Origin of the sequence: Propionivibrio soli (genome assembly GCF_025770765.1) — a bacterium.
GTDB classification, from domain to species: Bacteria; Pseudomonadota; Gammaproteobacteria; order Burkholderiales; family Rhodocyclaceae; genus Propionivibrio; species Propionivibrio soli.
Genome location: NZ_JANZKY010000012.1, coordinates 56580 through 114250 on the forward strand (window position 1 = coordinate 56580; position 57671 = coordinate 114250).

A 57671-nucleotide genomic window follows, 5' to 3' on the forward strand; every position below is an offset into this window, starting at 1 on the left:
CCGCGGACTCGGTGCCTGAGCCGGGAACCGTGTGGGTCGACGAACGGTTCGCGTCGGGGCTGGCGGTAGGCACTGGCGACGAGCTTGCTGTGGGCAGCCGCCGATTGCGCGTGGCGGCGGTGCTTACGCTCGAGCCGGATCGGGGCGTCAATTTCTTCAGCGTTGCGCCGAGGCTGCTGATGAACCTCGCCGATGTAGAATCCACCGGCCTTATCCAGCCCGGGAGCCGCGTCGCGTATCGCCTCTTGCTCGCCGGCGAAGATAAGGCGATCAAGCCGATGCGCGCGTGGTTCGAGAAACGATTGGGCCGTGGCGAACGTATCGAGGATGCGGAAAACGGGCGACCCGAGATCCGGCGCGCGCTCGAACGGTCACAGACCTTTCTCGGCCTGTCGGCGCTTCTTACCGCTGTCTTGGCTTCTGTCGCGGTGGCACTCGCTTCCCGGCGCTACATGCAACGCCATCTCGACCCATGTGCTGTCATGCGTTGTCTTGGTGCCACGCAGGCGTTCCTGCTGCGCGCATATCTCACGCAGTTCGCGGTACTCGGTGTGATTGCCGTCGTTGCCGGCTGCGGGATCGGTTACCTCGCCCATTTCGTCCTTCATGCCTGGCTTGCCGAACTGCTCGCTACGCCGTTGCCGGCTCCGTCATTCCTTCCGGCGTTGCAGGGCGCGGCGATCGGAATGGCGTTGCTGTTCGGCTTCTCTTTGCCTCCTTTGTTACAGCTCAAGCGCGTGTCGACGCTTCGCGTACTGCGTCGCGAGTTCCTTACCGGTTCATTGCCGCCGTCGCGGCTTGTCATCGGGTACGCGGCGGGATTCGCAATACTGGCAGCCCTGATGTTCTGGATGGCGGGCGAAGTCCGGCTAGGAACCTATGTCGTTGGTGGTTTTACGGCCGCGTTTGCCGTGTTCGCCCTCATTGCCCGTGGCGTCATCCGCCTTGCGGCGTCGGTACGCGGCGGCGCCCGCTCACGCAACGGGCAGGGTGGGATCGGGTGGCGTTACGGATTGGCGAGCCTGGAACGGAGGTCGTTCGCCAGCGTCGTGCAAATCGTCGCTTTGGCGCTCGGTTTCATGGCGTTGCTTCTGCTCACCGTGACGCGTAACGATCTGCTGGATGCATGGCGGCGGGCGATTCCTGCTGATGCGCCCAACCGCTTCGTGGTTAATATCCAGCCAGACCAGCTCGACGGCGTGCGCCACCTCTTCGTCGAAAATGGACTGCAGCCGGAGTTTGCGCCGATGATTCGCGGTCGCCTGACCCGTGTCAACGGCGTCGCGGTGGGCCCCGACGATTATGAGGATGAACGGGCAAAGCGCCTTGTCGATCGAGAATTCAATCTTTCCTACCGTGACGATCTTCCTGAAGGAAACGCAATCACGGCCGGACGGTGGTTCTCCTCCGCCGATGTGGGGCAGGGCGTAGCCTCCGTCGAGGACGGACTGGCAAAGACGCTACGCCTGAACGTCGGGGATCGGCTGGGGTTCGTCGTTGGCGGCGAACCCGTGGAAATGAAGATCGTGGGCCTGCGCAAGCTCGATTGGGATTCGATGCGGGTCAATTTCTTCGTGCTAACGCCGCCGGCCTTGCTGCGGGATTACCCCGCAAGCTGGATCACGAGCTTCTATTTGGCTCCGACTCAGGGTGATTTCGTCAACCGGCTCGTGCGAGAGTTTCCCAACCTGACCGTCGTCGACGTGGCGGCGATCGTACGCCAGTTGCAGTCGGTGATGGATCAAGTGGCGCGCGCTGTACAGTTCGTCTTCGTCTTCACGCTGCTGGCCGGGCTGATCGTGCTTTACGCCGCGCTCGTCTCGGCGGCCGAAGAGCGCCGCTACGAACTCGCAGTGATGCGCGCGCTCGGGGCACGGCGCGAACAGCTGCGACGTGCGTTGCTAGCGGAGTTTGCGGCTGTGGGGGCTTTGGCCGGGCTGATTGCCTCGGTGGGGGCGCTCATCGTCGGACAAGTGTTGGCGAGGAAGGCGTTCCAGTTCGAAGTGGCGATCAACTACGCTTTGCCTCTGGTGGCAATGCTCGCCGGTGCGGCGCTGGTCACCGCCGCCGGGTGGTTCGCCGCGGCACGCCTGATCGGCACGCCGCCGTTGGAAGCTTTACGAACGGGGTAGGTCGCTGCGCCGCAGGAGGAATACATAGCGGTCGCCAGCGCTCGTATCGAGCCAGATGAACGAAGTATCGGGAAACGCCCGCTCCAGTTCGTCGCGGTTGTGTCCGATCTCGACGACGAGGAGGCCATCGGGTTTCAGATGGGTGGCCGCTTCGGCAAGGAGCCGACGCACGAAATCCAGGCCGTCCTCGCCGCTGGCGAGCGCGAGCTGGGGTTCGCGCCGGTACTCTTCCGGCAGCGAGGCCATCGAGGCGGCGTTGACGTAAGGCGGATTCGAAATGATGACGTCGTACTTCTCGCTCGGGATCGCGGCGAAGGCATCCGATTCGACGAGGCGAACGCGCGCCGCAAGGTCGTAGTCATCGACATTGCGACGAGCGACGGCGAGCGCGTCGGCAGAAATATCCACGGCATCGACGGTGGACTCGGGAAAGGCGATGGCCGCGAGGATCGCAAGGCAGCCGGAACCTGTGCACAGATCGAGGACTTTGCCAACCGCCCAGGGATCTCCGATCCACGGGCTCAATTGCTCGCGCAACAATTCGGCGATGTGCGAACGCGGGATGATCACGCGCGGATCCACATAGAAGCGGTATTCGCCCAGCCAGGCCTCGTTCGTCAGGTACGCGGCTGGTAGCCGTTCGGTGATGCGGCGCTCGATGATCTTGACGACGGCCAGCCGCTCTTCCTCGATGAGATGTGCGTCCATGAACGGTTCAAGCCGGTCGAGCGGCAGATGCAGCGTGTGCAGCAGGAGGTAGGCCGCTTCGTCCCAGGCGTTGTCGGTCCCGTGGCCGAAGAACAATCCGCCGGCATTGAAGCGGCTGACGGCGAAGCGCATGTAGTCGCGCAGCGTCGAGAGTTCCTTATGGGCTTGCTCAATCATGGCGTTGCCTCGTCCGGTAGCAATTGTTCCAGCAGGCGGCGGTAGATGGCGGAAAGCCGCACCAAGTCGTCGATATCGACGTGTTCGTCGATCTTGTGAATGCTCGCGTTCACCGGGCCGATTTCCACGACTTCCCGGCAAACCTCGGCGATGAAGCGCCCGTCGGATGTGCCGCCGCTCGTTGACAGTTCGGCCGTGATTCCCGTTTCCGTCCGGATGGCGTCTATGGCGGCGTCAACCAGCGGGCCGCGCCCGGTCACAAAGGGCTTGGCGCCCAACGTCCACACGACTTCGTAGTCGAGTCCGTGTCGATCGAGCACCGCGCAGAATTTGTCCTTCAACCCGTCCGGCGTGCTCGCGGTGGCAAAGCGAAAATTGAACAGGATCTCGACGCTGCCCGGAATGACGTTGCCAGCCCCTGTACCGCCGTGAATGTTCGATATCTGCCACGTCGTCGGCGGGAAAAACTCATTGCCTCGATCCCATTCGATGGTGGCGAGTTCAGCGATCGCCGGTGCCACGAGATGGATCGGGTTCTTCGCGAGATGCGGGTAGGCGATGTGGCCCTGGACGCCCTTAACGATCAGTTTGCCGGTCAGCGATCCGCGCCGGCCGTTCTTGATCGTGTCGCCTAGGCTTTCTACCGCCGTCGGCTCGCCGACCACGCAGTAATCGAGGGTTTCGCCGCGTGCCGCGAGCATTTCGGTGACTGCCACCGTTCCGTCCACGGCATCGCCTTCCTCGTCCGACGTGAGCAGCACGGCGATCGAACCGGTGTGTTGTGGATGCGCGGCGACGAAGGCTTCGATGGCTGTGACGAAGGCGGCCAGCGGTCCCTTCATGTCGGCGGCACCGCGCCCATAGAGTTTGCCGTTGCGCCGGGTGGGGGTGAAAGGCGGGCTCTGCCAACGCTCCGTCGGGCCGCTCGGAACGACGTCGGTGTGGCCGGCAAAACAGAAGAGCGGGGCGCGTATGCCGCGGCGTGCCCAGAGATTCGTCACGCCGCCGCGATTGACGAACTCACAGGCGAATCCAGCGCATTCGAGATGCTGTGCGATGAGCGCCATGCAGCCGGCATCGTCCGGGGTTACCGAGGGGCAGGAAATGAGTTGTTCGGCGAGCGCAAGGGCTGCCGCGGGAGGATTCGCTGGGTCGGAATCGGGCATTTCAGGAAGGTTCGTGGGCTTCGTTCAGGCTGAGCGAAAACTCGGTAAAGGAGGCGCCGCCATCGGTGGTTTCTGCGAAATCAAGCGGTGTTTCGTTGCGCCGCTCATCTTTGTTCGCGTTGCTCGAAATCTCCGAGTTGTTGATCAGCCAGGACAGGTTGGTCGGCGAGTCGGCGTTGCCAAGCGCTTCATCGAGCGTGATCGTACCTTCCCGGTAAAGGCGGAACAGGTCCTGCTCGAAAGTCTGCGATCCCGGTGCAAGGCTCTGCTCCATCGCCTCTTTGATGGCAAGAACTTCGCCGCGTTCGATGAGTTCCTGAATATGGCGCGTGTTGAGCAGGACTTCCGCCGCTGGCGTCCGTTTGCCGTCCGGCTTACGTACCAGGCGCTGCGAGATGATTGCCTTCAGGCTCGCCGACAGGTCGAGGTAGAGGGAAGTCCGGTTCTCGAGCGGGAAGAAGTTGATGACGCGGTTGAGGGCGTGGTAGCTGTTGTTGGCGTGTAGGGTGGCAAGGCAAAGGTGGCCGGTCTGCGCGTACGCGATCGCCGCCTGCATTGTTTCTTTGTCGCGGATTTCGCCGATCAGGATGCAATCCGGTGCCTGGCGCATGGCGTTCTTCAACGCCGGCTCCCAGCCGAGCGTATCCATGCCGAGTTCGCGCTGGTTGACGATCGACTTCTTGTGCCGGAAGAGAAACTCGATCGGATCCTCGATCGTCAGGATGTGGCCGCTGCGGTTCGCGTTGCGGTGGTCGAGCATCGATGCGATGGTGGTCGACTTGCCCGAACCCGTCGCACCGACGATCAGGATGAGGCCGCGCTTCTCCATCACGAGGTCGGCGAGCACAGGCGGTAAATTCAGCGTATCGAGGGCCGGGATGTTGCCGAGAATGTAGCGCACGACAATCGAGATCGAGGCCCGTTGGCGGAAGATGTTGACGCGGAAGTTGCCGACATTCGGAACGCCGAAGGAGAGGTTCATCTCCATCGTCGCTTCGAACGTCTTGAGTTGGTCCGGTGACATCAACTCGAAGGCGATCTTCTCGATCATTCCCGAATCCATCACCTGCTGATTGACCGGGACGGTGCTTCCCTGAATCTTGATGTGGATCGGTACGCCGGCAGAAATGAAGATGTCCGAAGCCTGCCGCTCGGCCATTAGCTGGAATAGTTTGTCCAGAATCATGAAATCCCCGCCGGGTGGAGTACGAGTTTTGAGATGTCAGTCGCCGCGAAGCAGATCGTTGATACTTGTCTTGGCGCGCGTCTTGGCGTCTACTTTCTTGACGATGACGGCGCAATACAGGCTGTAGGTGCCGTCCTTCGAAGGTAGGTTGCCGGAAACGACCACGGATCCCGGCGGAATACGGCCGTAGCTCACCTCGCCAGTTTCGCGGTCGTAGATCTTAGTCGATTGGCCGATGTACACGCCCATCGAAATCACCGAACCTTCGCCGACGATGACGCCCTCGACAACCTCGGAGCGCGCCCCGATAAAGCAGTTGTCCTCAATGATCGTCGGATTCGCCTGTAGCGGTTCCAAAACGCCACCGATGCCGACGCCGCCGGAGAGGTGCACGTTCTTGCCAATCTGTGCGCACGAACCGACTGTGGCCCAGGTATCGACCATGGTGCCCTCGTCGACATACGCTCCGATATTCACGTACGACGGCATTAACACCACGTTCTTGCCGATGAAGCTGCCACGCCGAGCCGTAGCGGGAGGGACGACCCGGAACCCGCCGCGACGGAATTTCTCCGTATCATACTGGGCGAATTTCGTCGGTACTTTGTCGAAATAGCGCATCGGGCCATTGTCCAGCAGCACGTTGTCTTCGAGGCGGAAAGAGAGCAGGACGGCCTTCTTGATCCACTGGTGGGTAATCCACTCGCCCCCGATCTTCTCGGCGACGCGCAAGGTGCCGGCGTCAAGCTCGGCGAGAACCTTGCTGACCGCTTCGCCGACGCGGGCCGGGGCCGTGCCGGGTTGCAGCGCGGCACGGTCTTCCCACGCTTCTTCGATGATCTGCTGGAATTCCTGCATGTTGGCTATTTCCTAAAGGTGTGAGACGAATTGACGAATCCGGTGCGCGGCTTCCAGGCAGTCAGCAAGCGGGGCCACGAGCGCAATGCGCACGAAGCCAGCGCCCGGGTTGACGCCGCCAGCATCGCGGGCGAGGAAACTGCCCGGTAGAACATAGACATTATAATCAGCGACCAGGGCACGGGCGAACTCGGTGTCCGCCATCGGTGTTCTCGCCCACAGGTAGAAGCTTGCGTCGGGCATGCCTGTGCCGAGGACTTCGGCCAACAATGGCGTCACCGCTTCAAACTTCTCGCGGTATTGCCGGCGGTTGGCAACGACGTGGGTTTCCTCTTTCCACGCGGCGATGCTTGCCGCCTGGATCGCTGGGCTCATCGCGCTGCCGTGATACGTGCGGTAGAGCAGAAACGCCTTCAGGATCGCGGGGTCGCCGGAGACAAAACCTGAGCGCATCCCCGGGACATTGGAACGTTTCGATAGGCTCGAGAGCATGATCAAGCGGTCGAAGCCGCGCCCGAGTTGCTTGGCGGCCTGCATGCCGCCAAGCGGCGGGTGGCCTTCTTCGAAGTAGATTTCCGAATAGCATTCATCCGAAGCAATGACGAAGCCATATTTGTCCGAAAGCGTGAACAACTTCCGCCAATCTTCAAGGTTCAGGACTTTGCCGGTCGGATTTGCTGGCGAACAGACGAACATCAGTTGAACGCGGCGCCATTCGTCCTCGCTCAGACTGTCATAATCGAACGCGTAGCCGTTGCCAGGCAGCGTGTTGAGGAAGCGCGGTTCGGCCCCGGCAAGGTACGCCGCGCCCTCGTAGATCTGGTAGAACGGATTCGGGCTGACGACCAGCGGCACGTAGCCGCGCGACGGGTCGATGATGGTCTGCGTCAGGGCGAACAGCGCTTCGCGCGAGCCGTTGATCGGGAGTACCTGCGTGTCCGGGTCGATGCCGGACAATCCATAACGGCGCTCCATCCATTCGACAATTGCCGTGCGCAGAGCCGGGATGCCGAGCGTGTTAGGATACGACGCCAATCCGCCCAAGGCCTTGGTCAAGGCTCCCTTGATGAAGTCGGGTGTCGGATGCTGAGGTTCGCCGATCGACAACCGTATTTCCCGCAAGTCTCGATTAGGCGTGGTTCCAGCGAGCAGTTGGCGCAGTTTTTCGAATGGGTAAGTTTGCAGCTTGGTCAGGTGGGGATTCACGGTGTTTGTTCGAATCGATATCGAGCGCCCGATTATACGGGGCATCGGCTGATGGCGGAAAGGCAGGCAAGCGCCATCGGCGTCCGGGAAAAGAGCGCGGCCATCGTTTCGCTGCTTACGGGAGCACTCGTCTGGGGCGTCATTTGGTATCCCTACAGGGTTTTGCGCGATATGGGGATCGATGGCGTGGTCGCCTCGGCCATCACGTATGCGGTGGCTTTTGTGCTCGGGCTGTTCTTCTTCCGACGGTCCTTCGCCGGCATCAAACCTGGCTGGGTCCTGTTCTGGATTGCGTTGGCATCCGGCGGCTGCAACATCGGCTACGTCCTGGCTACGCTGGACGGCGAAGTGGTCCGCGTGCTGCTCCTCTTTTACCTTGCGCCGTTGTGGACCGTCCTGCTTTCCCGTCTTTTGCTCGGTGAGCGGCTCAATCGATACGGTATCTTCGTCGTCATATTGTCCTTGGGCGGCGCGATGACGATGCTCTGGGAACTGAGCGTCGGGCTGCCGGTGCCTCAGGACGCGGCCGACTGGTCCGGGCTTATCGCCGGGTTTTCGTTCGCTTCACTCAATGTGCTATCGCGCAAGGCGCACGGCGTGAGCATCGAGTTGAAGGCTATGGTTTCCTTTGCTGGCGCCGCGGTTGTAGCGTTGGCCTTGCTCCTGGCAGGTATTGGTATCCCGCAAGCACCATCATCATCGTCCGCGTGGCCTTTGTTGTTCGGAGTTGGCGCGGTTCTGTTGCTCGTTAATTTCGTCGTGCAATATGGACTCGTGCGTATTGCTTCGAATCGCGCCATTGTCATCCTGCTTTCTGAAGTCGGGTTTGCGGCGCTTTCGTCGTGGCTGCTTGCGGATGAGACGATCGGCTTGCGAGAATGGTTGGGTGGCGCGATGATCGTCGCCGCCAGCGTTTTCTCCGCAAAGATGGAATCCTGAGACGGCTGGCCTCCAGCCGGTATGTACGGCGCTTATCGAACAAGAAGCGGAACAGAGATGCGATCCAACATAACCACCATCGGTGGGGGTACCGGAACATTCAACGTGCTCTCCGGCCTTAGCAAGCACGCGCGCCACAACCTGGCAGCCATCGTCACGGTGGCCGATTCCGGAGGCTCTACCGGCGAGTTGCGGGACGAGTTCGGGATACTTCCGCCGGGCGATGTGCGCCGAGCGATCGTCGCCTTGTCGGAAGACACTGAGGTCGTGCGCCGTCTTTTCGAGTACCGCTTCAAGGTGGGAAAACGCATCGCCGGGCACACGATCGGCAACCTGCTGCTGACCGCGTTGACCGACATCATGGGGGACTTCGAACTCGGGATCGAAGAGCTCTCGGAGATGTTCAACGTGCGTGGCAAGGTCATCCCGGTCACGCTGGACAATGTAAGCCTCGGCGTAACTTTGGAGAATGGCGACCGGATCATCGGTGAGACCGACATCGACGTGCCCAAGCACGACGCCAATATCCCTATCCGTGATGTCTTCCTGCTCGGCGGCGGACGACTCAATCCACGCGCCAAGGAGGCAATCGAAAATTCCGATTATGTAATCGTCGGGCCCGGTGACCTGTATACCAGCATCGTGCCGAACTTGCTCTGCCATGGCATGTTCGACGCGATTCGCAACACGAAAGCGAAAATCGTCTACGTATGCAACATCATGACCAAGCACGGCGAGACCGATGGGTTCGCGGTCGAGGATTTCGTGCGTATCCTGGAACAGTACCTCGGCGAAGGAACGCTCGATTATGTGCTGGTGAACAACGGCGAACTGCGCGCCGATCTACTGGAGAAATACGAGTCAGAGGGTAAGGTGCCCGTGCGTCTGCGCGACCGTGATGGGCTGCAGCAGAAGGGCATCAAGGTCGTCGAGCGCGACTTCACAAGCGCCACCGACTATATCCGACACGATCCCCGCAAACTTGCGCGAACCATAGAAGATTTCGCTAGCGGCTGGATCAAATAGCCGCTGAGTCGATAAGAATCAGAATCGGTGAGGAAGAAGAGGACCGGAGGTCGGTCCTCTAAAAGCTCACTGCGCGCCGCAACACTGTTTGAATTTCTTGCCGCTGCCGCAAGGGCAGGGGTCGTTGCGCCCTACCTTTGGTGCGTCGCGGCGCACAGTTCCCGCTCCGCGCTTCGCTTTCCAGAAGCGATAAATGTCGACGACGGCTGCCGGCAGACCTTCCTCGCAGTCGTTTTCGAGTTTTTCTCGCTCCTCGCCATCGGGCCATTCCTCGCCGTGCTGCTTCGCCGCCGCCTCGGCTTCGCCCGTGAGAACCATTAGCGGAAACAGGCGCTCGTCGAGATGGGCAATTTCTTCGTGCGCGTCTTCGTCCTCAGTTCCGTCTTCTGTTTCACCGAGAAACTCGAACCAGTCTTCTTCCGAGTTATCGACGGCGGCCAGATACGCCTGGCACCAGGGAGTGTAGTCGCTGCGGCTCTCGTCATCTTCCTTGCCATACAGGAGCAGAACCGGCGGTTCACCGGCGGCGAGCTCCGCTTCGAGGGCCGTCGCAAATTTCCGCAGCAGATTGGCTGCCTCGAGCCCGACGCCGTTGTCGTAAGCGTCTTCGGCGCCGAGGACATCGGTCAGCCAAATGCTGTCCGGTATGGCCTGAGGACCCGAGAGGGCACCGCACAGGTAACCCTGGATCTCGTCGAGCCGCATCGCGTCGGGTAAGGCAGGATCGTCGAGGAGCGTCTCAAGGCGGTCGAGTTCTTCGTCGGGCAATTGGGCGCGCGGAGACGGTGTGTCGTCATTGGCCATGAATTTATCCCCGTGTCGTCGATTGGCTGTCGAATTCGGCGAGATCCACGCGCGGCTCGGGCTTCCACCCTTTCTTGCGGTGCTCGGCGACGACATTCGTGAAAATGCCGCCGCGAACATAGAACTTGGCCGTAACGCGCATGAAGCGCGGCTTCGTCGCCTTTACGAGGTCGTCGAGGATGCGATTCGTCACATCTTCGTGAAAACAGCCTTCGTTACGGAACGACCAGATGTAGAGCTTGAGGCTCTTGAGTTCGACGCAAGTCTTTTCGGGAATGTAGTCAAGGTTCAGTGTCGCAAAATCGGGCTGGCCAGTCTTCGGGCAGAGGCAGGTAAACTCCGGAATTTCCATATGAATATGGAAGTCGCGATGCGGGGCGGGATTGGGAAAGGTTTCGAGATTCTTCGAGGGCTGGGTCGTCATGGTCGGTCCGGGAAAACGAATCGGGCGGGCAAAATGTTATTATAGGCGCCCATCGAAGCCGGAACGATGCTGTTCCGCAGCAAAAAGCGTTTCCAGCAGAGTCGTTTATATCGCGCAGCCTCAGGGCTGCGTTCTATTTCATGCGCCTGACAAAACTCAAACTCGCCGGCTTCAAGTCTTTCGTCGACCCGACGACGATTGCCTTGCCGGGACAGCTTGTCGGTGTCGTAGGGCCGAACGGCTGTGGCAAATCCAACGTGATGGATGCCGTGCGCTGGGTGCTCGGCGAATCGAAGGCGTCCGAACTGCGCGGCGAATCGATGCAGGACGTGATCTTCAACGGCTCGGGAACGCGCAAGCCGGTTTCCCGTGCGGCGGTCGAACTCGTCTTCGACAACTCGTTGGGCCGCATTGCAGGGCAGTGGTCGCAATATGCCGAGTTGTCGGTCAAGCGGGTGCTCACTCGCGCCGGGCAGTCCGAGTACTACATCAACAACCTGCATGTCCGGCGCAAAGACGTAACCGACCTTTTTCTCGGAACGGGGTTGGGGCCCCGGGCGTACGCGATCATCGGTCAGGGGACGATTTCGCGCATTATCGAGGCGCGGCCGGATGAGCTGCGCATCTTTCTGGAAGAAGCCGCTGGCGTTACCAAGTACAAGGAGCGGCGCAAGGAAACCGAAGGCCGCCTCGCCGACACGCGTGAAAACCTGACGCGTGTCGAAGACATCCGAGTCGAACTCGGAACGCAAATGGAGCGCCTCGAAGGGCAGGCCGCTGTGGCCCGGCAGTACCGGGAATACAGCGACGAGCTGACGCGCAAGCAGCACCTCCTTTGGCTGTTGAAGCGCAACGACGCGCAGGCCGAGCGCGATCGGCTTGCGCGCGAGATCGAGCGGGCCACGATCGACCTCGAAGCTCAGACCGCTGCCCTGCGTGAGACCGAAGCCAAGGTAGAGGAGGCGCGCGAGAGCCATTTCGCCACGAGTGATGCGGTACATGCGGCGCAGAGCGAACTCTTTGCGGCCAACGCCGAGGTTGCTCGTCTCGAAGCGGAGATTCGCCACCGCCGCGAATCGCAGCAGGAGTATGAGTCTCGCCTTGTTCAGTTGGCGGATGACAAGGAACACTGGCTGGGCCAAGTCGAGAGGCTGGAAGCCGATCACGTTCGCTGGACCGATCTTTCGGCGCTCGCTGATGAGCGGGTCGAGCAGGGCGAGATGCGCCTCGCTGCGCAGCAGGAACGACTGCCGATGGCGGAAGAGGCACACGCCCAAGCTCAGGAAGAAGTGAACGGGCAACGTAGCATTCTTGCCCAAGCCGAACAAAGGCTTCAGGTCGAACAGACAAACCGTGCGCATGCGCAACGCTCTTTGCAGATTATCGCCGGTCGGCGCGACCGTCTCATGCAAGAACGGGACGCTTTGCCGGTTCCGGACAGCGCGGAGTTCGAACTCAAGCAGGAAACGCTCGCGGTGCTACGCGAGCGGATTACCGAGGCGCAGGAATCCGTCACCGAATGCCAGCGGCAGATTCCGGAAGTCGAACAGCAGCGCCGTGACGTTCTTGCCGCCGTTCAGCATGCTCAGCGCGAACGCGCTGAAGCGCATGCCCGGCGCGCGGCACTCGAGCAGTTGCAGCGCCGCGTTCAGGGCGACGGAAAGCTGGCTGACTGGCTGCGCCGCCATCATTTGGACCAGCGCCCACCGCTCTGGAAGTTTCTGCATGTCGACGCCGGCTGGGATGACGCCGTAGAGGCTGTGCTGCGCGAACGCGTTGGCGCGCTCCACACGGATCACCCGGATCCGTCCTGGGGCAAGGATCGCCCGGGAAGCAAGTTGACATTGCTCGTCGCTGGCGACCAACCGGCAGTCGAAACCAGGGACGACAGCCTGTTAGCGAAAATCCGCTGTTCCGATTCTCGATTCGCGCCTGCGCTCGCCGATTGGTTGCGCGACGTTATGACCGCGCCGGATCTTGGCCATGCGTTGGTACACCGCGCAAGTCTCGCCGAAGGAGCCTGTTTCGTAACGCCGGGTGGCGACATCGTTACACAGCGCAGCGTGACCCTGTTCGCACCGGATGCCGCCGAACATGGCCTGCTCGAGCGTCAGCGTGAGATCGAAGATCTGGGCCGCCTGATCGAGCAGCGCGAAGACCGCGTCGAACAGGAGCAGGCTCGGCTGGCGGAAATCGAAGAGCGTCTTGTCGAAGCGCAAAATGCGTTGCAGGAGTCGCGTCAGCAACTCGACGAACTGCAGGAAAAAGCGCATGCGATTCAAGTCGAAACGCTGAAGCTTGCGCAGGCTCTCGACCGCTTCAAGGAGCGCCAAGCGCAAATCGACGCCAATATGGCAGAGATGGCGGCCGAGGAAGAAGGCGAGAACGAACGCTTGTTCGTTGCCGAGGAGGCGATCGAAGCGCAGCTGGAACAAATCCGCGAACACCAGGCCGTGCTTGATGTCGCCCGCGGTCGGCTGGAAGCGGCAGACCGAGCCTTGCGTGACGAGCGCGATCGGGTCAATAGCGTCGAGAAAGAACTGCGGGAAGCGCAATTCTCTCAGCGGGAATGCCAAAGCAAGATCGAGGAAATCGTGCGCAACCGCGAACTTGCTCAAAAGCAGGTTGCCCGCATTGTCGAAGAGCTGGAGCGGTGTGCTGAGAACGTCGACGCCATGCAGGCCGAAGACCTTGAACCGAAGCTGCAGGAGGCTCTCGATCATCGAGTTGCTCGTGAACACGGGTTGGCGGCTGCACGTGACGCGCTGGAAGCGGCGACGTCGGCATTGCGCGGCCTCGAAGAACAACGCATGAAGCTCGAGCAAGGACTGGAGCCACAGCGGGATCGTATCGGGGAACTCAAGCTGAAGGAACAGGCTGCGAGCCTCAGTTTCGATCAGCTCGCGGCGCAGCTCATCGAAGCGCAGGCCGATGAGCAAAGTTTGGCCGCAGAACTGACGGGAGCGAGGCCGGGACCACTCCAAAGCGCCATTACGTCTCTGCAGCGATCAATCGACGGCCTCGGCGCGGTGAACTTGGCGGCGCTCGATGAGCTCGAATCAGCCCGCGAACGCAAAGGCTACCTCGACGCGCAGTCGGAGGATTTGACGCAGGCGATGGAGACGCTGGAAAACGCCATCCGTCGCATCGATCGGGAAACGCGTGACTTGCTGCAGTCCACCTACGACGCGGTTAACCGCAGCTTCGGCGAGCTGTTTCCGACGCTTTTCGGCGGCGGTGAAGCCAAGTTGATTATGACCGGCGACGAAATCCTCGACGCGGGCGTACAGGTGATGGCGCAACCGCCGGGCAAGAAGAATTCCACGATCCATTTGTTGTCCGGGGGAGAAAAGGCACTTACCGCGATTGCCCTGGTCTTCTCGATGTTCCAGCTAAATCCAGCGCCGTTTTGCCTGCTTGACGAGGTGGATGCGCCGCTTGACGATACGAATACGGAGCGTTTTTGCGCCATGGTGCGCCGTATGTCGAACAACACTCAGTTCCTGTTTATCAGCCATAACAAGATTGCGATGGAGATGGCCGAACAACTCGTGGGCGTAACGATGCAGGAATCGGGTGTGTCACGCATCGTTGAAGTCGACATGGAAGAAGCGCTGCGCATGCGCGAGCAGATCGTTTAGGAATCCGACATGACGGAACTGCAAACAGGATTGGTCGGGCTCGGCGCCCTCGCTGTCGTCGGCGTTCTCGCCTACAACAAGTGGCAGGAGTACCGGCACAGGAAAGTCGCCGAGCAGGTTCTGGAGGCACGCCACAAGGATGTGCTTCTTGACGATCGCGCCAACGCCGCCGAGGAGCCGGTGGCCGAAATCGAACCGGGGCTCATGCCCCGGCGCAATACTATGGAAACGAGCGAGCAGCCGACTGCGATTCCAACGGCGAGGACAAGCGGAAACCGGCCGGTGCCGGTTGACCCCTCCGAACGTATCGAACCCGTTTTTCATGCTGAACCGGTGCTTGAGCCAACGGAGGTGTTGCCGGACAAAAGCTTGCTGCCCGTCGAGCCTCCCGCAACCAGGCAAGGCGCACAGCCCGATGCACCGGCTATCGCTACGCGATTGGCTGACCGAGCAGACGAGTCGGTGGTTGATCCTGGAAGAACCGTAGCCGCAGCGGCCGGTTCGGCCGGTACCAATGAGCCGGATCGGCGAGATCCAAGCCTCGCCAGCGGAACTCAAGAGGCGGCGGATGCCGTCGAACCGACGCACCTGCTTTCTCCTATGATCGACTATGTCGCTGTGCTGGAAGCGGCCGATGCAGCCCCTGCCAAGCAAATTCTCGCTTCGCAACGCCCGGCGTTGGCTCGCGTGCGCAAGCCGGTGCATTGGATCGGCTACAACGAACAGGTACGGGAGTGGGAACCGATCTCAGAAGACAGCCAGACTTTTTACCGGCGAGTCAGGGCGGGGTTGCAAGTTGTCAATCGACAAGGGCCCGTCAAGGACGTTGATCTTGCGACGTTCTGTACGGCCATGCAGGACCTCGCTGACGAGTTGATGGCCGTAGTCGATCTTCCGGCTCGGCAACCTGCGCTGCAGGCCGCGGCGACCCTCGACGAGTTCTGTGCCAACGTGGATATCCAAATCGGCATCAACGTGGTTAGCCAGGGGCAGGTTTTCCAGGGAACCAAGCTCCGAGCGCTGGCGGAGTCGGCAGGCATGGTGATGGATGGCAATGGGCGTTTCGTGCGTTTTGACGATGACGGCAACCTTCTATATGCCATGATCAACGTCGAAGATACGCGCTTTGTGCCCGAGGCAATGAAGAACATGGGGACCCACGGAGTGACCTTCCTTCTCGATGTTCCCTGCGTTTCCCACGGTGAACGTGTATTCAATCAGATGGTGGATCTTGCGCGGCGCTTTGCAGACGTACTGCATGGCGTGCTCGTCGACGACAACCGCCGTCCGCTCTCGGAAGCGGCGCTTGAGCCGATTCGTCGTCAGGTAGCCCAATTCCAGGCGACGATGGCGGCCCAAGGACTGCACGCCGGCGGCCCGCTCGCCCGTCGTCTTTTTTCCTGATTCGGGATAACGGGATAAGGCATGAGCGCCAGCGAACGCGTCCGTGAACTGAGGGCGCAGATCGAGGAGCACAACCGGCTCTATTACGAACTGGATGCGCCCACGATTCCGGATGCTGAATACGATCGCCTGTTCCGCGAATTGCAGGACCTCGAAGCGGCAAACCCGGATCTCGCGTCACCCGATTCCCCAACTCAACGCGTTGGGTCTGCGCCGGTAGCCCAGTTCCGTTCTGTCGCGCACCGCGTGCCGATGCTTTCGCTCAACAATGCTTTTTCGGACGAAGAGGTCGTGGCCTTCGACCGGCGAGTCCGCGATGGTCTTGGCGCGAAAGACGAGATTAGTTATTCAGCGGAGCCCAAGTTCGACGGGTTGGCGGTCACGCTGACGTACGAAAGTGGCGTCTTCGTGGCTGGCGCGACGCGCGGCGACGGTTTTACGGGGGAGGAGGTCACGGCGAACCTGAGAACCGTCGGCAATCTGCCTCTGCGACTGCGCGGCGAAGGATGGCCCAGGTTGCTGGAGGTTCGGGGCGAAGTGCTAATGTTGCGCAGCGATTTTGTGCGCTTGAACTCTCGCCAGCGTGAGAAGGGCGAAAAGGAATTCGTCAACCCGCGCAACGCCGCCGCTGGAAGTTTGCGCCAGCTTGATTCGCGGGTTACGGCAGGGAGGCCGCTTCGTTTTTTCGCCTATGGGGTCGGTGTTACCGATGGATTGCCCGCGCAACCTGAAACACACTCCGATTTGCTCGACCTCCTGTCATCGTGGGGCCTTCCCGTCGCAGGAGAACGACGACGCGTGAATGGAGCCGCTGGGCTGCTCGAGTACTACGTTGACATTGGAGCTAAGCGTTCGAGTCTGCCGTTCGATATCGACGGCGTCGTATACAAGCTCGATAATCTCGCCGGTCAGGAGCGCCTGGGCTTTGTGTCGCGTGCTCCACGTTTCGCCATCGCCCACAAGTTTCCGGCCGAGGAGGCGACGACGAAACTGCTTGGAGTCGACGTGCAGGTCGGTCGCACGGGGGCGTTGACTCCCGTGGCTCGACTGGCGCCGGTCTTCGTCGGCGGCGTGACGGTCACCAACGCCACGCTGCACAACGAAGACGAGGTGCGTCGGAAGGATGTCCGGATCGGGGATACGGTTGTCGTCCGCCGGGCGGGAGATGTCATTCCGGAGGTGGTGCGCGTCGTTACCGAACTTCGTCCCGCAGACGCGACTTCTTTTGTCATGCCGACCGACTGCCCAGTTTGCGGATCAAGCGTCGTACGTGCCGAAGACGAAGCAGTGGCTCGCTGTAGCGGCGGTTTGTATTGTCCGGCGCAGCGTAAACAAGCGCTGCTGCATTTTGCTTCCCGCCGAGCGATGGATATTGAGGGGTTGGGCGACAAGCTCGTCGAGCAACTCGTCGATACCCATGTAGTACGTACGCCGGCCGACCTGTACAAACTCGGCGTGACTGCTCTCATCGAACTGGAGCGCATGGCCGAGAAGTCGGCGATGAATCTCCTCGCGGCAATCGAGAAAAGCAAGCGGACGACGTTGGCGCGCTTCATCTATGCGTTGGGCATTCGTAATGTCGGAGAGACGACGGCGAAGGACCTCGCTCGGCATTTCGGTGTTCTCGACGGCATCATGATGGCGGATGAAGAGCAGCTGATGCGTGTCAGCGACGTCGGCCCGGTCGTGGCGCAATGCCTGCGACAGTTCTTCGCGGAGCCGCACAATATCGAGGTCGTGGAGCAGTTACGTGCTGCCGGGGTAACGTGGGAAGAAGGTGAGCCGACCGCAGCGCCGGGTGGGCCGGCGACTGGCAAGGTGTTCGTCCTGACTGGCACGCTGCCGTCGCTGACACGAGACGATGCAAAGGCGTTGATCGAATCGGCGGGAGGAAAAGTGAGCGGTTCGGTCTCCAAGAAGACCGATTACGTAGTGGCCGGCGCAGAGGCTGGATCAAAACTGGAAAAAGCTGAGCAACTCGGCATCGCCATCATTGATGAGGCACAATTGCGCGATTTGCTGAATCCCGAGGGGGAGATGAGGGATGAAAACTAGATCAAAAGCGGTGACTAAAGCCGTGTTCCCGGTTGCAGGCCTCGGCACGCGATTTCTGCCGGCGACAAAGGCGAGCCCGAAAGAGATGATGCCGATCGTCGACAAGCCGCTGATCCAGTACGCCGTGGAAGAAGCGGCGGCGGCGGGTATCACGGACATGGTTTTCGTGACTGGACGGACCAAGCGCGCCATCGAGGATCATTTCGACAAAGCGTACGAGCTCGAAACGGAACTCGCGCTTAAACGCAAATCGGAGATGCTTGAGTTCGTGCAAAATCTGCTGCCGCGCAATATCAATTGCGTTTATATCCGGCAGGCGGAAGCGCTAGGGCTTGGCCACGCCGTGCTGTGCGCGAAGCCGGTCATCGGCGACGAGCCGTTCGCCGTTCTGCTCGCGGACGATTTGCTTGATGGCGACCCGCCGGTGATGAAACAGATGACCGATATCTATGAGGCTCATGGCTGTTCGGTTCTAGGCGCACTCGATGTGCCGCGCGAAGAAACGGCCAGCTACGGAATCGTGAAGGGGCGTGCCGTTGCGGAGCGGCTGGAAAAGGTGGAAGCGATCGTAGAGAAGCCAAAACCCGATGCGGCGCCTTCGACGCAGGCAGTGGTCGGACGGTACATTCTCACCCCTCGTATTTTCCGGCATCTGGAGAGCGTGAAGCCCGGCTCAGGCGGCGAGATTCAGCTCACTGACGGGATTGCCTCCCTACTTGGCGAAGAGCAAGTTCTCGCGTATCGATACATCGGCAAACGTTTCGACTGCGGTTCCAAGCTTGGCTACTTGGAGGCTACCGTTGATTTTGGTCGCCGGCATCCGGAAGTCGGCGTCGCTTTTTCAAACTATCTGAAAACTTTGGATCAGGCATGACAACACCACACCTGGCGCGGGATCTTCTCGACGTCGCAGACGTAATCCATACGGCGGAGGAAGTCGCTGCCGGCGTTTCTCGCGTCGCGAAAGAAATTACAGAAAAATTGGGAGACTGCAATCCGCTGTTGCTCTGCGTGATGAGCGGCGGCGTACCCTTTGCCGGTCACCTCATGACGCAACTCGATTTCCCGCTGGAGTTCGATTACATGCACGTAACCCGATACGGGCAGGATACGTCAGGCGGTGCATTGTCCTGGCGGTCGGCTCCCTGGACGCCGGTCAAGGATAGAACGGTCCTCATTCTCGATGACATCCTCGATGAAGGGCTGACACTCGCGGCCATTGTGGAGCGCATGAACGAACTCGGGGCCAAGGCCTGCTATACCGCGGTCGCCACCGACAAGCTGAACGGAAAAAAGAAGCCGATCAAAGCGGATTTCGTTGCACTGACGGTCCCCGACCGTTTCGTCTTCGGTTACGGCATGGACGTCCGCGGCCTGTACCGCAACTTGCCGGCCATTTACGCTATGAAGGAAGAGTGAAATGCTAGCGGTGATTGGTGGCACCGGGCTATCACAGCTGGGTAATCTTGACGTGTCGCATCGCGAAGTTTTGCGAACGCCTTACGGAGAACCTTCCGGTGCCGTCACCTTCGGGCAGATCGCCGGCCAGCCGGTTGCTTTCCTCGCGCGCCACGGCTACGGACACACGATCCCGCCGCATCAGGTGAACTATCGGGCGAATATCTGGGCGCTTCACCATCGAGGAGCGCTCGGAATTATTTCAGTCGCCTCCGTAGGCTCAATCCGGGCCGATCTGAAGCCGGGCGATATCGTCGTTCCGAATCAGATCATCGACTATACCTGGGGGAGGAAGGGTTCCTATTTCGAAGGCCAAGGAGCGAAGGTGACGCACATCGACTTTACCGAACCCTATGATCGGGCATTGCGCGCAATGCTTGTTGCGTCAGCCGGAGAGATCGGTTTGCCGATTTGCGACGGCGCGGTTTACGGAGCGACTCAGGGACCGCGTCTGGAGACGGCTGCCGAGATTAATCGCTACGAACGCGACGGTGTGGATATTGTCGGCATGACCGGAATGCCAGAAGCCGCTCTCGCTCGGGAACTCGGTGTTCCATACGCCGCGATCAGCGTCGTTGCCAATTTTGCGGCCGGGCGTGGGGACAGTCGCGACGGCATTAGTTTCGAAGCGATCGAGGGCGTGCTGGTAGAGTCGATGGGGCACGTTCGGGCCATCATTGAACGCTTGGTGACACGTGGCAATCCGGCCCGTTCTTAAGATGGGCGACCCACGATTGTGGGACATCGCCCAGCCAGTAAAGAGCTTTGACACGCCGGAATTACGCGCGCTTCTCGCCGATATGGAAGAGACCATGCGGGCGCTGGACGGCGTTGGACTCGCCGCTCCGCAGATTGGAGTTGGGCTTCGTGTTGTCGTCTTCGGGTTTGAAACCAATCCGCGATATCCGGATGAAGAAGGTATCCCTTACACCGTGTTGGTCAACCCGGTATTGGAACCACTTTCTGAAGCTATTGAAGAGGGCTGGGAGGGATGTCTGTCCGTGCCTGGTTTGCGTGGCCTAGTGCCGCGCTGGCGCGATCTGCGCTACTCCGGCTTCGATGCACGGGGTGGCGCGATCGACCGAACCGTCACCGGCTTCCACGCGCGCGTCGTCCAGCACGAATGCGACCACCTCGACGGCGTCCTTTACCCGCTACGGATCAAAGACTTGCGGTCGTTCGGCTTTTCCGATGTGCTAAACGGCAACGACGCAGGCAGGGAAGAGCCCCGCTGACAACGCGGGAAGCGCGTCCCCGCTCTGCCGAGGCGAAAAGGCCCGGGACAGGCTGCTAGCGGTAGTAAACACTGCGCAAAACCGTTCGCTTTGCCCGTCCCGGTGGCCGCATGACACACCTCTTACGGCGTGGTGCCCATACCTGTGCCTCCCGATTCCGTATTTGACGTGTTGCCTTGTTGCGAAGATTGGGAATTGGTTCCCAGATACTCACCGTTTGGTCCTCTGTTACTAGCCGGCACACTGCTATCGGACATTCCAGAGCTTGCACATCCCGCAAGTCCGGCGACAATTCCTAATGCTATGATCAGCTTGCGCATGGTGATTCCTTTCCTAAAAAACGGTTGCTAGCCGGTTCCACGGACGGCGAATTTGCCGGCGCGGGGAGTGGCCCGTGCTGCTAAGCTCTTGGCCCAACAGGCCGGGCCGCTCTTCTTTTTCGACCGAACCCGAAAACCCGGATTCAGGCCAAAAGTCTTCGTAATGAATATCTGTAAGAAGTGAAGTAGCGTGGTAGTGAGCAATACACCCGCTTCCGCGGAGGAGGACATCGTTGTCCTCGTGCATGGCCTTTGGATGCACGCCGTTGTGTTTGTTGTCCTTGCGCGTTGGCTGCGTAGGCAAGGGCTCGACGTACGTTGTTTTTCCTATGCGTCGGTAAGCCGGGATCTCGACACCAATAGCGAAGCTTTGGCCCGATTCGTAGCGGCCATTCCTGGGCGGCAACGAATTCATCTTGTGGGCCACAGCCTTGGCGGCCTTGTGATCCTCGGCATGCTGGCGAGAGGCGCTGATCCACGAATTGCTCGAGCCGTGCTGATGGGTTCGCCCTGCAACGGTAGTCATTGCGCCTCGACGCTTCTGCGTACGCCGTTGTCGCCCGTCATCGGCCGTTCGATCGCACAGGCCCTTGTGCGCCGAGAATGGCCGTTCTCCCCGCAAATCCAAATCGGCATCCTTTCCGGCATTGGCGGAATCGGGATGGGCCGGATCATTCCTGGTCTGGCGGTTCCGAATGACGGTGTCGTGACCGTGAAAGAGACCTTCCTTTCCGGTTGCGCGGAGCGCATTACACTGCCCGTCAGCCATTCCGCAATGCTGTTTTCCAAAGCTTGTGCCGAACAGGTGTCGGCTTTTCTGTTGGCGGGTCACTTTGTTCATGAATAGGTTCCGTTGGCATCTTGTCCTCGCGACTTGCCTCATTTCCGGGTGTTCCAGCTTGAGCTATTACTCGCAAGCCGTCAGTGGGCACGTGGAAGTCATGCTTGCTTCACGGCCGATCGCCGAAGTGATCGAGGATCCGGCGTGTACCCCCGAGTTGCGACTTAAACTGGAAGAAGTCCGGGCCATCCGAGATTTTGCGAGCCGCGAACTCGGGTTGCCGGATAACAACAGTTACCGTTCGTATGCCGATTTGAGGCGTCCGTACGTGACGTGGAACGTCTTCGCGGCACCTGAGTTCTCGCTGCATATGCAAACGTGGTGCATGCCTTTCGTCGGATGTGTCGGCTATCGGGGCTTCTACAACAAGGATGACGCGGACGCCCTGGCCAAGGAACTCAAGAGCCAAGGGTTCGACACCTACGTGGGGGGTGTTCCGGCCTACTCCACGCTCGGTTACTTCAGCGATCCCGTGCTCAATACGTTCTTGAAATCGAACAGTATTGATATGGCGCGGTTGATCTTCCATGAGTTGGCGCATCAGGTGCTCTACGTTGAGGGTGACACGGTTTTCAATGAATCCTTCGCTACCGCCGTGGAAAACGAAGGACTACGCAAATGGTTGGCGGCAAGAAATGATCCCGGGCTTTGGGAGAAGGTCACCGGACACTACGAGCAAAAGTCGGCTTTTGTTGATTTTGTGAGCGGTTATCGCGCCAAGCTGAAGGCGATCTATAGCAGCGGTCTGCCAGTTGCCCAGAAGCGGGAGGCCAAGGAGTCGGTACTGTCCGAAATGAAGGAGAACTATCTTGCGGCACAAGAGGCAGCAGGGCAGCCTCCCGTGTACAAGTACTGGCTCGACAAAGATCTGAACAATGCGAAGCTTGCGTCGCTCGCTCTATACACGCAGTGGCTTCCAGCCTTTGAAACAATACTTGAGGAGGAGGGGCGGGATTTGCCGAAGTTTTATGCGCGCGTTTCCGAGCTTGCGCAGATGCCGACAGCTGAGCGAAATGTTGCCCTCAGGCGAATGCGAGGTCTTCAGACGGCAAAGACACTCGAGGTCGCCGCCTCATCGCCGGGGCATTGAGTTTCACTTATCGCAATCAGTTGCGCCGGTACGCGCTACTTGCCGTGCGTAAAGGGGCGGGGAACGGCCTGCCTTGGCTTAGGCTTTCAGCTGCTCCATCAATTCGGCTTCAAGCTTGATCCGGTTAGCGCTGTCCGCGAGGTCACCGCCCGTGATCAAGAACGTGTCCTCGACACGTTCCCCAAGCGTAGCGATCTTCGCGGTGTGCAAATCCGCCTTGTGTGCAGCCAATGTCATCGCCACGGTATACAAAAGTCCCGGGCGGTCCGCCGCGCTGACGGAGAGGACGAATTGGTCGCCTTTCTCGTTGGGTTCGACCATCACCTGCGGTTGAATGGGGAAGTGCTTCACCTGACGCGATAGACGGCCGCCCGAAGGCGCCTCCGGCGGTCCCTGACGTGTGAGCCGGTCTGTCAACTCATGTTCGACGTAACTGATCATGTCCCGGTCGCTGCCGCGGCCGCTCACGTCGAGAAGCTTGAAACTGTCCAGGGCATATCCATGACGGGTCGTGTGGATCTTCGCGTCGATGATGTTGTACCCGGCGCGGCTGAAGAAACCGACTATGCGTGCAAACAAGTCCCGCTGGTCGCGCGTGTATGCCATGACCTCGATCCCGTCGCCAAAGGGGTTGAGCCGGGCTTTTACTGCCGGTTTGTCCGCGGCTACCCGGTAGTAAAGGGCGCGGGTATGCCAGGCAATTTCATCCGCCGAGTGGCGAAGGAAGTAAACCGTATCGAGTTGGCTCCAAAGTTTTTCGTGGGCATTTTCGGGAAGCGCAAGATAGCGCATGAGGCGCATCGCTTCCTGCTGCCTTTCCTCAATGACGCCTTGTTTGACTGGGGTTTCTCCACCAGATAGAAGGAGCTTGCGCGTCTGCTTGAAGAGATCCTCAAGCAGCTGTCCCTTCCAAGAATTCCATACCTTCGGACTTGTGCCCCGGATGTCGGCGACCGTGAACAGATACAAGGCCGTCAGGTGCCGTTCATCTCCCACTGCCGTTGCAAAGGCCGATAGCACGTCCGGGTCGCTGAAGTCCTTTTTCTGCGCCACGTTCGACATCACGAGGTGGTTGCGGACTAGCCAAACAATCAGTTCCGTGTTGGCAGGATCGAGGAAGTGGGCATCGCAGAACTCCTGCGCGTCGACCGCGCCTAGTTCCGAGTGACCGCCACCGCGGCCCTTGGCGATATCGTGAAAAATCGCCGCGATATACAGGAGCCAGGGGCGATCGAAATCACCGATCAGCTGACTGCAGAACGGGTATTCGTGCGTGTATTGGGTTTCCGAGAAGCGGCGCAGGTTGCGCAGCACGTGCATCGTGTGTTGGTCGACGGTGTATGCGTGGAAGAGATCATGTTGCATCTGGCCCACGATGGTGCCGAAGTTGGGCAGGTACCGACCGAGGATGTCGAATTGGTTCATCCTCCTCAATTCATGCAAGACTCCCCTCGGTTGCTTGAACAATTCGACGAAATTGGCCTTGTTCCTCGGATCGTTGCGAAAGTCTTCGTCGATCAGTCGGCGCGCCCGCCACAATAGGCGGATTGTCCGCGCCGTCATGCCCTTCAATTCGGGGTGTTGCTGCATGACCAGAAAGGCTTCGAGAATTGCGCTTGGCGTTTCGGTGAATACGTTCTCGTCTACAATGTCGAGCAACTGATGTGCGTTCTGGAACCGTTCGTTGATCGGTTCTGGGGCATGGTCGGGCGAGGGAAAGATGACCGCGCCCATGTTCTGCAGAATGATTGTGTTGAGTTGCATTACCGTCTTCGCCGTCCGGTAATACTCTTGCATCAGTTGTTCGCTGGCCCGCTTCGTCCGGGTTGACGGGAAACCAAGCTGTTCCGCAAGTGCTGTCTGATAGTCGAACAGCAACCGATCTTCGCGGCGGCCGACGTGCAAGTGCAACTGAATGCGCAGCCGCTGCAGAAAAAGTTCCCGCCTCTCCAGGCCTTGCTGTTCCTGCTGAGTGATGAAACCGTGCGCACGCAAATCCTGCCAAGAATTTCCATACCCAGCGACTTCCGCGATCCACAAAATCGTTTGCAGGTCGCGTAATCCTCCTGGGCTCTCCTTGCAGTTAGGCTCCAGACTGTAGGGCGACTCCTGGAAGCGCAGATAGCGCTCTCCTTGCTCGATGCGCTTGGTGTGGAAAAAAACCTGAGGCTGAAGCTGCTCGCGAAAGGCCCGCACCATTTCAGAGAAAAGCGCTTCGTTGCCCGTGATCAGGCGCGTCTCGACGAGTGCCGTCTGTACTGTCAGATCCCCGGCCGCCTCGCCCAGGCATTCAGCGACAGTCCGCACGCTATGGCCGATATCAAGTCCAATGTCCCAGAACAGGCCGACGAGGGTTTCGAGTTGCGCGGCGAGGTCCCGGTCAGGCGGAGAAGGCAGCAGGATGAGCAGGTCGACGTCGGATGCCGGGTACATCTCTCCACGGCCGTAACCTCCAACGGCGACGAGGGCAAGAGAATCGGGGAACGATAACTCCGCCCACAACTCCGTGAGGACAGCGTCGATGAGTTGCGTTCGCTCGCGAAGAAGGCGTGGGGCGTCCGGGTGCTCCAGATAACGTTCCCGAGTGCTTGCTTGTTCGGATTGCAAGCGGCCTTTGTACCGGGATAGTAAGTCCTGCCGCGCCGAACCTTCCATTATGACCGTCCCAGTCCTTCGATCCATTCCGGTGGCAGGCGAGCCCCCGCCGACAATGTCAACACCTCAAAACCGGACTCAGTAACGAGTACCGTATGTTCCCATTGTGCGGAAAGACTGTGGTCCTTCGTAACGATGGTCCAGCCGTCGGCCAACTCCCTGATCGCGGCTTTGCCGGCGTTGATCATCGGCTCGATGGTGAAGATCATGTTCGGCCTCAGCTGGATGCCGGTCCCCGCTTTCCCATAATGCACCACCTGAGGATCTTCGTGGAATTGTGCGCCGATGCCGTGACCGCAGAATTCACGTACCACCGAGTAGCCTGCATTCTCCGCGTGCGCTTGAATTGCTTGACCGATATCGCCAAGGTGTCCGCCTGGCTTGACTTGGGCGATACCGAGCCAGAGACACTCGAAGGTTACCTCACACAAGCGCTTGGCCTGGATTGATGCATCGCCAACCTGGAACATGCGGCTTGTATCGCCGTGGTACCCGTCCTTGATCGTAGTGATATCGATGTTGAGGACGTCGCCATTCTTGAGTTGCCTATCGCCCGGCACTCCATGACACACCTGGTGGTTTACCGAAATGCAGGTCGCTTTCGGATAGGGCTTGTAGCCAGGTGGCGCGTAGTTAAGCGGAGCGGGGATGCAACCTTGCACGTCTTCCATGAACTCGTGACACAAGCGATCCAGTTCCCCTGTCGTTACGCCGGGGACCACGAACGGGGCAATGTAGTCAAGGACTTCGGCCGCCAAACGGCCGGCAACCCGCATTTTTTCGATTTCTGCGGGTGTCTTGAGGGAAATACTCATCAGTTTTTTAGGGAATTAGCGGGAGGGGTGAAGAAGCGAGGATAAAGTAAGGAACGTTGTTAGGCAATTTGCGGCTGCGATGGTTCGCCCCAGGTCTTCGTGCCTGGCATAGCGATCTTCCGGCGCGGTTGGGATGCTCGCCGTCTGGAATTTGTTGGTGAGCAGTGGTACTATTTCGGGGTTTTGCTGGCGCAAGTCGGTGAAACGTCTCTGCGGGCCCTGAGTGGTCCGCGCGGCGTGCCGGATTTTCCGGTGTGCCAACTACGCACATTTACCCCGTCAAAGGGTGCTTGCTAAGAGGTGTGGCAGGCGTAGCTGGGTGAATGGTGGATCAACCCTGACAGGAAAGATAAACATGTCTGCAACCATGCGTCAAATGCTGGAGGCTGGTGTTCACTTCGGACACCAGACACGCTTCTGGAACCCCAAAATGGCTCAATACATTTTTGGTTCCCGGAGCAAGATTCATATCGTCAATCTCGAAAAGACGCTTGCCAAGTACAACGAAGCCATGGCCTTCGTTCGCAAGCTGTCATCCAATAAGGGAAATATTCTGTTTGTCGGCACCAAGCGCCAAGCGCGCGAGATTGTTGCCGAGGAAGCAACCCGAGCAGGCGCTTGCTACGTCGATCAACGCTGGCTGGGTGGGATGCTGACCAACTTCAAGACCATCAAGCAGTCGATCAAGCGCTTGAAGGACATGGAAACCATGGTCGAGGATGGCTCGCTCGACAAGCTGGGCAAGAAGGAAGCATTGATGATTCAGCGCGAACTTGCCAAGCTGCAGAAATCGATCGGTGGCATCAAAGAGATGAATACGCTGCCAGACGCCTTGTTCGTAATCGACGTCGGTTATCACAAAATTGCGATCACCGAAGCTAACAAGCTGGGTATTCCTGTCATTGCCGTTGTTGATACCAATCATTCCCCTGATGGGGTGGATTACGTGATCCCAGGCAACGACGATTCCTCAAGCGCAATCCGCTTGTATGCCCGCGGCGTGGCCGACTCGATTCTTGAAGGCCGTAGTCAGTTTGTCGAGGATATCGTTGCCGCAGCGTCGGGCGATGATTTTGTCGAAGAAGCGGAGTGAGCCAGGAACGGCGATTCTAGCGTTCCGCGTCCCGTCCTAAAGGAACGGAGCTGACACTCTGTTTGACCTGTTTTGAATGCGAGCGGCCGGGAAATCCCGGCCGCGCTTATACGTGGAGAGAATAATGGCGGCAATTACCGCAAGCATGGTGGCTGATCTGCGCGCGAAGACCGACGCGCCGATGATGGAATGCAAAAAAGCGCTCACCGAAGCCGGTGGTGACATGGGCAAGGCGGAAGAGATTCTGCGCGTAAAACTCGGAAACAAGGCAACCAAAGCGGCGGCCCGCATTACTGCTGAAGGCGTCGTCGCGGTCAGCATTTCGGCTGACGGGAAGACTGGCGCGATTATCGAGATCAACTGCGAAACCGATTTCGTCGCCAAGAACGACGATTTCCTGGCTCTGACCAAAGGCTGCGCCGACTTGGTGGTCAGCAAGAACCCCGCCGATGTCGCTGCATTGTCGGCATTGCCTATGGGTGAAGGAACGGTTGAGTCCACGCGCACGGCGCTCGTCGGTAAGATCGGCGAGAACATGACGGTTCGGCGTTTCGTCCGTATGGAAGCCAAGGGAGCGCTCGTTTCCTATGTTCACGGTGGCGCCAAAGTTGGCGTGCTCGTGGATCTGGTAGGTGGCGACGCAGGTCTGGGCAAGGATATTGCAATGCACATCGCGGCGTCTAAGCCGAAGGCACTCGATGCTTCCGGCGTCTCGGCGGAATTGATCGAAACCGAGCGGCGTATCGCGATTGAAAAGGCGCGGGCAGACAACAAGCCGGATGCGATGCTCGAAAAAATCGCCGAAGGTACCGTCCAGAAGTATCTCAAGGACGTTACGTTGTTGGCCCAGGTTTTTGTCAAAGCCGAAGACGGTAAGCAAACCATCGCTCAGTTGCTCAAGGCCAAGAACGCTTCGGTTGCGGGGTTCACGCTCTATGTCGTAGGCGAAGGGCTGGAGAAGCGTTCGAACGACTTTGCCGCTGAAGTCGCCGCGCAAGCTGCTGCGGCTCAGAAGTAATCCACGTCATCCCGGGGCGAGATCATGAGCGAGTCCACCACACCGAAGTTCAAGCGAATCCTTCTCAAGCTATCCGGTGAAGCCCTTATGGGGGCGGACGCTTATGGAATCAATCGGCAGACAATTTCCGAAATTGTTGCTGAGGTAAAGGGCGTCGTTGAGTTAGGAGTTCAGGTCGGTGTGGTTATCGGAGGTGGAAACATCTTCCGTGGTGTTGCCCCGGCCGCTACGGGGATGGATCGGGCGCAGGCTGACTATATGGGTATGCTGGCGACGGTCATGAACGGGCTGGCATTGCAGGATGCCATGCGGACGGCCGGGATGGTCGCCCGCGTTCAGTCGGCACTGAATATCGAACAGGTTGTCGAACCGTATATTCGCGGTCGCGCAATCCGTTACCTGGAGCAGGGGCGGACAGTCATTTTCGCCGGTGGGACCGGGAATCCTTTCTTCACGACGGATACCGCCGCCGCGTTGCGTGGAGCAGAAATCGGTGCGGAAATCGTTCTGAAGGCAACCAAGGTTGATGGTATCTATTCGGCCGATCCGAAGAAAGACCCCTTGGCTACACGGTATTCGGAAATTAGTTTCAACGAGGCGATTTCAAAGAACCTGGCCGTTATGGATGCGACAGCCTTCGCATTGTGCCGTGATCAGAAGTTGCCGATTAACGTCTTTTCGATTTTCAAGCCAGGTGCATTGAAGCGAGTCGTGCTGGGCGAAAACGAAGGTACGCTGGTCTATTGTTGAGGGAGATTGGCATGTCGATCGCGGATGTGAAAAAGACAACCGAACACAAGATGCAGAAATCGATCGAAGCGTTGAAGGTCGATCTAGCGAAGGTCAGGACCGGGCGTGCGCACGTTGGATTGCTGGACCATGTGCAGGTAGAGTATTACGGGTCGATGGTGCCCATTAATACCGTGGCCAACGTGACTGTCATCGACCCGCGCACGTTAGGCGTGCAGCCGTGGGAGAAGCCGATGGTCTCGAAAGTTGAGCGTGCGATCCGTGATTCCGATCTTGGCCTCAATCCTGCGGCTCAGGGTGAAATTATTCGGGTGCCCATGCCCCCGCTCACTGAGGAACGGCGCCGGGATCTGATCAAAGTCGTCAAGCACGAATGCGAGAACGCCCGAGTTGCTATGCGCAATCTTCGGCGTGACGCCAACTCCACGCTGAAGGACCTGCTGAAAAACAAGGAATGCTCTGAAGACGACGAGCGTCGTGCCCAGGACGATGTCCAGAAGCTTACCGACCGTTACGTTGCTGAAGTCGATAAGCTCTTCTCGCAGAAGGAAACCGAGCTGTTGGCCGTTTGACTCCCAGCCGGATAGCGCGCCATATGGCGGCCTTCACTAGCTCCACTCGGGAGATTCCTGACGTCGCTACCGTACCGTGTCATGTTGCCATCATTATGGACGGCAACGGGCGCTGGGCTAAAAGACGTTTTCTTCCCCGTTTCGCAGGTCATCGACGGGGGGTGGAAACCGTTCGAGAATCGGTTAGGTTCTGTCTTGAACGAGGCATCAAGTTCCTCACGCTGTTCGCGTTCAGTTCCGAAAACTGGCGACGGCCAGCTGATGAAGTCTCCTTGTTGATGCAACTTTTTGTTCGCGCCTTGCGGCAAGAAGTTTCGAAACTCGACAAAAATGGTGTCCGACTAAGGATCATTGGAGACCTGTCCCGTTTTGACTCTGAACTGCGCTTGTTGATTGAGGCCTCAGAGCTGCAGACCGAAAACAATGACCAACTGGTTTTGACGATCGCGGCCAATTACGGTGGGCGCTGGGATTTGCTGCAGGCGGCAAATCGTATGGCGGCGGCGCAACCGGACAAGGCTGGCGAATGGTCGGAGGCCGATCTCGCCAACTATTTGGCGATGAGCTACGCTCCAGAGCCGGACCTGTTCATCCGTACGGGAGGCGAGAAGAGGATTAGCAATTTCCTGCTGTGGCAGCTTGCTTATACCGAACTGTATTTCACCGATACCCTGTGGCCGGAATTCGATTCGACAGCCTTCGAAAATGCGATTCGTTCATATCAGAGCCGAGAACGTCGCTTCGGGCGAACGAGCGAACAGTTGAAGCCGGATATGGCCTCGCAAGATGACATTAAGGTCGGCGTTTCTTCGGGACGGATTTCTTCCTCGGACGCCGAAATCGATGCTTAAAGCGCGGGTTTTTACGGCGGTTTTGCTCATCTCCGTTTTCTTGTCGGCCGTGTTCTTTTTGCCGCCGCTTGGATGGGCCGCATTTGCCACAGTTATCGCATCATTAGCGGCGTGGGAGTGGGGCGCACTGATGAAAGCCGGGGCGCTTTCGAGGGTCTTCCTCGCGGTGGGTATGCTGAGCGCCTGTTTCGCGCTAGCTTTGATCGATCCAGCAGGAGTGGGGATCGTCGATGGTTCGTCCGATGGTGTATGGCGCCTGGGACGGCTATTTTACTGGCCCGCTGCTTTCTTTTGGTTGGTATTGGCTCCGCTCTGGCTCGTTCGCCATTGGCCGCTACCAGCGAGTGCTCTAGCTGTCCTTGTAGGTGTGATCGTCATTCTGCCGGCGTGGTTGGCGTTGATTCAAATACGCAGCGTAGGCCCTTGGCTGTTGGTAATCGTCATGGCGGTGGTTTGGTGCGCCGATACGGGGGCCTATGTCTTTGGGCGGGCCTTGGGTCGTCACAAGCTAGCACCAAGAATAAGCCCTGGAAAAACATGGGAGGGTGCCATTGGAGGCGCAGGCGTGGTGATCGCGTATGGGTTTATCGTGATACCGCACTTACCTCCGTTCCTTTCCGGAAACCATCTCATCTTTGCCGTGGGTTTGCTATTCCTGACGGCAGTAAGTGTCACAGGTGATTTGTTCGAATCCCTCCTTAAACGTCAGGTCGGTCTCAAGGACAGCAGCCGGATGCTCCCGGGCCATGGTGGCATCCTGGATCGTATCGATAGCTTGACATCAACGTTGCCCCTCGTAGCACTTGTTCTGCTGTCAGGCTCAAACTGAATGTGGCTAACGCCATGAGTGTTCGTAATCTCACAGTTCTTGGATCAACCGGATCGATCGGCGTCAGTACTCTCGATGTCGTACGAAGGCATCCTGACCGCTTTCGGGTTATAGCGCTCTGCGCGCACTGTCAGGTCGATCGGCTTTTCGCGCAGTGCTGCGAATTCAAACCGCGATTTGCCGTCGTCAAGGATGTCGCGCTGGCTACGGAGCTTCAAAAGCGCCTTGAACGAGCGGGATGCGAAACCCAAGTGGAATTCGGGGAGGACGCTCTTGTCCGGATGGCGCAGCTCCCGGAGGCCGACTCGGTCATGGCAGCCATTGTCGGATCGGCTGGGCTTAGGCCCACGCTCGCGGCAGCCGTGGCGGGCAAACGGATATTGCTGGCGAACAAAGAAGCGCTTGTCATGGCCGGCCCTGTGTTCATGCGTACCGTAAAGGACAGCGGGGCCGTTCTTCTGCCGATCGACAGCGAACATAACGCCATCTTCCAATCGCTTCCCGCTAACTACCGTGGGGATTCTGGACGATGCGGCGTACGTCATCTTCTGCTTACTGCATCCGGCGGGCCGTTTCGAGACACACCCCGGTCCGATCTCGCGCATGTAACGCCTGATCAAGCCTGTGCGCATCCGAATTGGGCCATGGGGCGGAAGATTTCGGTCGATTCGGCCACGATGATGAACAAGGGGCTGGAAGTCATTGAGGCTCATTGGCTCTTCAATGTCCCGCCGGCGCGCATCGAAGTAGTCATCCATCCGCAAAGTGTTATTCACTCGCTCGTGCAGTACGTCGATGGATCTGTGCTGGCGGAGCTTGGGAACCCCGACATGCGTACGCCGATTGCGCATGCGCTCGCTTATCCAGAACGAATTGAGTCGGGGGTCGAGCCGTTGAACCTTTTCGATATTGGCGCCTTGCAATTCACTCGGCCAGACTTGGAGCGTTTTCCATGTCTGGCGCTCGCCTACCGAGCGCTACGCCGGGGAGACAGCGCTCCAGCAATCCTGAATGCGGCGAACGAGGTGGCTGTCCAGATGTTCCTGGAGGGGCGAATTCGGTTTACCGCGATTTCCGACATTGTGGAAAAGACGATGGATCGCGTTGCCGTGATGCCACTGTCTTCTATTGATGAAGTGCTTTACGCGGACCTGTGTGCCCGACGGGCTGCGCAGTCAGCCGTCGACGAGATGGTGGTGGCGTGATGAGTTTCCTGCACTACTTGATCGCATTTGCGGTGCTCATCGGCGTTCTTGTGGTGGTCCACGAGTTGGGGCATTACACGGTGGCTCGTCTCGTCGGCGTCAAGGTGTTGCGTTTCTCCGTCGGATTTGGTCGTCCCGTATGGTCACGCTCGTTCGGTCGCGATCGAACAGAATGGGCGATTGGGCTCTTCCCCCTTGGGGGTTACGTAAAGATGCTCGACGAAAGGGAAGAACGAGTCCCCATCGCGGAGTTGCCCCGCGCCTTCAACCGACAATCGGTGTGGCGTCGTGCCGCTATCGTCATCGCTGGTCCTGGTGCCAATCTCTTGTTGGCCGTGCTCTTGTACTGGGCGCTCTTCTGGAATGGTATGGAGGAATTGCGGCCGATCGTCGGCAAGCCTCTGGACTCAACTCCGGCGGCCATCGCGGGGTTTAAGGATGGTGAACGGGTACTGAAAGTTGACGGGGAGCCGGTTCTCACTTGGCAGGATGTGCGGTGGGCGTTGGTGAACTTGGCAGCGGAAAAGCAGACGGTGGATCTCGAAGTAATCAATCCACGCGACGAAATTGCCGTTCGCCATCTCAGCGTAGTGGGCGTCAGGGAAGCAGGGTGGGAGGGGGACGCCTTGCAGCAGCTTGGCCTGCGCATTTTCCGCCCAAGAGTGCCACCTGTCATTGGTAAGCTGATTCCGGATAGTCCAGCGGAGAGGGCCGGTTTGCTTCCCGGTGATGAGATCGTCGCGATCGAAGGGCAACCGGTGGATAGTTGGCAGGAAGTCGTTCAGGCCGTAATGGAGGCTCCTAGCCGTCGACTCGGCATGGAGATCGATCGAGGTGGGCAGGACGTCAGAATCGACATCGTGCCGAACGCTTCTAGTGAGCGTGGGCGGCAGGTGGGCCGCATTGGCGCCTACGTCCGAGATGCAGGCGTCAATAGGGACGAGCTGCTGGTTACCGTGCGTTACGGCCTTCTTCCCGCTTTTGGCAAGGCGCTCGACGAAACCTGGGACAAAGCGGTATTCAGTCTCGTCATGATGGGCAAGATGGTGCTTGGCGAGGTTTCTTGGCGAAACATCAGCGGGCCAGTGACAATAGCCGATTACGCTGGTCAGTCGGCTAGCTTGGGTCTGGACTATTACCTAAAGTTCATGGCGCTTGTGAGCATAAGCTTGGCCGTATTGAACCTGCTGCCCATCCCGATTCTGGATGGGGGGCATTTGCTGTATTATGTACTCGAAATCATTAAGCGCGGGCCGCTCTCTGAACGCACCATGGAAATTGGCCAGCAAATCGGATTGGCGCTGATGCTGCTGCTCATGGCTTTCGCTTTTTATAACGATCTCGATCGGCTGATTTCCAGTTGACCTCCTTATGAAGAAGAATTTTATCGCGGGGTTACTTGCCGCGCTTTTCGTGTCTAGCGCATCGGCATTCGAGCCCTTCGTAATCAAAGACATCCGTATCGATGGCATCCAGCGTACGGAAGCCGGAACGGTGTTCAGTTATCTCCCGATTAAGGTCGGGGATACGATGACAGATGAAAAGGCGGCGCAGGCGATCAAGGCTTTGTTCGCCACTGGTTTTTTCAAGGATGTTCGCGTCGAGATTGAAGGGGATGTAGTCGTCGTCGCGATTGAAGAGCGCCCAGCGATTGCCCAGATCGATTTTGTCGGTTTGAAGGAGTTCGACAAGGACCAGATGACCAAGGGTCTGGCAGAGGCCGGATTCGGTGTCTCTCGTTCTTTCGACCGCAGTATGCTTGAAAGGGCTGAGCAAGAACTCAAACGCCAGTACCTTACACGCGGCAAATATGCCGTATCGATTACCACGACCGTTACCCCGCTTGAGCGGAATCGAGTGGCGATTAACTTCAACATCGATGAAGGCGATGCTGCCAAGATACGTCAGATCAATATCGTCGGCGCGCAGGCTTTTAGTGAAAAGGAGTTGCTATCACTTTTCCAACTCCGGACGCCGAACTGGATTAGCTGGTATACGAAGAACGACCAGTATTCCAAGCAAAAACTATCGGCCGACCTCGAAAGCCTTCGCTCTTATTATCTGGACCGTGGTTACCTCGAATTCAATATCGAGTCGACGCAGGTATCCATAAGCGCCGACAAAAAGGACATTTACATCACGATCAGTGTTTCGGAGGGCGAGCGTTATATCGTTTCCTCGGTCAAGCTTGCGGGCGACCTCATCCTTCCGGAAGACGAGCTCAGAAAATCGATGCAAGTTAAGCCAGGCGATATTTTCTCTCGTGAGCGGCTTAACGAAAGTACAAAGGCAATCAGCGATAAGCTTTCCGCCCGCGGCTATGCGTTTGCTAACGTGAACGCTGCTCCCGAAGTGAGCAAGGAAAGGCGGCAAGTAGCATTTACGGTATATGTTGATCCGGGGAAGCGTACTTACGTTCGACGCATCAACGTGACGGGGAATACGAAAACACGTGATGAAGTGATTCGTCAGGAAATGCGGCAAATGGAAGGCGCTTGGTATGACGACGAGCGTGTGAAGCGGTCTCGAGAGCGGGTCGATAAAACCGACTACTTCTCAGAAGTTAATATTGAAACTCCTCCAGTTCCCGGAACTACCGACCAGGTTGACGTCAACGTCAATGTTGCGGAGAAATCGACGGGCAGTGTTTCAGTCGGCGCTGGTTTTTCACAGTCGGAAGGTGTGATCCTTTCCGGATCTGTTGCGCAATCGAATATTTTCGGGAGCGGTCGCTACGTATCTTTACAGCTTGGCACGGGTAAGATCAACCGAGCCATCGGCCTTAGCTATACCAATCCCTATTTTACCGTTGATGGAGTGAGCCAAGGCTTCGACGTATATCATCGCAAGTCGAATCCGACGTCCCTTGATTATGCCTACAAGACCGAATCAACAGGAGGTGGGATCCGTTTCGGTATACCGATTGCCGAGAAGCAGTCGATCAGCTTTGGTGCTGCTTTTGACTTCACAAAAGTCGAGATCGACCGGGAGGATTCAGACACACCGGTCCAATACATACGGTTTAGTGACAAGTTCTGCAGCAGCAAGAATGCATGCGGCAACGTTTCGGTGCCACTTACCGCAGGCTGGGCGAGCGACACAAAAGACAGTGTGCTTAACCCAACCCGCGGAGCTTTGCAAAAGGCGATTTTTGAAATTAGTCCGGCGGGAGACCTGAAGTATTACAAGATGTCGTACCAGCATCAGAGGTATTTTCCAATTACGCGCGACATGACGCTCATGCTCAACGGCGAGGTGGGTTACGCTAAAGGTCTCGGCGGACAGGAAGTACCGTTCTTCAAGAACTACTTTGCTGGCGGTCCGGGGTCTGTACGAGGTTTTGAAACGTCGAGCTTGGGACCGTACGAGATCAAGTCGGGAGACGTCGTGCACCTAGGCGGGACCCGGCGGTTCATATTTAACGCGGAATTGTCGGTGCCCGTACCTGGGTTTGGAAAAGACAAAAGCGTCCGCTTCGGGCCATTCTTCGATGCCGGCCAGGTTTACGCTGATTCGGAATCGTCGGTCTATGATGCGGGCCCTGTTCGTATGTCAGCGGGTCTTGCGGCCACTTGGGTTTCACCTTTCGGGCCGCTTAAATTCAGCTTGGCGCAACCGCTCAATAAACAGGAAAATGATAAACTTGAGCGGTTCCAGTTCCAGATGGGCACAACTTTTTAGTCTAGGAGAAATAGCTTGAACACGAAACTTGCCGCGTTCTTGGCTGCGCTGATTGTTTCGTCGCTGCCACTGTCTTTTGCGTCGGCATCGGAAACAATGAAGATCGGTTACGTTAACACGCAGCGTATTTTCCGCGATGCGCCTACAGCTGTTAAAGCGGCGAAGAAGATCGAAGCTGAATTTTCCAAACGGGACCAAGACCTTCAACGGATGGCAAAGCAGTTGCAGACATTGCAGGAGTCTCTTGAGAAGAACGCCGTGACGATGGCCGAGTCCGAGCGCCGCACGAAGGAGAAAGACCTGAACGAACTCTCCCGCGAGTTTCAGCGGAAACAGCGTGAGTTTCGTGAAGATTTGAATCTCCGTCAGAATGAGGAAAACGCTGCCATCATCGAGAAGGCCAACAAAGCAATCAAGCAGCTTGCGGAAACAGAGAAGTACGACCTGATCCTGCAAGACGTCGTTTGGGTCAGCCCCAAGCTTGATGTGACGGATAAGATCATTAAGGCTTTGTCTGAAGGCAAACCTGACGGTAAGCCGGAAGGCAAGTAAGTAGCGTGCCTGGGTCTGTAACGCTACGACTTGATGAAATCGTTGCCTGCCTGGGGGGCTCGCTCGACGGAGATCCTTCCGTAACTGTCTCCCAGGTTGGGACGCTTTCTTCTGCGTCTCACGGCCAAATTGCTTTCTTAGCTAATCCGAAGTACCGGCAGCAGCTGAGTTCGACTCGCGCATCGGCGGTCATCTTGTCGCCCCAATTTGCAGATGGGGTGGATCTTCCGAAGATCCTTCACGATAATCCATACGTTTATTATGCGCGTGTCGTTGCGTTGCTGAATCCTACAAAGAGTAGAAGACCCGGGATACATCCCTCTGCGGTGGTAAATTCGCCTGTTCCGGATTCGGTGAGTGTCGGGGAGCGCTCGGTTGTCGGCGAACGGGTGCGGCTCGGAAAGAACGTGACACTCTATCCGGGATGCGTGATCGGTGACGACTCCGTGATCGGTGACGATTCTGTTCTTTACCCTAACGTTGTTGTATACGACAACTGCGTGATTGGTAGGCGAGCGATCGTCCATGCTGGGGTCGTGATCGGGGCTGACGGATTCGGCTTCGCGAAAGAAGGCGAACGCTGGGTAAAGATTCCGCAGATTGGCCGGGTTGTAGTTGGCGATGACGTCGAGATCGGCGCCAATACGACGATTGACCGGGGAGCGCTTGACGACACGGTCATCGGTAATGGGGTCAAGCTTGATAACCAGATTCAAATTGCGCATAACGTGGTGGTGGGAGAGCACACCGCCATGGCGGGATGCGTTGGCATTGCGGGCAGTACCCGTATCGGCAGTCGATGTACCGTGGGGGGGGCGGGCATGATCGTCGGCCACCTCGATTTAGGCGACGACGTTCATATTTCGGCGGGGACAATGGTCACCAAGAGCCTTAACAAGCCTGGCCAGTATACGAGCATCTTCCCACTAGAGCCGCATGACGAGTGGCGGCGCAACGCGGCGCAGATTAAGCGCTTGAGCAAACTCGCAGAGCGCGTTTGCGAACTTGAGAAAAAACTCGAAAAAATGGAGAAAAATTCTTGAATACCATGGATATCCACGAGATATTGAAGCATCTTCCCCATCGTTACCCGTTTTTGCTCGTAGATCGAGTACTGGAATGCGAACCCGGAAAGATGATTCACGCTTACAAAAACGTGACCATCAATGAGCCGTTTTTTGTGGGACATTTTCCTCATCATCCCGTGATGCCCGGCGTCCTCATCATGGAAGCATTAGCTCAGGCCGCTGGCATCTTGTCGTTCAAAACGATGGGGTCTAAACCTGACGACAACTCCGTCTTCTATTTCGTGGGAATTGATAACGGACGTTTCAAGAGACCTGTCTCCGCTGGCGACCAACTCCATTTGCATGTCGAAATCGAGCGCCAGGTTCGGGGAATATGGAAATACAAAGCGGTGGCACGCGTCGATGGCGAGGTTGCCGCCGAGGCGGCCTTGATGTGTGCACAACGCGACATTGCGTGACAATTGCGCTGAAAAAATGATCCACCCGACAGCTATCGTTCATCCCGACGCACGCCTTGGAGCCAACGTATCGGTAGGCGCCTATTCGATTATCGGCGAGCACGTGGAGATTGGAGACAATACGTGGATTGGCCCGCATGTCGTAGTTTCCGGCCATACGCGTATCGGATGTGACAATCGAATATTCCAGTTCTGCTCAATCGGTGAGATACCCCAAGACAAGAAATATGGAGGGGAGCCGACGCGCCTCGAAATTGGCGACCGGAACACCATACGGGAGTTCTGTACATTCAATCTAGGCACCGCTCAGGACGTAGGAGTTACGCGGTTAGGTGATGACAACTGGATAATGGCATACGTCCATATTGCTCATGACTGCCAAGTGGGCAATCGGACGACCTTCGCGAACAACTCGCAATTGGCTGGCCATGTTCATATAGATGATTGGGCAATTCTTGGCGGGTATACAGGGGTTCACCAGTTCTGCCGTATCGGTGCTCATACAATGACGGCAGTAGGAACAGTGGTTCTGCAAGATATCCCTCCCTACGTCATGGCTGCGGGCAATACGGCCACCCCTTTTGGAATCAACGCGGAGGGGCTGAAGCGTCGTGGATTCTCCTCGGACGCATTGATGGCTCTTAAGCGTGCTTATCGGACGCTCTACAAGTCTGGCTTGATGCTTGAGGAGGCTCGCGCGAAGCTTGAAGCAGATGTCTCCGAGCATCCCGAGATACAGCCTATTCTGGATTTTCTTTCGGTTTCGAAGCGCGGCATCATTCGATGACCTCATCGCTGGTCCGCATTGCGATGGTGGCCGGCGAGGCATCGGGAGATTTGCTCGCCAGTCACCTTATCCAAGCGCTCAAAACCAGGCTCCCAAACGCCGTGTTCTATGGCGTGGGGGGGCCTCGAATGGCGGGAAAAGGCTTTGAGGCGTGGTATCCGCTTGAGAAACTGGCTGTGCGCGGATACGTTGAGGTACTAAAGCATTATCGCGAGCTGAGGAGCATACGCGATGACATCAAGCGCCGCTTGCTTGCCGACCCACCGGACTGCTTTATCGGTGTTGATGCGCCCGATTTCAATCTGAATATTGAAAGGGCAATGAAGAAGGCTGGCGTGCCGGCTATACATTACGTCAGTCCTTCGATCTGGGCTTGGCGAGGAAAGCGAATCCACACAATCGGAGCATCGGTTTCGCTGGTCCTGGCGCTGTTTCCGTTCGAGCCAGCACTGTATGAAAAACAGGGGATACCGGTTCGTTATGTTGGCCACCCGCTCGCCGATATTCTGCCGATAGATGATCAGAGGGCGGCGGCGCGGGATCTCCTCGGGCTTTCGGCTACTCAGCCTGTGTTTGCCTTGTTACCGGGAAGTCGCCAATCCGAGTTGCAGTATATGGCGGATACCTTCATTGAGGCGGCACGAGAGCTCAGTAAGAAGCTGCCGGACGCGAGCTTCCTTGTTCCGATGGCTACTCGCGAAACTCGCCTGTTGTTCGAGGAAGCACGGTATCGCTGCAAAGCTGACGATTTGCCGATACGGATCTTGTTTGGCCACTCACATGACGCGATGGCGGCGTCGGACGCCGTCCTCGTCGCGAGTGGGACGGCAACGTTGGAAGCTGCGCTACTCAAACGCCCAATGGCAGTCGCTTACAAGATGGCACCGCTGTCTTTCCGCTTGATGCGTAGGATGGGCTATCTCCCCTACATCGCATTACCTAACATTCTCGCTGGCAAGTTCGTCGTCCCCGAGTTCATTCAGGATGATGCGAGTCCCGAGAACCTGGCACAAACCCTGTACAATTTCTATGTGGACCGGGCGGCGAGGGCGCGTATTAGCGACGTTTTCCGGGATATGCACCTACGGCTGAGGCGCAATACGGCGGATGTTGCGGCAGATGCCGTGATTGAGTGTTTTACCGAATTCCGTGGAACGAATACCGCTATTGCCTGCTGAGGCGTTGGTCTGCGGAGTCGACGAGGCGGGCCGCGGCCCTCTGGCAGGGCCAGTCGTCGCGGCAGCGGTGATTCTCGATCCTTGCGATCCGATTGACGGCTTGGACGATTCGAAGAAACTATCCACCAAACGCAGAGAGTTTCTTGCGATCGAGATTCGGAAACGGGCAGTGGCGTGGGCGGTCGCGGAGGCAAGCGTCGAGGAAATCGACCGCCTCAACATACTGCATGCGAGCATGCTTGCCATGCGGCGTGCTGTGGGCGCGCTCCTTCCCGTTCCCGTGCGCGCCCTCATCGACGGTAACCGTTGCCCAGCGCTCGATTGCCCAGCGGAGGCGATCATCGGTGGCGATGGAAAGGTGGCGGCTATTGCGGCTGCTTCTATTCTCGCCAAGACAGTACGTGACGCCGGCATGGCGCGTTTGCATGAGGATTATCCTGCCTACGGCTTCGATCGGCATATGGGGTATCCAACCGCCCAACATTTGCAGGCGCTGCAGGAACACGGACCGTGCCCTGTCCACCGGCGTTCGTATGCGCCGGTTGCGCAACTCATCCTGCTATGAAACGTGTCGTTTCGCGTGACAACGCGGATTTCAAGCTTTTGAAGAAGCTCTGCCATAGCGGCAGGGACCGGCGGAAATCAAACAAAATCGTCCTTGAGGGAGCGCATCTCGTCGATGCGTACATGCAGCGCCTGGGGCTACCAGAGATGGTGGTTGTCAGCGAAAGTGGCCTTGGCGTCGCGGAGATAGCTGGGCAGCTGCAGTATGTTGCGGGCGAAGCTCCGGTGATTCTCCTTGAAGATTCTCTATTTTCAGATCTGGCTTCATTGGAAACACCGAGCGGGATTATGGCGGTTGGGCCGGTTCCCGCTGACGCAGGGATGATCGCCTACGATCGGGATTCGGTGGCGCTGGATGGAGTGCAGGACCCTGGAAACGTCGGCTCTATTCTGCGTAGTGCGGCAGCAGCAGGGTTCTCTCAAGTGCTTCTTTCATCCGACTGCGCGCACGCATGGTCGCCCAAAGTCCTTCGCTCCGCGATGGGAGCACATTTTCTGATCGAGATTCATGAAATGTGCGATTTGCCGTCGTTTGTTCGGAGCTTTAGCGGCCAGGTCGTCGTGACCGAAGTCGCGGCCGATCGGGATCTGTACGCGGCCGATCTTCGGACACCCTCGGCATGGGTGTTTGGAAGCGAAGGCAGGGGCGTGCGACCCGATGTTGCTGCGGCAGCAAAAACGCACGTTCGTATTCCCATGCCCGGCTCGACTGAGTCTCTTAATGTGGCCGCAGCCGCAGCCATCTGTCTATTTGAGACGGTCCGTCAGCGGCGAAACTGAGGTGCTCGCCTTTTAGGTTTTTACTCGCATAAGACGCGCTTTTTCGCGCGCCCAGTCGCGTTCCTTCTCGGCTTCCCGCTTGTCATGTTGCTTCTTGCCTTTGGCCAAACCGACCTCAACTTTGATACGACCATGTTCAAAGTGTAGATCGAGGGGCATCAAGGTATACCCGGCTCGCTCCACTAAGCCGATCAACTTGCTGATTTCTTTCGCATGAAGAAGCAGCTTTCTGGTTCTCACCGGATCAGGGTGCACATGAGTAGAGGCCTCGGCTAGCGGTGTAATGTGCATCCCGAACAGAAAGATCTCGCCGCTACGGATGGTGACATAGGCCTCCTTGATGTTGGATCTGCCGGCACGGATTGCCTTAACCTCCCACCCCTCCAGTGCAATGCCGGCCTCGAACTTTTCCTCGATAAAGTAGTCGTGAAAGGCTTTCTTGTTGGTAACGATACTCATGTGCGGCTCTCAAAAGCGTACTAGGCGGCGATGCTAAAATGGCAGATTCTACAGGACTCACGAGGTACCGTTCGGATGGCGCTTGTTGAGAAATCCGTTTTGATAGCCAGATCAGCAGAACAAATGTTCGATCTCGTGGACAACGTCGAAGACTATCCCGAGTTTTTACCATGGTGCAGCGATACTCGGGTGGATTTTCGGGACGTGACCAAGACGGTGGCGACACTGCATATCAGTTTTCTGAGTGTCAAATCACATTTCACGACTGAGAATCTGAAAGAAAGACCATTGCGTATGAGCCTCCGGTTGGTGGACGGCCCATTTCGCCGTCTCGAAGGATCATGGTTGTTTCGACCGTTGGCGGAGAATGCCTGCAAGGTCGAATTCAAATTGTCCTATGAGTTTTCTAGTCGGGTATTCGAACGGATTATCGGGCCTGTCTTCGGGCAAATAACGACTACCTTTGTCGACGCTTTCGTAAAGCGAGCGGATGAGGTATATGGAGACTCCAATGGCTGAAGTGATGCGCGTCGAGGTCGCTTATGCTCGCTTGGAAAAGCAGGAGCTTTTTTCGGTAACACTTCCGTTCGGCGCGACGGTTCGCGATGCTGTAGAGGCGGCGGGCGTTTTGGCAAAGTATGCGGAAATCGACCTAGCCAAAAACAAATTGGGGGTTTTCGGCAAGCTTGTGAAGCCGGATACGCCGCTCCGCGATCACGATCGTGTGGAAATTTACCGGCCTTTGATTGCCGACCCCAAAGAAGTGCGCAGACAGCGCGCAGCAGAAGGCAAGCAAATGAAGAAAGGGGCGGGGGAGGCGGAGAACGAGTGACTAAGCTCGCCCGCGGCACGAACCTTCTTTAGTGTCGCGGAACTACGTCTGAGCTGGTTATTTACAAGAGAGCTCTACCGCTCGCCGTGCCTTAGCCAATTCCTGCTCGCGTTGTGCGTCTTCGAGGAAGTACCGTTCTCCCTTGTCGTCGCGCATCGCGACGCGTTCTCCTGATTCCAATAACTGAACATTCCGGCGCGCGTTCTCGCAATTCTCTTTCTTGTCAGCCGCGGCTTGCTGTTCCTTGTTGGCCTTTGTCGTGCTCTCTTGGGCTTCCTTTTGACGCTTACGGAATTCAAGATCTCGCTCGGCGGTTGTCTTTTGTCCCGCAGTGTCTTGGGCCGATGGAGCTTCTATTCTCTTTTGCTCGCGGGCCTTTCCTGCAGGAGGCTTGTCCGAAATAATCGTTTTCCCATTTTCGTCCTTCCACTGGTAAATCTGAGCACTAGCTGCACTGGCGGCAAACAGAGCAATCACGGCAAAAACGAAGCGTCTCATGGTCATCCTTACATTGCGGAGCATGCTGTATAATACTTATTTGTGACCCCGGATTATAGGCCATGCGTTTGATTCAACGGGCGCTTACGTTTGACGACGTTCTCCTGGTTCCCGCCCACTCCTCTGTATTGCCCCGCGAAGTCAGCTTGCAAACCCGTCTGACTCGAAGCATCACTCTCAATATGCCGTTGGTGTCTGCGGCAATGGACACCGTTACCGAAAGCAGGCTCGCAATCGCCCTAGCCCAGGAGGGCGGCATCGGTATCGTTCACAAGAACCTGAGCCCAAAGACTCAAGCCGCTGAGGTGGCAAAGGTAAAACGATTCGAGTCGGGAATACTTAAAGATCCGATTACTGTCCCTCCCAGTATGTCAGTTCGCGAAGTCTTCGAACTGACTCGTCAGCACAAGATCTCGGGCTTCCCGGTGGTCGAAGGGTCGGCTGTCGTTGGTATTGTGACTAACCGTGATCTTCGCTTCGAGACCAATCTGGATCAACCCGTTCGCAATATCATGACGCCCCGGGAGCGTCTGGTGACGGTCAAAGAAGGGGCAACAGTGGATGAGGGAAAGGCGCTCATTCATCGGCATCGGCTCGAGCGCGTCCTTGTTGTAAATGATGCTTTCGAGTTGCGCGGGCTCATTACAGTGAAAGATATCATCAAGACTACCGAACACCCGTATGCCTGTAAGGACGCCTCGGGACGTTTGCTGGTGGGCGCGGCCATTGGTGTCGGTCAAGGGACGGAAGAACGCGCCGCGCTGCTGGCGGAAGCGGGGGTGGACGTAATTGTCGTGGATACGGCCCACGGCCACTCACAAGGTGTGTTGGAACGTGTGCGATGGGTGAAGAAGACCTTTCCGAACGTCGAGGTGATCGGTGGCAACATCGCAACGGCAGATGCCGCACGGGCCTTGCTGGATCACGGAGCTGACGGTGTCAAGGTCGGAATCGGCCCCGGTTCGATTTGCACGACGCGTATCGTCGCCGGTGTTGGCGTTCCACAGATCACCGCGATACAAAGCGTGTCAGAAGCGCTCAAAGGAACTGGGGTACCCATGATTGCTGACGGAGGGATCCGGTACTCCGGCGATATCTGTAAAGCGATCGCTGCGGGCGGTCATGCCGTGATGTTGGGCGGTCTTTTTGCGGGCACCGAGGAGGCCCCGGGGGACGTAGAACTTTTCCAAGGCCGCTCCTACAAATCCTATCGTGGCATGGGCTCAATCGGCGCGATGGCGGCCGGGGCGGCCGACCGCTATTTCCAGGAAGAAGGCGCTTCGGATGTCGAGAAACTGGTTCCCGAGGGGATTGAAGGGCGGGTTCCGTATAAGGGGTCGGTCTTGGCAGTGATCCATCAACTGATGGGTGGTCTACGATCCTCGATGGGATATCTGGGTTGCGCAACGATAGCTGAAATGCACGAGCGCGCCACTTTTGTAGAGATTACTTCCGCTGGTGTAAGAGAGTCTCATGTGCACGACGTGCAGATTACCAAGGAAGCACCCAACTACCACGTGGATTGATCGCGAACGCGAACAGTAGGGCGGCTAAAAGCCGCCCTTGTTAATTCGGGGCTTGGAAACATGGCGCATCAGAAAATACTCATCCTGGATTTCGGTTCTCAGGTTACGCAGCTTATTGCTCGTCGCGTCCGGGAACAGCAGGTGTACTGCGAGTTGCATCCCTTTGACGTGAGCGAAGAGTTCATTCGCTCCTTCCGACCCCAAGGGATTATTCTTTCTGGCGGTCCGAATTCGGTTTACGAAGCGGCCGATTGGCGGGCGCCGCAGGTTGTTTTCGAACTCGGCGTTCCCGTTCTTGGCATCTGCTATGGCATGCAGACGATGGCCGAGCAACTAGGAGGAAAGGTAGAGACTTCAGGAAAGCGCGAATACGGTTACGCCGAGATACGTGCGCGGGGCCACTCCAAGTTGTTTGAAGGGATTCAGGATCGCGTAAATGGCGAAGGGCACGGCCTACTAGATGTCTGGATGAGTCACGGTGACAAGGTGACGGAGTTACCAGCCGGCTTCAAAGTCATTGCCTGCAGCGAAGCGTGCGCTATCGCCGCGATGGCGGACGAAGCACGGCGGTTCTATGCGGTACAGTTTCACCCGGAAGTAACGCACACCATCAAAGGCAAGGAAATATTCGCCCACTTCGTGCACGACATCTGCGGGTGCGGCCATGACTGGAATATGCCGGACTATGTGAACGAAGCCATCGTGAAGGTGCGTGAGCAGGTGGGAGGCGACGAAGTCATCCTTGGTCTGTCGGGAGGGGTCGATTCTTCGGTAGTGGCGGCCCTCTTGCATCGCGCTATAGGCGAACAATTAACCTGCGTATTTGTTGACAACGGCCTGCTGCGCCTCAACGAGGCCGAGCAGGTGATGAAAACGTTTGCCACGAATCTGGGCGTTAAGGTGATTCATGTAGATGCCAGCGAGCAGTTCATGGGCCACCTCAAAGGAGTATCCGATCCCGAGGCAAAGAGAAAAATCATCGGGCGGGAATTCGTCGAGGTCTTTCAAGCGGAATCGAAAAAGCTGTCCAATGCGAAGTGGTTGGCGCAAGGAACGATTTATCCTGACGTAATTGAGTCGGCCGGTGGCAAGACCAAGAAGGCGCATACGATCAAGAGCCACCACAATGTGGGTGGCTTGCCGGAAACACTGAACTTGAAGTTGTTGGAGCCTTTGCGCGAGCTCTTCAAGGACGAAGTCCGCGAGTTGGGCATCGCGCTCGGCTTGCCAAGGGAAATGGTCTATCGGCATCCATTCCCCGGCCCGGGTCTTGGAGTTCGCATTCTCGGTGAAGTGAAGAAGGAGTATGCGGATCTTCTACGCCGCGCTGACGCAATTTTCATCGACGAGCTTCGGGCCTCAGATTGGTATGACAAGACGAGCCAAGCTTTTGCAGTATTCCTGCCCGTTAAGTCTGTGGGGGTGATGGGTGACGGTCGAACGTACGAGTACGTGGTCGCGCTTCGTGCCGTCCAAACGCAGGACTTCATGACTGCGCACTGGGCGGAGCTACCGCATAGCCTTCTGGGTAAGGTTTCGAACCGTATCATTAACGAAGTTCGCGGTATTAATCGAGTGGTGTACGACATTTCCGGTAAACCACCCGCAACGATCGAGTGGGAGTGAGGCTGGCGTCGATTGAGCCGCATTGTTGTCCAATGTCTCATACACCGGACAACAATGACCGTATTCTCGGAGGCCTTTCGCTATGTATTCACAGCCGTCACTGCCGGGGATTGGTGCCGCGCCCATACCGACAGACCGGCTATTCTTCGCGATCTTTCCGGAAATGGACGCTGCTCGCCGCATTGCAAAGCTCGCGCGAGGCTTCGGCCTAGAACACGGACTCAGCGGAGCGTTCCTCGCTGCGGAGAGACTTCATATTTCTTTGCACCACGTTGGTGATTTCGCGGGATTGCCGCAGGGTACTCTCGCGATGGCAGGCAAAGCGGGAAGTGCGGCCGCAGCCGTTACTCCGGCGTTCGAGGTCGAGTTCGATCAGGTGGAGAGTTTCCGCGGGGGGGCGGACAATCATCCGTTCGTTTTGAGCGGAAATCATGGGATTATTGCGTTATCAGCGTTTTGCAAGACGCTCGGGGGCGCTATGGAGAAAACGGGGTTCAAGCTTCTGGCGACGAGCTACAAGCCTCACATAACATTGTTGTATAGCGACGGCCATGTCGCTAGGCAACTGGTGGCGCCGATTACCTGGACGGCCCGGGAGTTTGCCTTGGTAAGAAGCCTGCTTGGTCGAAAGCAATACATCGTACTAGCGCGGTGGTCTCTATTGTCCTGAGAAGAGCGGGTGTTGTGAGGTGAGTCAGTAGTAGTGCTATTTCAAGCATTCTTGGAGACCACAGAGTGGAACCGAGACCTGTTCGAGTAACCGCTTCAAGATGAAACGCATCCTTTTTGTCTGCATGGGGAATATTTGCCGTTCGCCCGCAGCCGAGGGCGTGGCCCGAGCGTTAGTCATGCGCACTGGGTTTGCGTCGTCTATCGAGGTGGCTTCCGCGGGAACGCACGCTTACCACGAAGGCGAAACTCCTGACCCGCGAGTCAGGCAAATCGCCTCGGCTAGAGGTTACGACTTAAAAGGCATTCGTGCGCGGCGCATAACGGGCAGCGATTTCGAGCGTTTTGATCGGATCCTTGCAATGGACTTGCAGAATCTTGAATTTCTCAAGCGTCGTTGCTTACCCGAGCACGTCGGTAAGATCGGGCTGTTTTTGGCTCATGATGACGGTTTCGGAGTCACTGAAGTCCCCGATCCCTATTACGGGAACTCCGAAGGTTTCGAAAGAGTATTCGATATGTGTGAGGTGGCGGCACGTCGCGTCATTTCCGAAACAATCACCTCGTGTCCGAGCACGCAGTCTGACCCGCCTACTCGAGCTTTTTCAGATAATCCTTCGTAAACACCTTGTCCGGCAGATCACGAAGCTTCATGCTTCTGTACTCGAGGATTGATTGTTCGCCGCTCTTCAGTGCGTCTTCCATAACCAGCCGCGTCGGGCGAGCGCGTCCCTCCATCATCTGGAAGTTCTCATACTTGCAAGTCTTCAGTAGGCGGTTTGACAGGGAATAAAACTCGGCCTTGAATGGCCAGTTGTCTTTGTGTCGTACCCAGTACACGACTCGCTGGTACGTGACGCCACGGTCGACGGCGATGAGTTCCAGGACTTGATACGTTTCCCCATCAATGGTCTCTGTGCGGACGATGCGCGGGTTATAGTCAGCGGCGAAGTTGGCGCGAGCGAGGTCGCCGTTCGCTACTTGTCCGGTCAGTCGTTGAGATAATGCTATACGGATAGGTTGCGATACATCGGGCATGAAGACCCAGAGATCCCGTCCTTTCATCAGAATGATCTGACCTCGCTCGGAGGCAGGTTCCGTCACCATTACGACGGTATTGCTGTTGCCTTTCGAAAGAACACGATATTTCCGTACCTCGCCAGGCTGTCCCGCCTGCATGTTGGTGATGTTTACATCGACTTGAAATCCCTCGGACGGAAACCTCACGAGGTCAGCTTTTTCGACGATGCTCTTGGCTACCGGGTCTTCAGCTTGAACGGCTGGAGAATTCTCTTGTGCGTAGGAATTGAACAGCAAGGTTGTAATCACGAAGAGTGCAAACGTTACAACCTTGACACTTTTCCACCGGATAGTCATGATTTCCATAGTTTTCACCCATTTGTGCTAGCCGCGGGTCGGGGTGGCAGAGGACATCCAATGAGCGTTGTTCGCATTGAACATGTGTATAAGGATTATCTGCTAGGTGACCAGAAAGTCCAAGCGCTCAAGGACATCACTTTGTCGTTCGATCCCGGCGTGTTTCTCGCGATCGCCGGTCCATCGGGAAGTGGCAAGACGACGTTGCTCAATCTCATCGGGTGCATCGATACTCCTACCAGCGGAAGAATCTTCATCAATGACCAGGACGTCTCGGGGCGAACGGCTGACGAGTTAGCCGATTTGCGTAACCGAACCATCGGCTTCATCTTCCAGACCTTCAATTTACTCCCTGTACTTTCGGCTGCCGAGAACGTCGAATATCCTCTGCTTCAACGAGCTGACGTTACCAAAGAGGAACGGCAAAGGCGCGTGGAGTATTTCTTGGACATTGTTGGCCTCGCCAAGTTTGCCGATCATCGACCTAATCAGTTAAGCGGAGGGCAGCGTCAGCGTGTAGCAATTGCGCGGGCTCTAGCAGTGCTTCCATCCATTGTTCTCGCCGACGAACCGACTGCGAATCTTGACCATAAGACAGGCGAGGAAATCCTGAACCTAATGAAGAAAATCAACCGGTCTTTCAATACAACGTTTATTTTTTCGACACATGACAAGCGGGTTATTGCGAAAGCCGACCGGTTGGTGAGGGTGGACGATGGAGAAATCTCGGCCCTGGGAGTGCGCTCGGAAAGCCGCTGGTCGCTTGCGCGGAATCGTCGATCGACCGATGTTGTCGCTCAAAACCAACAAGCCAACAATTAAGGGAAAAGAGCTTATGGCGTCACATGCAGGGAGAGGCAACGCGGGCAACTGTTGGTTGGTTTTCTTCATTCTCATCGCCAGCTGTTTTCCAGTCTTTGCAGCGCAGAATGGAGCGGAGGAGGAGGGTTCGGAACCGGCTTCGTTGCTACCTGGGGAAGCGCGATCAACTCTGCTGAAGACCAGCCTATTGTTAGCTGCCAAAGCCGAGGAGGACGCTGGTCCGGGGAGCCTAGGGTCGCTATTTGGCGACGATGAGGAGGTTCAGAAATCGCCGAAACAAGGGCAGGCGTCAGCGGCACAAGGGGGTGGGATAAAGGGATCGATCAGATTTGAAGCGGCAAGAACGGTCGCCTCGCCCGTGCATTGGTCGAAAATGCTTACACGCGCTGATCTAAGTTCTCAGGGGGATCTGGGTAACGGCGTCAAATGGAAATCAGGCATACGCATTGGTTACGACGCTGTTTATGACCTCTATGACTTCTATCCCGGCCGGGTGAGACATGATCAACGCTATGACTTTTCTTTGCGTGAGAACTATCTAGACGTCAGTTCAGGGGACTGGGATTACCGATTAGGAAAGCAACACGTGGTATGGGGCGAGATGGTTGGTCTCTTCTTCGCCGATGTCGTATCGGCACGTGAAATGAGGGAATTCATCCTGCCTGAATTCGATACGATGCGAATTCCTCAGTGGGCTGCGCGAGCCGAGTATTTCAAGGATGATTACCACGCAGAGTTGCTATGGATCCCCGTAGCCAGTTATGACAACGTTGGCAAACCGGGGGCCGAGTTTTTTCCATACCAGCCTCAGCCTGCCGGCGTGGCAGTTAGCTATCGCAACGAGGACCGGCCGTCGCGTTCCCTGTCTCATGGCAACTACGGGATACGCCTCTCTACTCTGAAGAACGGGTGGGACGTGTCTGGTTTTGCTTACAGCAGCATGGACGTTGCGCAGACCTTCTATCGCGATTCAGTTTCCGTTCCGGGAACGTTCATTTACCAGGCACGTCATGATCGCATTCAGCAGTACGGAGGAACACTCGCGAAGGACTTCGGCGATATTGTCCTCAAGGCGGAAGCGGTTTATACCCATGGACGGCAGTTTACCGTTCTAAGATTGGCAGATGATAACGGCCTTGTTCCTCAGAACACGCTTGACTGGGCCGTCGGTTTGGATTTTTCACTTCCAGCCGATACACGGCTTAATGTCCAACTCTATCAACGCGATTTCTTTTCTCACGACGCCGATTTACTTTACGAGCCGCGAGAAACCGGTTACAGCCTTCTTCTCAACCATAAATTCACGAATACGTTGGAAGCAGAGGCTCTATGGATAGCGAGCATCAACCGCACGGATTGGCTGTTCCGTCCTAAGCTGGTATGGAATTTCGAACGAAACTGGCGCCTCTCGGTCGGCGCGGACGTGTTTAAGGGGCCCGCCCTGGGCTTCTTTGGACGTTACGATGCTAAGGACCGCGTTTATTCTGAAGTGCGGTACAGCTTCTAACCCAGGCGTTTGCCACAGCACTGTCGGAAAACTTTACTTTCTTTTTTTTGACTTTTGGGGGTTTTTCGTAACCTATTGATTTTTAATTTATATTAAAGGTGGCATGGGGTGTGCTTATGTAGATCGCGCCAGCTCAAACAGTTGTCTGAGCGAGCCAAGAACCCTCTCGAGGAGATTTACATGAAGCAATTTGACCTACGCAAGAAAGTCTTGACCGCTGCTGTCGGCGCTGCGCTGGCGTTCGGAGCTGCCTCCCAAGCTTCCGCTGCTATTGCGCCGGTATTCACTTACGATTTTGATGGTGTGGCTGGCGGCTCAACTGTAGTTGCAAACGGACTGTCCGGTGGTAGCGCAGAAATCCTGAATGTCACGAGTCCGACGACTTTCGCCGGTGGCGGTTATGTTCAGATCGACGCACTGAAATACCTCAGTTCGACCGTGCCGAACACCGGCTACTCGTCGACCGGGCTGTACGCCAAGTTTAATCTGACTAATACACTGGTCAGTGGCGCGTTGGGTGCGAGCGGCAGCACATACGTTCTAAATTCGTTGAACGTCAGCCTCTATTACGACGCAAACAAGAACAACACGTTTAGCCAAGCCACCGCGAGCGTCGGTAATACTGGTGACGATGTCCTGCTGGCTCTCGGCTCCTTGGTTCCTGGAACGGGCACGGCAGGCCTGAGTACCACGTTTGGTGCTTTCCTCAACGCGCTTACGCAGTTCTCGTTGACGGCTGACGGAGCGAAGTTCTTTATTTCACCAGTTCCCTTCTATACGCTGGCATTTGAAGGCTTCAACAGCACCGGTAATAGCTGGACGTTTAACGGACAGACCTTGACGATCGGCAACGCGACGGGCGTTATCGACTTCCAAAAGGTTCCTGAGCCTGGCTCACTGGCTTTGCTGGGCCTTGGCCTGGTTGGCTTGGCAGCGAAGCGTCGTCGCAAGTAAGCCTGTTAAAGACCTTCACTTAAGGACCTCCATCCCGAACGGGGTGGAGGTTTTTGTTTTATAGTAAGCGCATGCCAAGACTATCTTTGCTTCCTGTCATGGTTCGGGAGATGTTTGGCGAGCGGAAGTTTCCGCGCGAGCCAGAACCTGATCTCGTGATGGACGATCCTGAGCAGGTGGCCGCGTATTCTTACGCTGGCCGTATCGACGGGGTTATGTCCGCGGCTTACCTCTATCACTCTGCTCAGATCAGTCAGACGATACACGGATGCGCAAAGGTTCTTGACTTGGGCTGCGGCCCTGCAACTCAGCTCGGGCAGGTTGCTCAACTTAATCCTGACATTTCATTTCTTGGCGTCGATTTGTCGGCAACGATGCTCGATAGCGCGAGAAAGCATGCTGCTGCGCTATCCCTGCCTAATGTCGGTTTTCAGGTTGAAGACATTACCCAGCTCGAAGGGATTAGCGATCAGAGTGTTGACGCAGTGATTTCCACAATGGCGGTGCATCACCTTCCCACCAGAGATTTACTCGATAAGTGTTTCCAACAGATAGCCCGAGTTCTGAAACCGGGGGGGGCGGTTTACCTAACGGATTTTGGGCGGCTCAAATCTCTCAAGTCGGTGTTGTTTTTTGCCTATATGAACGCCGAGCACCAGCCACATCTTTTTTCGCTTGATTACGAGCGTTCCTTGCGTGCTGCTTTTCTGCTCGACGATTTCGAGGATTGTGCGGGGAAGTTTTTGCCCTCATCTGTTAAGGTGCAGAGCACGTTCAGAGTGCCTTTCCTGGTGATGCTCAAAACGCCATCGAGGGCACTGCCGCCGGCGCTCGTTGAGCGATTGAGAGAGTTGAGAAGGACGTTGCCGCAGAAGTATCGGTCCGATCTTGATGAATTGCGATTTTTCTGCAAACTTGGCGGGGTCGATCCCGATCCGTTTGGGTGACGTTCATCCTGCCTTATCTCGACCTGCCGTCCTAGAAAGACCGCGTCAAATGCCATCCGAGACTGCGCGTTTCCTTGCTACAACCGCTCGCGCGGCTCCTTCTGCAGATAATTCCCAGCCCCTTCGGTTCGAGTGGGACGGAGTGCGATTCACCGTTCTGTTTGACAATGTTCGCTGTGCAGCCAAACTGTTCGGGGCGGAATCTCACCCCACGCTACTGACGGTGGGCGCGTGCTTTGAGAACTTGGACTCGGCGGTCAAAGCTATGGGTTCTGGGGGACGGTGGGAGTACTCCCAGGTCGGGTCGGGTTCCGTCGCCTACGGGAATTTGGTGATTGAGTCGCCGCCCTCGCAACCCTTACCACTGCACTTGCCGCTTTTTCAAAGGCACACGAACCGTTTTCCATACCGAGCCTCGCCTGTTCCGGAAGCGATCGTTTCGAGAGTCGGCGAGTTTCGTCGTGGGCAAGCACGTATCGTTTTTCTGCGTGACGCAGAGAGAAAGAAAATGCTGGTTAGCACCGTGCGAGAGGCGGCCGAAGTGCGCTTCCGTACGCGTGAGTTGCATGAATGGCTGATGGACAGCCTTCGTTTTACCTCTGCAGAAGCTGAGCAAGGCGATGGCCTCGATATTGAGACCGTGGATTTGCCTCCAGGAGGAAAGGCCTTCCTGCGCTTAACTCGCCCGTGGCATCGCATGGCTTGGCTCAATCAACTCGGCGTGTACAAAGGCTTGGCATTAGCTGAGACAAGATTGCTGAAGAGCTCTCCGGTACTTGCCTGCATCGTTGGCAAGACCGACTGGGATGGCGTCGTTGAAGCAGGGCGCTTACTCTGTGCGACATGGAGCAGCCTTAATACAGAAGGCCTGGCTGTACACCCGTACTATGTCGTCACGGACCAGTTGTCCCGCCTAAAAGCGAACAAGGTTCATCCGTCCATGGACAATGCCGTTCGCCGGATCGATCAAACGGTCCGTCAATTGCTGGAACTTGGCTCGGACGAGCAATTGCACATGATTCTGCGGGTGGGGTACCCGAGTAAGGCGCCGGTTCGCTCTCGACGGTTACCGTTGGATTTGGTTTATCAAGACCTGAGCTAGCTGACTTCCTTGGCACCCCAGATGGTGGCTCGGTACGTTTCTTTAGCTGCTCTTAGGCGCGAGTTGCCTTTTGACGAGCGTGATCATGAGACGTTGTAGCGGGTTGCGGTGACCCCAGGGCCGCCAGGTGGTCGTGTATCGCATCCGATACCCGTCAAATTGGCTCGCCCGCGGTGCGACGAGGACGCCTCCTCGACCGAGGATGAGCTTAAGCGTTTCGATAGCGGCCACCCCGGCACAAAGCTGACAAGCCGCTATGCTCGACGGACCACGACGCTCCGCCAAGTTGACCCGTGACATGTCCGCTACATATCCACGCTGCAGCATTGCGGGCGAGAGACCAACAAGAAAACGGACGGCCATCTCCTGTTCGTCGCATCCTTCAAATCCGAAATACTCTTCGAACGGCATGCCGCCTGGCGCGAAAACGAGCAACGCCGTTCCCATTCCGAGCGGTGCCGCTGTTACAACCGGGATTCCCTTTTTCTCGCATGCGGCGAACGTAAGGCGTCGCGCGTCGAACGCAAAAAAATCAAGCCCGTCGACATACACATCCACGCCTTCGAGAAATGCGTCAATCGAATCGGCTTTTATGCCTCCCGGAAAAGTGAGCAGCTCCATCTCGGGATTGATATCCCTGGCCATTTCGGCAAGGACGTCGAGTTTGGGGCGGCCCAACGTGGGGACTGTTGCCCCGACTTGCCGGTTGAAATTGGCGATGTCAAAAACGTCGAAGTCGGCGATCGAGAATCGCCCGATTCCAAGCCGGGCGAGGGTCAACAAGTGAACCCCTCCGACGCCGCCTAATCCACCGACGGCAACCTTGGCCCGTCGCAGTTTTTCCTGTTCGGTTTCGGTCACCCAACCGATATTGCGCGAAAAAGCCTTGTCGTAATCGAAGGTTTGCATGGAATTCGCTCGATATTGGTTTATCGTATGATAACAACCCTGGCCTCCGCCTCAACAGAGCGCGCAACCGATGAACAGTGTAGCTGCAGAGTTCCGCCTGGCGGCACGTAACCTCCGGCGTAACACCCGAAGAACGCTGGTGGCCACGCTAACTGTAGCGTTCGGCATCGTGGCCTTTCTGCTCGCGGGAGGGTTCATCGCGTGGGTCTTCGAGCAAATGCGGGAAGCGACAATCCACTCGCAACTCGGCCATTTCCAAATTGTACGCCCAGGGTTCTTCGAGAAGGGGATCGCCGACCCTTACGCTTACCTGCTTCCCGACCAGTCGGTTGAGCAACAAAAGGTGGAGCGCTTGGAGAGTTTCAAGGGCCTCGCACCGCGGCTTACCTTCAGTGGCCTCGTAAGCCGCGGAGAGACGACGATCGCATTCATCGGCGATGGGATTGATCCAGTCAGAGAGAAACCCATCAGCAGTAGCGTAACGGTAGTTAGCGGTCATGATCTGAAGGATGCGAACGAGCGGGCCGTCCTCCTCGGCGAAGGACTGGCGGCCGCTATGGGAGTGAAGGTTGGGGATATGGTCGTTCTGCTTGCGACAGCGGCTAACGGAAGCCCGAGCGCCGTGGAGGTGGTCGTCGCCGGGACGTTTGCAACGAGCGCCAAGGAATATGACGATAGTGCGCTCCGGCTGCCGATCGGTGTTGCGAGACGGCTCATGAAAGTCCAAGGCGCTACATCGTGGGTCGTTCTGTTGGACGATACCAAGAAAACCGATACTGCCATTGCGACGATTTCTGACCAGCTGCCAGCCAAGGAGTTCGAGATCGTGCCTTGGCACGCGCTGGCCGATTTCTACAACAAGACAGTTGTCCTGTTTTCCAAGCAGGTCAGCGTCGTCAAGTTCATTATTGGCGTCATCATTGTGCTCACCATTTCGAATACCCTGATGATGAGCGTTCTTGAACGCACGACCGAAATTGGAACCAGTCTCGCGATAGGGCAGAGGCGAGCGACGATTCTGCGCATGTTCGTGGCCGAAGGAACGCTCATCGGTATCGTCGGTGGCCTCCTCGGAGTGCTGCTCGGCTATGCGTTCGCGTCTGCCATATCCGCCGTGGGAATACCCATGCCCCCGCCACCTGGGATGGCACGCGGCTTTATGGGGGAGATCCTGGTCGTCCCTGGCCTCGCTGTTGATGGATTTGTTCTGGCGCTGATTACTACGTTCGCCGCCAGCTTGCTGCCGGCGTGGAAGGCGAGCCGCATGAATATCGTCGATGCATTACGGTACAACCAATGAGTATCGTTTCCGTGCAACGAGCCGCCTTCGCTCTTCGCAACGTGTTCCGACAACGTGTCCGGTCTGCTGCGACCTTGGCCGCGATCGGTCTTGGCGTGGCCGGGCTCATCCTCGCCGGTGGCTTTGTTCAAGACATTTTTTTTCAACTTGGAGAGGCGGTCATCCATTCTCAGAGTGGCCATATTCAGATTTCGCGCCTCGGTTATCGAGAAGGGCGGGTTCGATCCCCAGAGGCTTTTTTGATTGATCAGCCGGATCAACTGAAACGGTCGCTATTAACGGAACACGGCGTGCACCAAGTGCTCGAGCGCTTGAGCTTCACAGGAGTAATTAATAACGGAAAGCGGGATCTTGGGATCATTGGGGAAGGAGTTGAGCCGGACGCCGAAGCCGAACTCGGGACCTATCTTCGCTACGTCGAAGGGCGAGCGTTGAAGAACAGCGATGCAGACGGGATTGTGCTCGGGCAAGGTGTTGCAAAGTCGCTTGGCCTAAAAGCTGGGGACCGTGCAAACCTTGTCATCAGCCTGCCGGAAGGGGCGGTCAATACGCTGGACTTTGAAGTTGTTGGAGTATTCCAGAGTTTCTCCAAGGACTTCGATGCGCGTGCTGTGCGGATACCGCTTGCCGCAGCACGGACGCTGATGGACAACGCTTCCGCGCATGTTTTGGTTGTCGTTCTCGACAAGACGGAGGATACCGATCTGGTTCTCGACAGGCTGCGAGCTCGATTGAGCGGGAACGAATATGAGCTGGTTTCTTGGCGGAGCCTCTCGGATTTCTATGAGAAGACGCTCAAACTCTACGATCGCCAGTTTGGCGTGTTGCGCCTCATCATCCTGTTGATGGTTCTTCTCAGCGTAGCGAACAGCGTAAACATGACACTCTTCGAGCGCACTCGTGAGTTCGGTACCATGCTCGCGATTGGCGATCGTCCCGGGACGGTGTTTCAACTTGTCGTTACTGAAAACGCGCTGATAGGCCTTATCGGAGCGGGGTTTGGAATAGCGGTTGGTTGCGCCGCCGCCTTGGCGATTTCTGCAATCGGCATCCCGATGCCGCCGCCCCCCAACTCAAACCTCAACTATACGGCGTTTATTCGCCTCGTCCCGCTTGATGTTCTTGTGGCTGGGACTGTTGGTTTTGCTGCTGCGCTACTTGCGGCCCTGATGCCGGCATGGCGCGTGTCGCGCATGAAGGTCGTAGATGCTCTTCGTCATGGCGTTTAAATTTACGTATGCCTGTACAGAACCGGGGTGAGGTATCCCTTCCTCGTTTGCGATGGTGTCCAAGAATCCGTACGGCAGCGTGTTTTTTTCGTAACTTTTTGACAATAAGCTTGTCGGATAGCGGCTTTCGAGAAGCGACTGCGCCACATCTTCATGTGGATATCCGGCTAAGTGTGCATTAGTTGTTTCGTTTGGTGGTCGGGCGGGTGTACTGTTACGGAATCGGTGTGCCATGCCCGAGCTTCCGTTGTGCGATTCGAAAGCTTAGGGGCCACATACACGGAGCGATTGTGGAACCTCTTTTGCTACTTGGTGAAAAGGACGACGGGGCGTGGCGATGCTTAACTCGGGACGTGTTATTCTTCCCGGTTATGATGAACAGCTTGAGGTAGGTGCTCGCGGCTTTTGTTTTCATACGCTTCATTGTT

The 57671-nt window shown here is 57.2% G+C and carries 54 protein-coding genes (1 of these 54 only partly in view); 41 read left to right on the forward strand and 13 right to left on the reverse strand.

The features are described from left to right. Positions 1-2132, forward strand: the 3' portion of a protein-coding gene (locus tag NZ453_RS14750; protein WP_263771446.1) for an ABC transporter permease. 397 nt of this gene lie to the left of the window's left edge; 2132 of the gene's 2529 nt are visible here — the last part of the coding sequence; its start codon lies beyond the left edge, outside the window; it ends in the stop codon at positions 2130-2132. Here the strand turns inward: NZ453_RS14750 and prmB are convergent. From prmB to dapC, 5 genes are read right to left on the reverse strand one after another with little or no spacing between them, the layout of a single operon-like run. Further along, a complete protein-coding gene (gene prmB, locus NZ453_RS14755) occupies positions 2118-3017 on the reverse strand; it encodes a 50S ribosomal protein L3 N(5)-glutamine methyltransferase (protein ID WP_263771447.1) in 900 nt (299 codons plus the stop codon). The two genes, NZ453_RS14750 and prmB, sit on opposite strands and share 15 nt — an antisense overlap. Further along, on the reverse strand, positions 3014-4183 hold the full coding sequence (dapE, locus tag NZ453_RS14760; RefSeq protein WP_263771448.1) for a succinyl-diaminopimelate desuccinylase: 1170 nt from the start codon (positions 4181-4183) through the stop codon (positions 3014-3016). Before dapE ends, prmB begins: the two co-directional genes overlap by 4 nt. 1 nt (position 4184) lies before the next feature. Continuing rightward, complete coding sequence (locus NZ453_RS14765) at positions 4185-5369, reverse strand: PilT/PilU family type 4a pilus ATPase (protein WP_263771449.1); 1185 nt, start codon at positions 5367-5369, stop codon at positions 4185-4187. A 36-nt stretch (positions 5370-5405) separates the two neighbouring features. Further along, the gene (gene dapD, locus NZ453_RS14770) at positions 5406-6227 is read right to left on the reverse strand and encodes a 2,3,4,5-tetrahydropyridine-2,6-dicarboxylate N-succinyltransferase (RefSeq protein ID WP_263771450.1); all 822 of its coding nucleotides are present in this window, start codon (positions 6225-6227) and stop codon (positions 5406-5408) included. 12 nt (positions 6228-6239) lie between these two features. Then, positions 6240-7433, reverse strand: coding sequence for a succinyldiaminopimelate transaminase (gene dapC / locus NZ453_RS14775; RefSeq protein WP_263771451.1), 1194 nt, complete (start codon positions 7431-7433; stop codon positions 6240-6242). Positions 7434-7484: 51 nt separating this feature from the next. Here dapC and NZ453_RS14780 point away from each other — a divergent pair, with 51 nt between their 5' ends. Continuing rightward, a complete protein-coding gene (locus tag NZ453_RS14780) occupies positions 7485-8372 on the forward strand; it encodes a DMT family transporter (RefSeq protein WP_263771452.1) in 888 nt (295 codons plus the stop codon). Positions 8373-8429: 57 nt separating this feature from the next. Further along, positions 8430-9398: a gluconeogenesis factor YvcK family protein gene (locus tag NZ453_RS14785; RefSeq protein ID WP_263771455.1), complete on the forward strand. Its 969-nt coding sequence runs from the start codon at positions 8430-8432 to the stop codon at positions 9396-9398. Positions 9399-9464: 66 nt separating this feature from the next. On the opposite strand, the gene NZ453_RS14790 is transcribed toward NZ453_RS14785, so the two are convergent. Both NZ453_RS14790 and queF read right to left on the reverse strand, forming a co-directional pair. Continuing rightward, positions 9465-10202: a UPF0149 family protein gene (locus NZ453_RS14790; protein ID WP_263771456.1), complete on the reverse strand. Its 738-nt coding sequence runs from the start codon at positions 10200-10202 to the stop codon at positions 9465-9467. A gap of 4 nt (positions 10203-10206) precedes the next feature. Then, entirely contained in the window at positions 10207-10626 is a 420-nt protein-coding gene (queF, locus tag NZ453_RS14795) for a preQ(1) synthase (protein ID WP_263771457.1), read from the reverse strand. A 140-nt stretch (positions 10627-10766) separates the two neighbouring features. On the opposite strand from queF, the gene smc reads away from it, so the two are divergent. The 9 genes from smc (at position 10767) to NZ453_RS14840 (ending at position 22670) form a co-directional block, all read left to right on the forward strand. Continuing rightward, the gene (gene smc, locus NZ453_RS14800; RefSeq protein WP_263771458.1) at positions 10767-14267 is read left to right on the forward strand and encodes a chromosome segregation protein SMC; all 3501 of its coding nucleotides are present in this window, start codon (positions 10767-10769) and stop codon (positions 14265-14267) included. Between the two features lie 9 nt (positions 14268-14276). After that, complete coding sequence (locus tag NZ453_RS14805; RefSeq protein ID WP_263771459.1) at positions 14277-15671, forward strand: cell division protein ZipA C-terminal FtsZ-binding domain-containing protein; 1395 nt, start codon at positions 14277-14279, stop codon at positions 15669-15671. Positions 15672-15692: 21 nt separating this feature from the next. Next, positions 15693-17726 (forward strand): NAD-dependent DNA ligase LigA, encoded by a 2034-nt coding sequence (ligA, locus tag NZ453_RS14810; protein WP_263771460.1) that lies wholly within the window; start codon positions 15693-15695, stop codon positions 17724-17726. Further along, complete coding sequence (gene galU, locus NZ453_RS14815) at positions 17716-18600, forward strand: UTP--glucose-1-phosphate uridylyltransferase GalU (RefSeq protein ID WP_263771461.1); 885 nt, start codon at positions 17716-17718, stop codon at positions 18598-18600. Before ligA ends, galU begins: the two co-directional genes overlap by 11 nt. After that, positions 18597-19145 carry a hypoxanthine-guanine phosphoribosyltransferase gene (locus NZ453_RS14820; RefSeq protein WP_263771462.1) on the forward strand — a complete coding sequence of 183 codons (549 nt, stop codon included), beginning with the start codon at positions 18597-18599 and terminating at the stop codon, positions 19143-19145. Before galU ends, NZ453_RS14820 begins: the two co-directional genes overlap by 4 nt. Before the next feature lies 1 nt (position 19146). Further along, positions 19147-19902, forward strand: coding sequence for an S-methyl-5'-thioinosine phosphorylase (locus NZ453_RS14825; RefSeq protein ID WP_263771463.1), 756 nt, complete (start codon positions 19147-19149; stop codon positions 19900-19902). A gap of 1 nt (position 19903) precedes the next feature. Then, positions 19904-20419 carry a peptide deformylase gene (gene def, locus NZ453_RS14830; protein WP_275983211.1) on the forward strand — a complete coding sequence of 172 codons (516 nt, stop codon included), beginning with the start codon at positions 19904-19906 and terminating at the stop codon, positions 20417-20419. A gap of 576 nt (positions 20420-20995) precedes the next feature. Next, a complete protein-coding gene (locus NZ453_RS14835; RefSeq protein WP_263771560.1) occupies positions 20996-21586 on the forward strand; it encodes an esterase/lipase family protein in 591 nt (196 codons plus the stop codon). Then, the gene (locus tag NZ453_RS14840; RefSeq protein ID WP_263771466.1) at positions 21579-22670 is read left to right on the forward strand and encodes an aminopeptidase; all 1092 of its coding nucleotides are present in this window, start codon (positions 21579-21581) and stop codon (positions 22668-22670) included. The genes NZ453_RS14835 and NZ453_RS14840 overlap by 8 nt, the downstream gene beginning before the upstream one ends. A 78-nt stretch (positions 22671-22748) precedes the next feature. Here NZ453_RS14840 and NZ453_RS14845 read toward each other — a convergent pair whose 3' ends face one another. Further along, complete coding sequence (locus tag NZ453_RS14845; protein WP_263771467.1) at positions 22749-25325, reverse strand: [protein-PII] uridylyltransferase; 2577 nt, start codon at positions 25323-25325, stop codon at positions 22749-22751. Next, entirely contained in the window at positions 25325-26140 is an 816-nt protein-coding gene (map, locus tag NZ453_RS14850) for a type I methionyl aminopeptidase (protein WP_263771468.1), read from the reverse strand. The genes NZ453_RS14845 and map overlap by 1 nt, the downstream gene beginning before the upstream one ends. A gap of 355 nt (positions 26141-26495) precedes the next feature. Here map and rpsB point away from each other — a divergent pair, with 355 nt between their 5' ends. From rpsB to NZ453_RS14930, 16 genes are all read left to right on the forward strand, one after another. Further along, positions 26496-27233 carry a 30S ribosomal protein S2 gene (rpsB, locus tag NZ453_RS14855; protein WP_263771469.1) on the forward strand — a complete coding sequence of 246 codons (738 nt, stop codon included), beginning with the start codon at positions 26496-26498 and terminating at the stop codon, positions 27231-27233. Between the two features lie 124 nt (positions 27234-27357). After that, positions 27358-28251, forward strand: coding sequence for a translation elongation factor Ts (gene tsf / locus NZ453_RS14860; RefSeq protein WP_263771470.1), 894 nt, complete (start codon positions 27358-27360; stop codon positions 28249-28251). 24 nt (positions 28252-28275) lie between these two features. Beyond that, entirely contained in the window at positions 28276-29001 is a 726-nt protein-coding gene (pyrH, locus tag NZ453_RS14865) for a UMP kinase (RefSeq protein WP_263771471.1), read from the forward strand. An 11-nt stretch (positions 29002-29012) separates the two neighbouring features. After that, entirely contained in the window at positions 29013-29573 is a 561-nt protein-coding gene (gene frr, locus NZ453_RS14870; protein WP_263771472.1) for a ribosome recycling factor, read from the forward strand. Between the two features lie 23 nt (positions 29574-29596). Then, positions 29597-30424, forward strand: a complete 828-nt coding sequence (gene uppS, locus NZ453_RS14875) for a polyprenyl diphosphate synthase (protein WP_263771473.1) — start codon at positions 29597-29599, stop codon at positions 30422-30424. Beyond that, positions 30417-31253, forward strand: a complete 837-nt coding sequence (locus NZ453_RS14880; RefSeq protein WP_263771475.1) for a phosphatidate cytidylyltransferase — start codon at positions 30417-30419, stop codon at positions 31251-31253. Before uppS ends, NZ453_RS14880 begins: the two co-directional genes overlap by 8 nt. A gap of 14 nt (positions 31254-31267) precedes the next feature. Continuing rightward, complete coding sequence (gene ispC / locus NZ453_RS14885; protein ID WP_263771476.1) at positions 31268-32458, forward strand: 1-deoxy-D-xylulose-5-phosphate reductoisomerase; 1191 nt, start codon at positions 31268-31270, stop codon at positions 32456-32458. Further along, positions 32458-33822, forward strand: a complete 1365-nt coding sequence (rseP, locus tag NZ453_RS14890) for an RIP metalloprotease RseP (protein WP_263771477.1) — start codon at positions 32458-32460, stop codon at positions 33820-33822. Before ispC ends, rseP begins: the two co-directional genes overlap by 1 nt. A gap of 7 nt (positions 33823-33829) precedes the next feature. Continuing rightward, complete coding sequence (gene bamA, locus NZ453_RS14895; protein WP_263771478.1) at positions 33830-36139, forward strand: outer membrane protein assembly factor BamA; 2310 nt, start codon at positions 33830-33832, stop codon at positions 36137-36139. A gap of 15 nt (positions 36140-36154) precedes the next feature. Next, positions 36155-36691: an OmpH/Skp family outer membrane protein gene (locus NZ453_RS14900; RefSeq protein ID WP_263771480.1), complete on the forward strand. Its 537-nt coding sequence runs from the start codon at positions 36155-36157 to the stop codon at positions 36689-36691. A gap of 5 nt (positions 36692-36696) precedes the next feature. Then, entirely contained in the window at positions 36697-37734 is a 1038-nt protein-coding gene (gene lpxD / locus NZ453_RS14905; protein WP_263771481.1) for a UDP-3-O-(3-hydroxymyristoyl)glucosamine N-acyltransferase, read from the forward strand. Between the two features lie 5 nt (positions 37735-37739). After that, entirely contained in the window at positions 37740-38177 is a 438-nt protein-coding gene (fabZ, locus tag NZ453_RS14910) for a 3-hydroxyacyl-ACP dehydratase FabZ (RefSeq protein ID WP_263771561.1), read from the forward strand. A 16-nt stretch (positions 38178-38193) separates the two neighbouring features. Further along, positions 38194-38964, forward strand: coding sequence for an acyl-ACP--UDP-N-acetylglucosamine O-acyltransferase (lpxA, locus tag NZ453_RS14915; RefSeq protein ID WP_263771562.1), 771 nt, complete (start codon positions 38194-38196; stop codon positions 38962-38964). Further along, complete coding sequence (gene lpxB / locus NZ453_RS14920; RefSeq protein ID WP_263771482.1) at positions 38961-40142, forward strand: lipid-A-disaccharide synthase; 1182 nt, start codon at positions 38961-38963, stop codon at positions 40140-40142. Before lpxA ends, lpxB begins: the two co-directional genes overlap by 4 nt. Further along, positions 40114-40707 carry a ribonuclease HII gene (gene rnhB / locus NZ453_RS14925; protein WP_420851670.1) on the forward strand — a complete coding sequence of 198 codons (594 nt, stop codon included), beginning with the start codon at positions 40114-40116 and terminating at the stop codon, positions 40705-40707. The genes lpxB and rnhB overlap by 29 nt, the downstream gene beginning before the upstream one ends. After that, on the forward strand, positions 40704-41486 hold the full coding sequence (locus NZ453_RS14930) for a TrmH family RNA methyltransferase (protein ID WP_263771483.1): 783 nt from the start codon (positions 40704-40706) through the stop codon (positions 41484-41486). Before rnhB ends, NZ453_RS14930 begins: the two co-directional genes overlap by 4 nt. 12 nt (positions 41487-41498) lie before the next feature. Here NZ453_RS14930 and smpB read toward each other — a convergent pair whose 3' ends face one another. Next, positions 41499-41945, reverse strand: coding sequence for an SsrA-binding protein SmpB (gene smpB, locus NZ453_RS14935; RefSeq protein WP_263771484.1), 447 nt, complete (start codon positions 41943-41945; stop codon positions 41499-41501). A 75-nt stretch (positions 41946-42020) separates the two neighbouring features. Here smpB and NZ453_RS14940 point away from each other — a divergent pair, with 75 nt between their 5' ends. Next, positions 42021-42464, forward strand: coding sequence for a type II toxin-antitoxin system RatA family toxin (locus NZ453_RS14940; RefSeq protein WP_263771485.1), 444 nt, complete (start codon positions 42021-42023; stop codon positions 42462-42464). Next, on the forward strand, positions 42457-42777 hold the full coding sequence (locus tag NZ453_RS14945) for an RnfH family protein (protein ID WP_263771486.1): 321 nt from the start codon (positions 42457-42459) through the stop codon (positions 42775-42777). The genes NZ453_RS14940 and NZ453_RS14945 overlap by 8 nt, the downstream gene beginning before the upstream one ends. A gap of 57 nt (positions 42778-42834) precedes the next feature. On the opposite strand, the gene NZ453_RS14950 is transcribed toward NZ453_RS14945, so the two are convergent. After that, positions 42835-43275, reverse strand: coding sequence for a DUF4124 domain-containing protein (locus NZ453_RS14950; RefSeq protein ID WP_263771487.1), 441 nt, complete (start codon positions 43273-43275; stop codon positions 42835-42837). Between the two features lie 62 nt (positions 43276-43337). On the opposite strand from NZ453_RS14950, the gene guaB reads away from it, so the two are divergent. From guaB to NZ453_RS14970, 4 genes are all read left to right on the forward strand, one after another. Then, positions 43338-44801: an IMP dehydrogenase gene (guaB, locus tag NZ453_RS14955; RefSeq protein ID WP_263771488.1), complete on the forward strand. Its 1464-nt coding sequence runs from the start codon at positions 43338-43340 to the stop codon at positions 44799-44801. A gap of 60 nt (positions 44802-44861) precedes the next feature. Continuing rightward, positions 44862-46427 carry a glutamine-hydrolyzing GMP synthase gene (gene guaA / locus NZ453_RS14960; RefSeq protein ID WP_263771489.1) on the forward strand — a complete coding sequence of 522 codons (1566 nt, stop codon included), beginning with the start codon at positions 44862-44864 and terminating at the stop codon, positions 46425-46427. A gap of 82 nt (positions 46428-46509) precedes the next feature. Continuing rightward, complete coding sequence (locus tag NZ453_RS14965) at positions 46510-47097, forward strand: 2'-5' RNA ligase family protein (RefSeq protein WP_263771491.1); 588 nt, start codon at positions 46510-46512, stop codon at positions 47095-47097. Between the two features lie 100 nt (positions 47098-47197). Beyond that, positions 47198-47719, forward strand: a complete 522-nt coding sequence (locus NZ453_RS14970) for a low molecular weight protein-tyrosine-phosphatase (RefSeq protein ID WP_263771492.1) — start codon at positions 47198-47200, stop codon at positions 47717-47719. On the opposite strand, the gene NZ453_RS14975 is transcribed toward NZ453_RS14970, so the two are convergent. After that, positions 47688-48482, reverse strand: a complete 795-nt coding sequence (locus NZ453_RS14975; protein ID WP_263771493.1) for an outer membrane lipoprotein-sorting protein — start codon at positions 48480-48482, stop codon at positions 47688-47690. The genes NZ453_RS14970 and NZ453_RS14975 overlap by 32 nt on opposite strands. A 51-nt stretch (positions 48483-48533) precedes the next feature. On the opposite strand from NZ453_RS14975, the gene NZ453_RS14980 reads away from it, so the two are divergent. The 5 genes from NZ453_RS14980 to NZ453_RS15000 all read left to right on the forward strand — a co-directional run bounded on the left by NZ453_RS14980 (position 48534) and on the right by NZ453_RS15000 (position 53805). Beyond that, on the forward strand, positions 48534-49295 hold the full coding sequence (locus NZ453_RS14980; protein WP_263771494.1) for an ABC transporter ATP-binding protein: 762 nt from the start codon (positions 48534-48536) through the stop codon (positions 49293-49295). Then, positions 49261-50802 (forward strand): DUF1302 family protein, encoded by a 1542-nt coding sequence (locus NZ453_RS14985; RefSeq protein WP_263771495.1) that lies wholly within the window; start codon positions 49261-49263, stop codon positions 50800-50802. The genes NZ453_RS14980 and NZ453_RS14985 overlap by 35 nt, the downstream gene beginning before the upstream one ends. A gap of 180 nt (positions 50803-50982) precedes the next feature. Next, positions 50983-51756: a flocculation-associated PEP-CTERM protein PepA gene (gene pepA, locus NZ453_RS14990; RefSeq protein ID WP_263771496.1), complete on the forward strand. Its 774-nt coding sequence runs from the start codon at positions 50983-50985 to the stop codon at positions 51754-51756. 71 nt (positions 51757-51827) lie between these two features. Continuing rightward, positions 51828-52703: a class I SAM-dependent methyltransferase gene (locus NZ453_RS14995; protein WP_263771497.1), complete on the forward strand. Its 876-nt coding sequence runs from the start codon at positions 51828-51830 to the stop codon at positions 52701-52703. Positions 52704-53211: 508 nt separating this feature from the next. After that, positions 53212-53805, forward strand: a complete 594-nt coding sequence (locus NZ453_RS15000; RefSeq protein ID WP_263771498.1) for a nitroreductase family protein — start codon at positions 53212-53214, stop codon at positions 53803-53805. Between the two features lie 42 nt (positions 53806-53847). On the opposite strand, the gene NZ453_RS15005 is transcribed toward NZ453_RS15000, so the two are convergent. Beyond that, on the reverse strand, positions 53848-54714 hold the full coding sequence (locus NZ453_RS15005) for a ThiF family adenylyltransferase (protein WP_263771499.1): 867 nt from the start codon (positions 54712-54714) through the stop codon (positions 53848-53850). 139 nt (positions 54715-54853) lie between these two features. Between NZ453_RS15005 and NZ453_RS15010 the strand changes: the two genes are divergently transcribed. Next, positions 54854-56014: an ABC transporter permease gene (locus tag NZ453_RS15010; RefSeq protein WP_263771500.1), complete on the forward strand. Its 1161-nt coding sequence runs from the start codon at positions 54854-54856 to the stop codon at positions 56012-56014. 74 nt (positions 56015-56088) lie between these two features. After that, positions 56089-57243 (forward strand): ABC transporter permease, encoded by a 1155-nt coding sequence (locus NZ453_RS15015; protein ID WP_263771501.1) that lies wholly within the window; start codon positions 56089-56091, stop codon positions 57241-57243. Positions 57244-57671: the final 428 nt, after the last annotated feature.

Bases quoted from the DNA above. Each gene is read 5' to 3' on its own strand.
- prmB (WP_263771447.1), bottom strand. From the start codon at position 3,017: ATGATTGAGCAAGCCCATAAGGAACTCTCGACGCTGCGCGACTACATG.
- dapE (WP_263771448.1), bottom strand. From the start codon at position 4,183: ATGCCCGATTCCGACCCAGCGAATCCTCCCGCGGCAGCCCTTGCGCTC.
- NZ453_RS14765 (WP_263771449.1), bottom strand. From the start codon at position 5,369: ATGATTCTGGACAAACTATTCCAGCTAATGGCCGAGCGGCAGGCTTCG.
- dapD (WP_263771450.1), bottom strand. From the start codon at position 6,227: ATGCAGGAATTCCAGCAGATCATCGAAGAAGCGTGGGAAGACCGTGCC.
- NZ453_RS14780 (WP_263771452.1), top strand. From the start codon at position 7,485: ATGGCGGAAAGGCAGGCAAGCGCCATCGGCGTCCGGGAAAAGAGCGCG.
- NZ453_RS14785 (WP_263771455.1), top strand. From the start codon at position 8,430: ATGCGATCCAACATAACCACCATCGGTGGGGGTACCGGAACATTCAAC.
- NZ453_RS14790 (WP_263771456.1), bottom strand. From the start codon at position 10,202: ATGGCCAATGACGACACACCGTCTCCGCGCGCCCAATTGCCCGACGAA.
- queF (WP_263771457.1), bottom strand. From the start codon at position 10,626: ATGACGACCCAGCCCTCGAAGAATCTCGAAACCTTTCCCAATCCCGCC.
- smc (WP_263771458.1), top strand. From the start codon at position 10,767: ATGCGCCTGACAAAACTCAAACTCGCCGGCTTCAAGTCTTTCGTCGAC.
- NZ453_RS14805 (WP_263771459.1), top strand. From the start codon at position 14,277: ATGACGGAACTGCAAACAGGATTGGTCGGGCTCGGCGCCCTCGCTGTC.
- ligA (WP_263771460.1), top strand. From the start codon at position 15,693: ATGAGCGCCAGCGAACGCGTCCGTGAACTGAGGGCGCAGATCGAGGAG.
- galU (WP_263771461.1), top strand. From the start codon at position 17,716: ATGAAAACTAGATCAAAAGCGGTGACTAAAGCCGTGTTCCCGGTTGCA.
- NZ453_RS14820 (WP_263771462.1), top strand. From the start codon at position 18,597: ATGACAACACCACACCTGGCGCGGGATCTTCTCGACGTCGCAGACGTA.
- NZ453_RS14825 (WP_263771463.1), top strand. From the start codon at position 19,147: ATGCTAGCGGTGATTGGTGGCACCGGGCTATCACAGCTGGGTAATCTT.
- def (WP_275983211.1), top strand. From the start codon at position 19,904: ATGGGCGACCCACGATTGTGGGACATCGCCCAGCCAGTAAAGAGCTTT.
- NZ453_RS14835 (WP_263771560.1), top strand. From the start codon at position 20,996: ATGCACGCCGTTGTGTTTGTTGTCCTTGCGCGTTGGCTGCGTAGGCAA.
- NZ453_RS14840 (WP_263771466.1), top strand. From the start codon at position 21,579: ATGAATAGGTTCCGTTGGCATCTTGTCCTCGCGACTTGCCTCATTTCC.
- NZ453_RS14845 (WP_263771467.1), bottom strand. From the start codon at position 25,325: ATGGAAGGTTCGGCGCGGCAGGACTTACTATCCCGGTACAAAGGCCGC.
- map (WP_263771468.1), bottom strand. From the start codon at position 26,140: ATGAGTATTTCCCTCAAGACACCCGCAGAAATCGAAAAAATGCGGGTT.
- rpsB (WP_263771469.1), top strand. From the start codon at position 26,496: ATGTCTGCAACCATGCGTCAAATGCTGGAGGCTGGTGTTCACTTCGGA.
- tsf (WP_263771470.1), top strand. From the start codon at position 27,358: ATGGCGGCAATTACCGCAAGCATGGTGGCTGATCTGCGCGCGAAGACC.
- pyrH (WP_263771471.1), top strand. From the start codon at position 28,276: ATGAGCGAGTCCACCACACCGAAGTTCAAGCGAATCCTTCTCAAGCTA.
- frr (WP_263771472.1), top strand. From the start codon at position 29,013: ATGTCGATCGCGGATGTGAAAAAGACAACCGAACACAAGATGCAGAAA.
- uppS (WP_263771473.1), top strand. From the start codon at position 29,597: ATGGCGGCCTTCACTAGCTCCACTCGGGAGATTCCTGACGTCGCTACC.
- NZ453_RS14880 (WP_263771475.1), top strand. From the start codon at position 30,417: ATGCTTAAAGCGCGGGTTTTTACGGCGGTTTTGCTCATCTCCGTTTTC.
- ispC (WP_263771476.1), top strand. From the start codon at position 31,268: ATGAGTGTTCGTAATCTCACAGTTCTTGGATCAACCGGATCGATCGGC.
- rseP (WP_263771477.1), top strand. From the start codon at position 32,458: ATGAGTTTCCTGCACTACTTGATCGCATTTGCGGTGCTCATCGGCGTT.
- bamA (WP_263771478.1), top strand. From the start codon at position 33,830: ATGAAGAAGAATTTTATCGCGGGGTTACTTGCCGCGCTTTTCGTGTCT.
- fabZ (WP_263771561.1), top strand. From the start codon at position 37,740: ATGGATATCCACGAGATATTGAAGCATCTTCCCCATCGTTACCCGTTT.
- lpxA (WP_263771562.1), top strand. From the start codon at position 38,194: ATGATCCACCCGACAGCTATCGTTCATCCCGACGCACGCCTTGGAGCC.
- lpxB (WP_263771482.1), top strand. From the start codon at position 38,961: ATGACCTCATCGCTGGTCCGCATTGCGATGGTGGCCGGCGAGGCATCG.
- NZ453_RS14930 (WP_263771483.1), top strand. From the start codon at position 40,704: ATGAAACGTGTCGTTTCGCGTGACAACGCGGATTTCAAGCTTTTGAAG.
- smpB (WP_263771484.1), bottom strand. From the start codon at position 41,945: ATGAGTATCGTTACCAACAAGAAAGCCTTTCACGACTACTTTATCGAG.
- NZ453_RS14940 (WP_263771485.1), top strand. From the start codon at position 42,021: ATGGCGCTTGTTGAGAAATCCGTTTTGATAGCCAGATCAGCAGAACAA.
- NZ453_RS14945 (WP_263771486.1), top strand. From the start codon at position 42,457: ATGGCTGAAGTGATGCGCGTCGAGGTCGCTTATGCTCGCTTGGAAAAG.
- NZ453_RS14950 (WP_263771487.1), bottom strand. From the start codon at position 43,275: ATGAGACGCTTCGTTTTTGCCGTGATTGCTCTGTTTGCCGCCAGTGCA.
- guaB (WP_263771488.1), top strand. From the start codon at position 43,338: ATGCGTTTGATTCAACGGGCGCTTACGTTTGACGACGTTCTCCTGGTT.
- guaA (WP_263771489.1), top strand. From the start codon at position 44,862: ATGGCGCATCAGAAAATACTCATCCTGGATTTCGGTTCTCAGGTTACG.
- NZ453_RS14965 (WP_263771491.1), top strand. From the start codon at position 46,510: ATGTATTCACAGCCGTCACTGCCGGGGATTGGTGCCGCGCCCATACCG.
- NZ453_RS14970 (WP_263771492.1), top strand. From the start codon at position 47,198: ATGAAACGCATCCTTTTTGTCTGCATGGGGAATATTTGCCGTTCGCCC.
- NZ453_RS14975 (WP_263771493.1), bottom strand. From the start codon at position 48,482: ATGGAAATCATGACTATCCGGTGGAAAAGTGTCAAGGTTGTAACGTTT.
- NZ453_RS14980 (WP_263771494.1), top strand. From the start codon at position 48,534: ATGAGCGTTGTTCGCATTGAACATGTGTATAAGGATTATCTGCTAGGT.
- NZ453_RS14985 (WP_263771495.1), top strand. From the start codon at position 49,261: ATGTTGTCGCTCAAAACCAACAAGCCAACAATTAAGGGAAAAGAGCTT.
- pepA (WP_263771496.1), top strand. From the start codon at position 50,983: ATGAAGCAATTTGACCTACGCAAGAAAGTCTTGACCGCTGCTGTCGGC.
- NZ453_RS14995 (WP_263771497.1), top strand. From the start codon at position 51,828: ATGCCAAGACTATCTTTGCTTCCTGTCATGGTTCGGGAGATGTTTGGC.
- NZ453_RS15000 (WP_263771498.1), top strand. From the start codon at position 53,212: ATGCTGGTTAGCACCGTGCGAGAGGCGGCCGAAGTGCGCTTCCGTACG.
- NZ453_RS15005 (WP_263771499.1), bottom strand. From the start codon at position 54,714: ATGCAAACCTTCGATTACGACAAGGCTTTTTCGCGCAATATCGGTTGG.